This window comes from uncultured Veillonella sp., assembly GCF_963524655.1.
Lineage (GTDB): Bacteria > Bacillota > Negativicutes > Veillonellales > Veillonellaceae > Veillonella.
Map to the genome: position 1 here is coordinate 1 of NZ_CAURHA010000008.1, position 57,671 is coordinate 57,671.

The 57,671-nt window shown below is 39.7% G+C and carries 48 protein-coding genes and 1 pseudogene (1 of these 49 running past the window's edge); 12 read left to right on the plus strand and 37 right to left on the minus strand.

All coding sequences use genetic code 11. The features are described 5' to 3' along the window. The first annotated feature begins 983 nt into the window (after positions 1–983). The gene (locus RYM16_RS02740) at positions 984–2,402 is read left to right on the plus strand and encodes a sodium:solute symporter family protein (RefSeq protein ID WP_314982146.1); all 1,419 of its coding nucleotides are present in this window, start codon (positions 984–986) and stop codon (positions 2,400–2,402) included. Positions 2,403–2,960: 558 nt separating this feature from the next. Here the strand turns inward: RYM16_RS02740 and RYM16_RS02745 are convergent. The 9 genes and pseudogenes from RYM16_RS02745 to RYM16_RS02785 all read right to left on the minus strand — a co-directional run bounded on the left by RYM16_RS02745 (position 2,961) and on the right by RYM16_RS02785 (position 12,641). Next, complete coding sequence (locus tag RYM16_RS02745; protein WP_314982148.1) at positions 2,961–3,518, minus strand: hypothetical protein; 558 nt, start codon at positions 3,516–3,518, stop codon at positions 2,961–2,963. Between the two features lie 5 nt (positions 3,519–3,523). Further along, positions 3,524–4,072: a hypothetical protein gene (locus RYM16_RS02750; RefSeq protein WP_314982149.1), complete on the minus strand. Its 549-nt coding sequence runs from the start codon at positions 4,070–4,072 to the stop codon at positions 3,524–3,526. Positions 4,073–4,668: 596 nt separating this feature from the next. Next, entirely contained in the window at positions 4,669–5,856 is a 1,188-nt protein-coding gene (locus RYM16_RS02755) for a YadA-like family protein (protein ID WP_314982151.1), read from the minus strand. Next, entirely contained in the window at positions 5,856–7,625 is a 1,770-nt protein-coding gene (locus RYM16_RS02760; protein ID WP_314982153.1) for a YadA-like family protein, read from the minus strand. The genes RYM16_RS02755 and RYM16_RS02760 overlap by 1 nt, the downstream gene beginning before the upstream one ends. A gap of 264 nt (positions 7,626–7,889) precedes the next feature. Continuing rightward, a complete protein-coding gene (gene dcuC / locus RYM16_RS02765) occupies positions 7,890–9,251 on the minus strand; it encodes a C4-dicarboxylate transporter DcuC (RefSeq protein ID WP_314982155.1) in 1,362 nt (453 codons plus the stop codon). A 29-nt stretch (positions 9,252–9,280) separates the two neighbouring features. Then, a complete protein-coding gene (locus RYM16_RS02770) occupies positions 9,281–10,441 on the minus strand; it encodes a M20 family metallopeptidase (protein ID WP_314982157.1) in 1,161 nt (386 codons plus the stop codon). Positions 10,442–10,563: 122 nt separating this feature from the next. Continuing rightward, positions 10,564–11,055 carry an IclR family transcriptional regulator C-terminal domain-containing protein gene (locus RYM16_RS02775; protein WP_314982216.1) on the minus strand — a complete coding sequence of 164 codons (492 nt, stop codon included), beginning with the start codon at positions 11,053–11,055 and terminating at the stop codon, positions 10,564–10,566. Between the two features lie 54 nt (positions 11,056–11,109). Then, positions 11,110–11,250: pseudogene (locus RYM16_RS02780) on the minus strand (helix-turn-helix domain-containing protein); the annotation flags it as partial. A 284-nt stretch (positions 11,251–11,534) separates the two neighbouring features. Beyond that, entirely contained in the window at positions 11,535–12,641 is a 1,107-nt protein-coding gene (locus tag RYM16_RS02785; protein WP_314982159.1) for a M20 peptidase aminoacylase family protein, read from the minus strand. A 197-nt stretch (positions 12,642–12,838) separates the two neighbouring features. Here RYM16_RS02785 and RYM16_RS02790 point away from each other — a divergent pair, with 197 nt between their 5' ends. From RYM16_RS02790 to RYM16_RS02810, 5 genes are all read left to right on the plus strand, one after another. Continuing rightward, a complete protein-coding gene (locus tag RYM16_RS02790; protein WP_274204388.1) occupies positions 12,839–13,519 on the plus strand; it encodes a nucleoside recognition domain-containing protein in 681 nt (226 codons plus the stop codon). After that, on the plus strand, positions 13,506–13,970 hold the full coding sequence (locus RYM16_RS02795) for a YjiG family protein (RefSeq protein WP_314982160.1): 465 nt from the start codon (positions 13,506–13,508) through the stop codon (positions 13,968–13,970). The genes RYM16_RS02790 and RYM16_RS02795 overlap by 14 nt, the downstream gene beginning before the upstream one ends. 376 nt (positions 13,971–14,346) lie before the next feature. Further along, positions 14,347–15,651, plus strand: coding sequence for a cytosine permease (locus RYM16_RS02800; RefSeq protein ID WP_314982163.1), 1,305 nt, complete (start codon positions 14,347–14,349; stop codon positions 15,649–15,651). 5 nt (positions 15,652–15,656) lie between these two features. After that, on the plus strand, positions 15,657–15,821 hold the full coding sequence (locus RYM16_RS02805) for a hypothetical protein (RefSeq protein ID WP_288187546.1): 165 nt from the start codon (positions 15,657–15,659) through the stop codon (positions 15,819–15,821). A 166-nt stretch (positions 15,822–15,987) separates the two neighbouring features. Beyond that, positions 15,988–17,709, plus strand: coding sequence for a DUF262 domain-containing HNH endonuclease family protein (locus RYM16_RS02810; protein WP_314982165.1), 1,722 nt, complete (start codon positions 15,988–15,990; stop codon positions 17,707–17,709). A 216-nt stretch (positions 17,710–17,925) separates the two neighbouring features. On the opposite strand, the gene RYM16_RS02815 is transcribed toward RYM16_RS02810, so the two are convergent. The 15 genes from RYM16_RS02815 to RYM16_RS02885 form a co-directional block, all read right to left on the minus strand. Further along, positions 17,926–18,534 carry a hypothetical protein gene (locus RYM16_RS02815; RefSeq protein ID WP_009351599.1) on the minus strand — a complete coding sequence of 203 codons (609 nt, stop codon included), beginning with the start codon at positions 18,532–18,534 and terminating at the stop codon, positions 17,926–17,928. Between the two features lie 404 nt (positions 18,535–18,938). Then, positions 18,939–19,556: a sigma-70 family RNA polymerase sigma factor gene (locus RYM16_RS02820; RefSeq protein WP_314982167.1), complete on the minus strand. Its 618-nt coding sequence runs from the start codon at positions 19,554–19,556 to the stop codon at positions 18,939–18,941. Between the two features lie 658 nt (positions 19,557–20,214). Continuing rightward, complete coding sequence (locus RYM16_RS02825; RefSeq protein ID WP_314982169.1) at positions 20,215–21,279, minus strand: ATP-binding protein; 1,065 nt, start codon at positions 21,277–21,279, stop codon at positions 20,215–20,217. A 381-nt stretch (positions 21,280–21,660) separates the two neighbouring features. Beyond that, a complete protein-coding gene (locus tag RYM16_RS02830; protein WP_314982171.1) occupies positions 21,661–22,809 on the minus strand; it encodes a glycoside hydrolase family 3 N-terminal domain-containing protein in 1,149 nt (382 codons plus the stop codon). A gap of 271 nt (positions 22,810–23,080) precedes the next feature. Next, positions 23,081–24,604: an RNA-binding domain-containing protein gene (locus RYM16_RS02835; RefSeq protein ID WP_314982173.1), complete on the minus strand. Its 1,524-nt coding sequence runs from the start codon at positions 24,602–24,604 to the stop codon at positions 23,081–23,083. A 228-nt stretch (positions 24,605–24,832) separates the two neighbouring features. Beyond that, positions 24,833–26,263, minus strand: coding sequence for a [FeFe] hydrogenase, group A (locus tag RYM16_RS02840; RefSeq protein ID WP_314982175.1), 1,431 nt, complete (start codon positions 26,261–26,263; stop codon positions 24,833–24,835). Positions 26,264–26,738: 475 nt separating this feature from the next. Further along, positions 26,739–27,113 (minus strand): hypothetical protein, encoded by a 375-nt coding sequence (locus RYM16_RS02845; protein ID WP_009351518.1) that lies wholly within the window; start codon positions 27,111–27,113, stop codon positions 26,739–26,741. A 90-nt stretch (positions 27,114–27,203) separates the two neighbouring features. Beyond that, positions 27,204–28,247 (minus strand): Fic family protein, encoded by a 1,044-nt coding sequence (locus RYM16_RS02850; RefSeq protein ID WP_314982177.1) that lies wholly within the window; start codon positions 28,245–28,247, stop codon positions 27,204–27,206. Between the two features lie 295 nt (positions 28,248–28,542). Beyond that, a complete protein-coding gene (locus RYM16_RS02855; RefSeq protein WP_314982178.1) occupies positions 28,543–28,908 on the minus strand; it encodes a hypothetical protein in 366 nt (121 codons plus the stop codon). 355 nt (positions 28,909–29,263) lie between these two features. Continuing rightward, on the minus strand, positions 29,264–29,635 hold the full coding sequence (locus tag RYM16_RS02860) for a hypothetical protein (protein WP_105098604.1): 372 nt from the start codon (positions 29,633–29,635) through the stop codon (positions 29,264–29,266). A gap of 91 nt (positions 29,636–29,726) precedes the next feature. Further along, positions 29,727–32,201 carry a DNA gyrase subunit A gene (gyrA, locus tag RYM16_RS02865; protein WP_314982180.1) on the minus strand — a complete coding sequence of 825 codons (2,475 nt, stop codon included), beginning with the start codon at positions 32,199–32,201 and terminating at the stop codon, positions 29,727–29,729. 106 nt (positions 32,202–32,307) lie between these two features. Further along, a complete protein-coding gene (locus RYM16_RS02870; RefSeq protein ID WP_314982182.1) occupies positions 32,308–33,510 on the minus strand; it encodes an ATP-binding protein in 1,203 nt (400 codons plus the stop codon). 265 nt (positions 33,511–33,775) lie between these two features. Then, positions 33,776–34,573 carry a hypothetical protein gene (locus RYM16_RS02875; protein WP_314982184.1) on the minus strand — a complete coding sequence of 266 codons (798 nt, stop codon included), beginning with the start codon at positions 34,571–34,573 and terminating at the stop codon, positions 33,776–33,778. 173 nt (positions 34,574–34,746) lie between these two features. Then, complete coding sequence (gene sfsA, locus RYM16_RS02880; RefSeq protein ID WP_314982186.1) at positions 34,747–35,907, minus strand: DNA/RNA nuclease SfsA; 1,161 nt, start codon at positions 35,905–35,907, stop codon at positions 34,747–34,749. Positions 35,908–36,068: 161 nt separating this feature from the next. Beyond that, the gene (locus RYM16_RS02885; protein ID WP_314982188.1) at positions 36,069–36,932 is read right to left on the minus strand and encodes a HigA family addiction module antitoxin; all 864 of its coding nucleotides are present in this window, start codon (positions 36,930–36,932) and stop codon (positions 36,069–36,071) included. 484 nt (positions 36,933–37,416) lie between these two features. Here RYM16_RS02885 and RYM16_RS02890 point away from each other — a divergent pair, with 484 nt between their 5' ends. The 3 genes from RYM16_RS02890 to RYM16_RS02900 all read left to right on the plus strand — a co-directional run bounded on the left by RYM16_RS02890 (position 37,417) and on the right by RYM16_RS02900 (position 39,583). Next, a complete protein-coding gene (locus RYM16_RS02890; protein ID WP_314982190.1) occupies positions 37,417–38,373 on the plus strand; it encodes a DUF1858 domain-containing protein in 957 nt (318 codons plus the stop codon). 1 nt (position 38,374) lies between these two features. Beyond that, positions 38,375–39,040 carry a hypothetical protein gene (locus RYM16_RS02895; protein ID WP_054747429.1) on the plus strand — a complete coding sequence of 222 codons (666 nt, stop codon included), beginning with the start codon at positions 38,375–38,377 and terminating at the stop codon, positions 39,038–39,040. A gap of 255 nt (positions 39,041–39,295) precedes the next feature. Then, positions 39,296–39,583 (plus strand): cupin domain-containing protein, encoded by a 288-nt coding sequence (locus RYM16_RS02900; RefSeq protein ID WP_009351598.1) that lies wholly within the window; start codon positions 39,296–39,298, stop codon positions 39,581–39,583. Between the two features lie 90 nt (positions 39,584–39,673). Here the strand turns inward: RYM16_RS02900 and RYM16_RS02905 are convergent, their stop codons facing one another. The 10 genes from RYM16_RS02905 to RYM16_RS02950 all read right to left on the minus strand — a co-directional run bounded on the left by RYM16_RS02905 (position 39,674) and on the right by RYM16_RS02950 (position 48,298). Then, positions 39,674–40,195, minus strand: a complete 522-nt coding sequence (locus RYM16_RS02905; protein WP_314982192.1) for a nitroreductase family protein — start codon at positions 40,193–40,195, stop codon at positions 39,674–39,676. A gap of 195 nt (positions 40,196–40,390) precedes the next feature. Beyond that, positions 40,391–40,849: an OmpH family outer membrane protein gene (locus RYM16_RS02910; RefSeq protein ID WP_314982194.1), complete on the minus strand. Its 459-nt coding sequence runs from the start codon at positions 40,847–40,849 to the stop codon at positions 40,391–40,393. 257 nt (positions 40,850–41,106) lie between these two features. Further along, positions 41,107–41,484: a GerW family sporulation protein gene (locus RYM16_RS02915; RefSeq protein ID WP_265138157.1), complete on the minus strand. Its 378-nt coding sequence runs from the start codon at positions 41,482–41,484 to the stop codon at positions 41,107–41,109. A gap of 73 nt (positions 41,485–41,557) precedes the next feature. Beyond that, a complete protein-coding gene (locus tag RYM16_RS02920; RefSeq protein WP_314982196.1) occupies positions 41,558–42,697 on the minus strand; it encodes a hypothetical protein in 1,140 nt (379 codons plus the stop codon). A gap of 29 nt (positions 42,698–42,726) precedes the next feature. Further along, the gene (locus RYM16_RS02925) at positions 42,727–43,305 is read right to left on the minus strand and encodes a cob(I)yrinic acid a,c-diamide adenosyltransferase (protein WP_314982198.1); all 579 of its coding nucleotides are present in this window, start codon (positions 43,303–43,305) and stop codon (positions 42,727–42,729) included. Between the two features lie 132 nt (positions 43,306–43,437). Further along, on the minus strand, positions 43,438–44,394 hold the full coding sequence (locus RYM16_RS02930) for a peptidoglycan DD-metalloendopeptidase family protein (RefSeq protein WP_314982217.1): 957 nt from the start codon (positions 44,392–44,394) through the stop codon (positions 43,438–43,440). A gap of 9 nt (positions 44,395–44,403) precedes the next feature. After that, complete coding sequence (locus RYM16_RS02935; RefSeq protein WP_298708820.1) at positions 44,404–44,925, minus strand: DUF4446 family protein; 522 nt, start codon at positions 44,923–44,925, stop codon at positions 44,404–44,406. Between the two features lie 119 nt (positions 44,926–45,044). Beyond that, positions 45,045–46,352 (minus strand): [FeFe] hydrogenase H-cluster maturation GTPase HydF, encoded by a 1,308-nt coding sequence (gene hydF / locus RYM16_RS02940; RefSeq protein ID WP_314982200.1) that lies wholly within the window; start codon positions 46,350–46,352, stop codon positions 45,045–45,047. A gap of 213 nt (positions 46,353–46,565) precedes the next feature. After that, the gene (locus RYM16_RS02945; RefSeq protein WP_314982202.1) at positions 46,566–47,495 is read right to left on the minus strand and encodes a ParB/RepB/Spo0J family partition protein; all 930 of its coding nucleotides are present in this window, start codon (positions 47,493–47,495) and stop codon (positions 46,566–46,568) included. Positions 47,496–47,530: 35 nt separating this feature from the next. After that, a complete protein-coding gene (locus RYM16_RS02950; RefSeq protein WP_314982204.1) occupies positions 47,531–48,298 on the minus strand; it encodes an AAA family ATPase in 768 nt (255 codons plus the stop codon). Between the two features lie 1,137 nt (positions 48,299–49,435). Between RYM16_RS02950 and RYM16_RS02955 the strand changes: the two genes are divergently transcribed. From RYM16_RS02955 to RYM16_RS02965, 3 genes are read left to right on the plus strand one after another with little or no spacing between them, the layout of a single operon-like run. After that, positions 49,436–50,203 carry a methionine synthase gene (locus RYM16_RS02955; RefSeq protein WP_314982206.1) on the plus strand — a complete coding sequence of 256 codons (768 nt, stop codon included), beginning with the start codon at positions 49,436–49,438 and terminating at the stop codon, positions 50,201–50,203. A gap of 49 nt (positions 50,204–50,252) precedes the next feature. Continuing rightward, positions 50,253–52,688 carry a homocysteine S-methyltransferase family protein gene (locus tag RYM16_RS02960; protein WP_314982208.1) on the plus strand — a complete coding sequence of 812 codons (2,436 nt, stop codon included), beginning with the start codon at positions 50,253–50,255 and terminating at the stop codon, positions 52,686–52,688. A 21-nt stretch (positions 52,689–52,709) separates the two neighbouring features. Continuing rightward, positions 52,710–53,567 carry a methylenetetrahydrofolate reductase gene (locus tag RYM16_RS02965; protein ID WP_296004543.1) on the plus strand — a complete coding sequence of 286 codons (858 nt, stop codon included), beginning with the start codon at positions 52,710–52,712 and terminating at the stop codon, positions 53,565–53,567. A gap of 60 nt (positions 53,568–53,627) precedes the next feature. Here RYM16_RS02965 and rsmG read toward each other — a convergent pair whose 3' ends face one another. From rsmG to mnmE, 3 genes are all read right to left on the minus strand, one after another. Continuing rightward, on the minus strand, positions 53,628–54,380 hold the full coding sequence (rsmG, locus tag RYM16_RS02970) for a 16S rRNA (guanine(527)-N(7))-methyltransferase RsmG (RefSeq protein WP_314982211.1): 753 nt from the start codon (positions 54,378–54,380) through the stop codon (positions 53,628–53,630). 745 nt (positions 54,381–55,125) lie between these two features. After that, positions 55,126–56,997, minus strand: coding sequence for a tRNA uridine-5-carboxymethylaminomethyl(34) synthesis enzyme MnmG (gene mnmG, locus RYM16_RS02975; protein WP_314982213.1), 1,872 nt, complete (start codon positions 56,995–56,997; stop codon positions 55,126–55,128). Between the two features lie 242 nt (positions 56,998–57,239). Next, the coding region annotated (gene mnmE / locus RYM16_RS02980) for a tRNA uridine-5-carboxymethylaminomethyl(34) synthesis GTPase MnmE (RefSeq protein WP_314982215.1) crosses the window boundary (this coding region is incomplete at its 5' end): on the minus strand, positions 57,240–57,671 show 432 of its 902 nt. The annotated region continues 470 nt past the right edge of the window.

A 57,671-nucleotide genomic window follows, 5' to 3' on the forward strand; every position in this document is an offset into this window, starting at 1 on the left:
CAACCTCGTCTAACTATCCTAAGTCTATTATAGAACGAACTAATATACGATACAATAAGGAACGAATAATAGAAATATATGAATAAACTAATAAAAGCCGAGTCGCTCAAATCAGCGAGTAGCTCGCTTTCAGATGTTTAAAGGACTAGAGAAAAAATAAGAGATAGTATGCCAAATAAAAATGGAATACTTACGGCAATACAGTAGCCAAGTAAAATAGCAAGATAAATTACTAAATATGCTTTTACCAAGAGACCTAAACCCAAGAAAATAACCTTGTAAGCAAATACCTCTTCTTTCTTAGTCCGGATCCAGTCTTTAGCCTTATAATATATTTTCGGTTTATTAAAGGCTGGGGATAATCTTTTACACCACAACACGAGCCACGGAATACAGCATATATTACCAAATAATAGTATTACATATAATTTTAAGTCCCCTAGTGAATAGGGCTCTAATGCAGGATTGTAGGACATCGTAGAAAAAAGACCTAAGGAAATCCCCCATATAATAACAAGCAAAAGCTTGAAATAAAGCACTAGTATAGTTTTTATGACGTATATAAGTTTACCCACTGCATCTAACCACTCTTTAACCAAATTTATAAGGTTTATCTCTATTTGACGATATATATCTTTATCCCTATAATATAAGTAGATAGTCAGACGAGTCGTACCGTCAGGCTCATCTCTGAAAACAAAAAAGCTTGAGAAATGGCCTTTCAGTTATCGAATCATCTAAGATAACGAAGGGCTATTTGTCTTTTCCAAGACAAATAATCGCTATTAAAGCCCCAAAAGCCCGTCAATGACGGGCTTTTTTTAGTTCCTAATATATATACATTCTCCAACGTTCCAAGAAACTCCTCTTTGTAATTTCCCCTATTTTTAGAGATAATATAATTATACTTGCGTACACACCACAAGTAGGTAAGGGTGATTTAGTATGTGTCTCTAACTAGTTTGTAGTTTAGGAGGTGGCATATGGATTCTTTAACTATTATATGGGTTATTGTTTGTGCCTATTTATTACTGAATTTATTGGTCGGCGTGTATTGTCATATTCGTGTAAAAGATAGTACTGACTATCTACTCGCAGGTCGTCGTATTGGGGTTCTTATGACGGCAGGCACGTTAGCAGCTACGGAAATCGGTGGTGGGAGTACCGTTGGTGTAGCCGCGAAAGCGTATGGTTCTTGGGGTTTATCTGCAGGTTGGTACGTAGTCTCTGCAGGGATTGGGGTTATTCTCGTTGCTTTCATCGCACCGCTTTTGCGTCGTGCTATGGCAACAACAGTGCCGGAGATCATCGGTCGTCGCTTCGGTGGCTCTAGCCATTTAATTACATCCATTCTGTCCATGCTGGCAACAATTACGCTAGCAGGCGTACAGATTACAGCGACAGCAACAATTATTAGCGTTCTCACTGGGCTTTCAACAGAGCTCGCCATCCTCATCTGCGGCGCGGTTCTCGTAATTTACACCATGTCCGGCGGCATGTGGAGCGTAACGATGACGGATGTTATCCATTTCTTTGTTCTCGTTGGGGGCTTCTCCCTCGCTGTGCCGTTCGTACTCCATAATGTGGGCGGTTGGGAAGCGGTAGTAGCAAAATTACCACCTGAACAGCTGGGCTTTACAAAGGTTGGTTGGAAAACCATCATCGGCCTTATTATCATGTACTTCATGACCTTCTCCACCGGCCAAGAATCGGTTCAACGGTACTTCGCCGCGAAAGACGAAAAAACGGCCGTTCTCGGTTCTATCATTTGTGGTATTATCATGGCGTTATTCGCCTTCGTTCCTGCCGTATTAGGCCTCGTAGCATTAGCTGAGTTCCCGAATATCGAAGCGAACAATGCGGTGGCAACGGTTGCACTTAACCTCATGCCTCCAGTAATGGCAGGCTTCGTTATGGCCGCTGTCGTATCGGCGACGCTTTCATCAGGCGCAGGCGACCTATTAGGCGCTGCTACTGTATTTACCAAGGATATTGTGGAGCATCATTTTGGTAAAAGCCTCACTGATGCACAGCTCACAAGTTACAGCCGTCTATGCGTGCTATTCCTCGGCATTATCGCCATCGTTATCTCCCTCGTAAGCAAAGCCATCATTCCGATGCTCGTATTTGCTTTCACAATGAGATCCGCTGGCCCATTCGCCGCATTCCTACTAGGCCTCACTTGGAAAAATGCAACAGCTGGCGCTGGCATTTGGTCCATCGTGCTTGGCTCCATCGCAGGCGTGTACTGGGAATTCGTGGGCAACCCATATGGCATTATGTCCATCATCTTTGGTTCCATCGTCAGCCTCATCGTCTTTGTGGCTGTGGTGTTCATTGAAAGATCCATGGGTAAACCACCGGCTCCTCCGGCTATACCTGATGATGTAAAAGAGATGTAATCAATTTATTATAATCTGTAACTTAATAGTAGGCCTAAATCCTAAAAGTACTATCAAATTACAATTATAAAACCAAAACTCCTATCGGTGAAAGCCAATAGGAGTTTTTCTTATTTTACAACTATATCCTTAAATTGTATGTCATACACACATTCATCACAATTTGACGATATATCATAACCTTACTATAATATAGGTAGATAGTCAGACGAGTAGCTGCGTCAGGCGCATCTCTAAAAGCAAAAAATCTTGAGAAATGGCCTTTCAGTTATCTAGTTACACTAGGCAACGGAGGGCTATTTGTCTTTTGTGAGACAAATAAGCGCTATTAAAGCCCCAAAGGCAATAACTACTGTTATCACCTGTAATAAGAGCATGATTATTTTATAATCACTCATAGGCTTATCCCTCCCTTCAAAAACGAAGAGAGGCCCAACCTCGTCTAACTATCCTAAGCCTATTATAGAACGAACTAATATGCGATACAATAAGGAACGAATAATAGAAATATATGGATAAATACAGAACTCCTATCGGTCAAACCAATAGGAGTTCTTCTTATTTTACAACGATATCTTCGAATTGTACGTCATACACACGCTCATACAGGCGGTTCGCCAAGAGGTATCCTGCAAAGCCAAAGTCTACAGGGGCCGTTGCCATTCGTCTATCTCTTGCTTCACTTTGTATGTCATAGCGATTCCCATCTATATGATACTCTTTGAAATCAACAACACTAGATGTTACACCTGAGTGCTTTTGTTTAAACAGCCACAGTTCTTTATAGGATCCCAATTGATGGAATTCGAGCTTCTTTATGAGATTCGCAAAAGAATACTTTGTATCAAAGGTGTATAAGACTTGCTTTTCCTGAATCATGTCACCAGCAGGCATGAGCACATACTGTGTGACGGCAATTTGCTTGGTTCCATTCGGTCCATTAGAGGCCTTGATGGAGTCCTTATCTATAAAGGTGCCATCACCATTGCCGCTTTCACCAAAGCCATGAAGCATTTCAAAGCGGCTCGTATTTTGTAAGTCTTGCATGGACATGCTGTGCGCAGGCACCACACAAGATAGCGCCAACGCCATTGCTATATATAGTACTTTCATCATGGGCCTCATTTCACCACCACATCCTCAAAATGCATACGATACGCTTCATAGAATAATGTATCTGCTATATCGTAACGCGTCGTATTAGGCGCCGTACGCACAATAGCACGAGTCGAAGCTTTCACCTGAACCGGCAGCGACTGTCCATCAAAGGAGAATCTACCCAATGGTTCCTCCGTGTCCGTCATACCTGTTTTCGTCTGTGCCGCATCAATAACCGTCGTCAACGATGTACCCGCCTGTTTCGCGCGATATACCTGACTTGCCAACGATAAACGCGTATCATAGGACACAATCCAAGAATCACTAAAAATAACATGTTTCCGTGGCGACTGATACGCATTGTACACAGTAGCCTTGATCTTATACATCGGCGGCGCGTACTCTAGCACCTCAATAGAGCTCGTGTCTAAATACCACGTAGTATGCTCATCTGCATTGGGAACATCAGGCGTTACCTCAGCAACCACCTTAAACTGCGGTGATGACTTGAGCTCCTGTATCGAAATCGCTTGGCTAGGCATGGTGAAAGCTAGCGTCAGGGCCATCACCATGAAAAATCGTTTTAACATACATCTCTCCTTAAGCCTCATAAACTATGATATAAACTATATTTATTATACATCATATGTAAGCTCAATTATCTACATAAATCTGATACAATGATACTCATTTATCACAATTTGACGATATACCACTTTGTCCCTATAATATAAGAAGATAGTCAGACGAGTGGAAACGTCGGGCGCATCTCGAAAATCAAAATACTTAGGAAATGGCCTTTCTGTTTACTTAGCTACCATGCGGTAACGGAGGGCTATTTGCTTTTTGTAAGGCAAATAAGGGCTACCAGTGCTCCAAAAGCAATGACAACAGCCAGTACTTGTAAAAGGAGCATGATTATTTCATAATCACTCATAGGCTTATCCCTCCCTTCAAAAATGAAGAGAGGCCCAACCTCGTCTAACTATCCTAATGTTATTATATGACGAACTAATATACGATACAATAAGGAACGAATAATAGGAATATACAGATAAATACAACAAAGACCGTACCCCAAAAGTACGGTCTTTTTCTTATTTCTTTACTCTTTTATTACTGCATGTCTTAGTTGCTTGGCATTTTCTAAGTCTAAGTATTCCATTAATTACTGCAATTTTTGTAATATTGCTTTAATTTCATTTACTTCAGCGCGTAGTTCTTCGTTGTCTGCGCGCAGTGATGCGTTATCGGCTTGTAGTTCTTTAATTTGCTTAGCCATTTCAAAGCGACTTGTTTTGAGTGTTGGATCTTGTTCGCCCACTTTGAAAGAGGCCCCGATGTTAAACATGCTTTCACCACCAAGGGTAACGCCAGCGTGAACCATGGAGTTTTCGTTCGGCTGATAGGACGCACCGATAGCGCTAGCGGTGGAGTGTTTATAGTGGCCTAGGCTAGTAGCAAAGGACCATTTATCGTTTGGATTGTAGTCCAAATAGTGCAGGCCCGCCAATGCCGCAGAGCCAGCGCCTACCTTGGACACCTGACGATCCGTATAGGACTTGGCGTTGTTGAGCACCTTATCCCCAATATTCACCGTATTATTTTCGAGCGTAGAAATACGATTCGTGTTATTATCAACCTGCGTTTTCACCTCGTGCAACTGACTGCCGTTAATGACCTCCGTAGAGGTTTTAGAAACCTCGCCCTTAGACACATTTACGATTTTATTATTCCCATTATCTAGGCCTTTATTAGTGAGAGACACCGTTTTCTCATTATCATGGTCCCCATCGGTAGTCGTGATGGTCACCCCATTATATCCATAATTCGTATTGTATTCAGTGCTGTTCTCGTTGTCATAGTGCACAATCTTTGTGCCATCTGTGCTAAGCTCAGACTTATCACCACTTTGTATATTGGTCATCGTAAAAGTTTTAGGCTCCATCTGTGCCATATATTTATTTTCTTTTCGATCGAGGATAGCCAAGCCATAGTCTTCCACCCAGACAAGCTCATGCGTGCCATTATACATATCAAAGTGACCAGCTCCAATATGAGCATGACGATCATCAGGATGACCGGCATCCGCTCCTACAGTGCTACTAATAGATATGCCGTCAGACTCAATACGAATACCGTGGTTAATATCCCCAGCAGTGCCTATAAACGTTCCCTGATATATAGGATAATTCGTCGTAGAAATCTCATAATTCGTAGAACCATCTGCATTAGTACTCGTATTGACCAACAAATTTTCACTATTTGTAGAAACCGTAGAATCCGCATGAACCGTTAAACCATTCATACTCAACACAGACACAACACCGGCTAACAATAACAACATTTTGTTCATTATAAATCCCTTCTCCCTGTGTTTATAGCTGCTTCTTGCAATGTTTTCAACGCTGCTTTAATTTCATCTACTTCAGTCCGTAATGATGCATTGTCAGATTGTAAATCTTTAATTTGTTTAGCCATTTCAAAGCGACTCATTTTAAGTGTTGGATCTTGATAGCCTACTTTCACATTAGCCCCTAAGCTCACCATATTACGATTATCCCCAAGGGTGGTAGCAATGTTAAACATCGTGTGTTCATTAGGTTGGTAAAAGGCGCCTAGCGCGGTTGCCTGCGCATTTTTATAATTACCAAAACCAACGCCAAAACTCCACTTATCGTTTGGATTATAATCTAGTGGATGTAATCCAGCTAACGCCGCTGCACCAGCCCCTACTTTGGCAACTTGTCCATCCGTATACGATCTAGCTTGATTAATAACATTAGAGTCAATATTGGTAATCTTCCGTTCCACATCTTTCAACTGTGCCACATTCACAGCATCTGTATCATCTACCCCTTTAGCCACATTATGGATTTGTTGGTTCCCTGCATTTATGTACTCAGAGGAAAACTCAATCCGCTTGCCATCCTTTGTTTCACTAAAAAAGCCACTCGGACCAAAGGTACTCGTATTACCATTAATACTATTTTTGAAAATTAAAAACGTACTATCTAAAGAAGACGTACTACGCTCAGCATTAAACTGAACACTCTGTGCGGTTAGGGAGGAGCCTAATTTAGCTCGACGATTATCAAATCTTACTTCGTTACTATTAATTTCAGATACATTCGCATCCTCTGCAGGCACACTATAAGGGTACTCATGTTCAGCAAACTGGGCGGAATTTAAGTTCTCCAAGTCTGAATTCAAAGACACATAATAATTATCTTTTAACGTGTTGAACTCTCTATATTTATCCACCGTAATATTAAAACTACTATTAACCGTAGGAATCTTAGAGGTTACATAATTATCGGCCATCTTAAGCTTGTACTTAGTCGAGCCATCTGGGTTCTTACCTTCAGTCACAATAATATCAGATGTATAATCTTCCGCAGCAACCGTCGGATGACGCATCGCTTCTTTGGCTACGCTATACAATTGAGCCCCATTTACAGCATCCATAGAGGTTTCAGTCATAGCACCTGGCTCTACACCTTTCACCTGTCTACCACCAAAAGAAACCAAACTATAAGAATCTCGTTTAGCATCAGAATGTAAGAACTTAAATATATTATCAGGATCTACCTTACCAGGTCTACCAATAGCACGAACATGATTACCAATCGCAATATTACCAGTATCTGCCTCTGAATTAGAACCGATAACGATACCATTACTTTTAGCAGTCGAAGTATTGCCAATAATTGTAATCGGCTGAAGTGCATATTCGGATATAGCGCTATTATAGCGGCCAATAACAATAGATGAATCACCTTCTACTACATTATGATCGCCTGCCACAAAGTTACCTGTACCACTCGATTGTCTATGTCTCGGACCTGTAGCTGTATTATTCGTGCCTATAATAACCTGATTGTCATCCCCCGTATTATCACGACCAACGGCAATAGTGCCAAGTTTAGCAGTATTATTAGAGCCTACGGCAATACCCCAAATATCCGTAGTATTCATGTTACCTACCGCTACATTAGCGGATGTATTAGCCACAACTGTATTATCTGTCCCTAAATTGACATTATTATACATGTCCGCCATCACTGTTGGCATACTAATCGTTCCTAATACACTACCTATCAATAAAGCTTTATACACCTTCATAATACTCTCTCTTCCCCCTTATATACGATTCACACTTGTATTTATAAATCTGTTGAAAATTATCTATATTAATTCATATTCATTATAAATAGTGAAAGCTAGCCAGTCAACGAAAATTTCATTTTAAATTCATTTTATAATTAAAAAGACTCTACCCCAGAAGAAGGTAGAGCCTTTAGTAGTTTACATATTTTGTCATTAATGACTTATTTTTATTTACACTCGCATGTTAGTTGCTATGTACCAATAAAATCTTGTGTAGGATTAGTGAATAATCCAGATCGCAATTGTACTTGTAATGAAAGTAACGATGACAGGTACGCTTGTACGTTTAACGAGGTCGAAGCTAGAGATGTTTGCGATACCAGCTACGGCAATCATAACAGCACTGATTGGGCTGAGTAGACGGCCTACGCTAGCTGCGTTTTGCATGCCGAGAAGGATTGTTGTGGCATTACCGCCAAGGTCAGCAGCAAAGTTTGGAACTAGTGGAGCAAAGGCGAACATAGACGCAACGCCAGAGCCCATTACTACGCTGAGGCCCATGATGATACCAGACACGATAACGCCTACTACGTCAGCGGAGATCGCAAGGCCTTGAATAGCAGCAACGAATTCTTTTACGATGCCTAGGGAAGTCAAACCGAAAGCGAATGTTTCACCAGCAACGATCAATGTTACAGTGTTTGCAAATTGGTCGCCCATGCCTTTGAAGAAGGTTTGGATGCTAGCCGCCATTTTGCGGAAGTCGCGATGACGAATGAGTTCGCAGCCCATAGCGATGAACAAGCTGAGGAACATCGCAAGGTTTACGTTCATTTTAACGCCTTTAATACCATATTCGCTGAAGCCAAGGATGAAGATCAAGGGCAATAAAGGCAAGAAGATATACGCCAATGGACCCACTTCAAGCTCATCCGTTTTATGCTCTTCTACATATTCTGCAGGGGTGTGACCAGATTTTTTATCCATGTATTTTTGCCAGATGAAATGAGCAATAGCTGCCATCAAGCCACAGATAATATATACTTTCAACTGATAACCAACGAAGTACTCGTGGATAGGCATGTTTACAGTTTTGGATACGAGCAATGTCGTTGCAGAGGCAGGACCGATGTCGAGTAAGTGGCCTGTCGCAACAGCCGCCGCCGCACCTACAGGGCTAACACCTAAGCGCACAAGGATTGGGAAAATTGTCACCATCATGAGCATCGCAAGGCCAGACGCACTTGGAATAACTAGGGACATGAACATATTAAGGATAAATGTAAGCGCCATTACTAGGTACGCAGATTTCATTTTACCAAGTGGTTTAATGGCCGTAACAACGAGGCGAGAGCTGGCACCGATGTGGTCCATGTACTTCGCAAAACCAGTACAAGTCATGATCATGAGACCAAGGTTTGCCGCATCTTTTGCAGTCGTAATATTAATGAATTCAAAAGCATCAAAGAAAAGAACCCCTGTGGACTTCTTCGCTTCTACGAAAGATGTTGTGTAGCCTAACAAGTACGCTGCAAACATCATAATAAGACCGCCTAACAACAATACGGTTTGCGCTTTAAACTTCTTAATAACTAGCGTCCCCGTGATGACGATGACCAATAAACAAACTAACAAATTCATACAATGTCCCTCCATTTACAACACAATACTTAGAACGTTTCCTTCGCTTGTTTGAAATCCTCTTTGATTTTTTCTAACAAGCCCGGTGTTTCAAGGATTTCCTCCACAGATAAGGCAATGCCCTTCGCACCATACATGATAGCGTCCTCAGCGAGCTGGCTTTTACCATTGTCTAACCATTCCTGAGAATGACTCGTCACGCCCTTGCCTACGAATTTCACGCGCAAGCAGGCACCTGGCACGCGGAACGTAACGCTAGAGAAATCGGTGGATCCCGTTACCTTGCGAGGCTCAGAAATCTCTGGGGCCCCTACCTTTTCTGCATTTTTTAAAAGTATATCGTTCAAGGTTTGTACATTGACTTTGTTGTCATACGCCTTAACCTCTTCCCATTCCATGGTAGCGCCTACCTGTAACGCCGCCCCTTGCGCCACGTCTTTCACACGAGCCACAACCTCGTCGAGACGAATGCGACTGGAAGAACGAATATACCATTGCGTGCACGCATAATCTGGAACAATATTCGCTGCCTTGCCGCCATCAGTGATGATTCCGTGCATGCGAACCTCAGTCGGCACGTGCTCGCGCAAGTACTCCATGCCGTTAAAGAACAACAATACCGCATCTAAGGCGCTGATGCCCTTTTCTGGAGCAATCGCCGCGTGAGCAGACTTGCCGTGGAATTTGATATTCACAAGATTGAGCGCCAAAGACTTGCCGTCCACCGTCGTCGTATCGCTGCCGTGCATCATGAAAGCTAGATCTAAATCGTCAAACACGCCTTCGCGAGCCATAACGAGCTTGCCGCTCGCCGTTTCCTCTGCAGGCGTACCGTACACAACTAGCGTACAAGGCGCTTTTAACGTACATTTCAAAGCAATCGCCGCCGTACAAATGGATGGACCTTGTAAATTGTGACCACACGCATGGCCCAAGCCTTCAAGGGCATCGTACTCGCAAAGCAACCCGATCTTAGGACCGCCACCGTTTACGTGGTACACCGCTCTGAACGCCGTTTTGAGCCCACTCACCTCACGGTCTACGGTGAACCCTTCCTTCTCCAATAAATTCGTCAACAGCTCATGGGCTTGGAACTCTTCGTTTCCGAGCTCAGGATGATCGAAGATGAAATCGTTCAACTCCTTCATGGGCTGTCTTAATGCTTCTATTTCTTGTAAAAGCTGACTCATTTCTACCTCCAACATACACACTATAAAAACCTAAGTATAACTACAAATACAAGCCTATCTATAACAACATATATAAATGTTCCGTATTATGGAACTCTATTCCAAATATTGGATAAAAAAATTTACAAGGTCGCTCCCATTTGTTTAGAAATGGTTTGACCTAATACCATCATGACAGATAGATACTCGTTGACGCGTTCTTCCGTGTAGTCCCCTATAGGACCAGAGATGGTCATCACCGCCTCTAGCTTATTGCCAAAGGAGAAGATAGGAACCGCTATCGATGCCGCATCAGGCACGCGATTGCCTCGTGTTACCACATACCCATCATGACGAATTTGGGCGCTTTCACTAGCACTCATATCCGTATCCTTGAAGTTCCCTAGATAGGCCCCAAAAATCTTGCCCGCCGCCCCTTTAAAGATAGGGTACACCGTGCCGATCTTGATGTCGTTACGCAAGGGCTTGTCCGCCGCAACGCGCTCAATACAGATGCGATAATCGCCCTGCGCCAAGAACAAATTCACGGACTGCTGCAACTGATCGCGGATAGCCACCATGTATGGCTGCGCAATGGCACGCACATCCAAAGACGTAAGAAAGGACTTTGCCATAGGCAAAACGCCCCAAGATAACTGATACTTCTTGTCCCTATTGAACTCAACCCAATGGTGGGCCTCAAAGGTCTTGAGCAACCGATGGACCGTCGTCTTCGGCAACGCCGTCGCATTCGCCAACTCAGTCACACCAAGCGGGCCCGTCTCTAATAACCTGAGTATCTCAATACCACACTCTATTGATTGAATCATATTCACATCCAAGAAACGCACTAGCACGCTATAGGCTAATACATTTCACTATTCTATTAACACTAATAACAATATACGTAATGTATTTGATTGCACCCTATACCTCGCAACGACATAAAGTGCATTTAACTCATTATTAATATAACAATAACACATTCATGAAGAATTTAAAATAACTATGATGCATAGATAAAGGATTAAGAAATAAAGTTAGTCAAATGAAAATAGAACCATTAGCACAATAGAATCTATCTAATCATGTTAATGGTTCTAATAAAAAAGCCTTATTCACCTAATAAGCGCTTTACTAAGTTAAGCCAAATAGAAACACCATTTTCTAAAGCACTAGTATCAAAGCTCATATCAGGATGATGCAAGCCTGGTCGCAAATTACATCCAAGACCAAAAAATCCAGCTTTGAGACTTGGTTTTTCTACTGTATAGAAGAAGAAATCTTCACCGCCTGGTGTATAAATCGGATCAATACAATTACTTTTACCAAGAATAGCAGAGATAGACTCAGCCAATAAAGTCGTAGCCTCATCATTTAGCTCTGCTGCAGGAATGCGGAATGAATCCAAAACCTCAACGCTTGCACCAATAGAGGCAGCTGCGCCTTCGATAGCAGGTAAAAACTTAGCGCAAAGCTCGTCCATCGTTTTATTATATTGAGCACGCAAGTCCCATGTAACAACGGCTTTAGCAGGAATTGCATTTGTTACACCAGAGTCACAAAGGAACCGAGTCGCTTTAACACTATAATTATCAGTCGGTTTCAAATGGATGGCATTAACTGCATTAACCGCTTGAACCGCCGCATCCAAAGCATTAATCCCTAAATGCGGACGTGCACCATGGGCGGGTTTACCATGAAAGGCAATAACCATACGGCAGGAGGATGCATAATGAATGGCTGGACTAGCCTGACCATTTTCAGCCTCTTCAAACGGACGTACATGTGCACCAAAGATATATTCTACATCATCAATGGCGCCGCCTTTAATCATACTAGTTGCACCAGAACCAAGCTCCTCAGCTGGTTGGAATAAAATCTTTAACTTACCACGTTTTACCAATTGCTGTTCTTTAATAATTTGTGCTGCAGCCAACAACATAGACATATGGCCATCATGGCCACAAGTATGACGAGATACATGCTGTCCATCGATAATATGGCCAAGTGCATCCATGTCGGCACGAAGGGCAACTACAGGACCAGGATTACCACTATCATAAATACCAATAATACCTGTCTCCCCACCTACATTGCGTGTTACATTATATCCATAACTTTCCAACTTTTCTGCTAAAAAAGCAGAAGTTTTAAACTCTTGGAACCCTTCTTCAGGAATTGTATGTAAATAATTATAGAAATTTAATACTTCACTCATCGCTGATACCTCGTTCTATAGAATTATATCTAATACATTAATTATACTACACAAATATCTGCTTTCAACTCGGTTATAATAAAAACTTTTAATAATATATATAACTTTTGTAAATAATACTCTTGCACGACATATTATTTCTACTATATACTTATAGTCATATAACTCTAAGTGTTTTATGTAGGAGGTTGAAAATCATGAGTGACCCTAACAATGAGAAAAACTATACTCAATTCACCAAGAAGGTAACCATCGGTTGCTATATCGCATTAGCTGTAGCAATCCTATTCTTCTCAGGATTACTTAACAATGTGGAAGGCTTCAAATGGCTCTCTGCATTAGACTTTGCGACTATTTCTGGTAAATTTGGTACCATGGCCCATCCTGCAAAAAACACCTTTATCGGTGAAGGTGGTGTCAGTGCTCGTGCAGGTTTCCTCTTTGCCTTGGGCTTAGCTCCAACAGTTATGTTGGCTTTAGGTGTGCTTGAAATTTTAGAACACTATGGTGCAATCCGTGCAGCCCATAAATTAATGACGCCATTATTGAAACCTATCTTAGGTATCCCTGGATTAACTGGCCTTGCAATGATTACTGACTTACAAAGTACAGATGCAGGTGCAGCGATCACCAAAGACCTTTACGACAACAATCTAGTTAACCGCAAAGAATTAACAATCATGACAGCATGGCAATATAGCGGTGCAGGTATGATTAACAACTACGTAGCTATTGGATCTGCTATATTTGCGTACTTAACAGTGCCAATTATTCTACCTCTTATCGTAGTATTTGTTATGAAATTCTTCGGTGGTGTCGTATGTCGAATCGCGCTTAATACAGTATTCAAGGGGGATTTCAAAGATGAGCAACAATAAAGAAACGAACAATCCATTTGATATATTTATTCGTGGTGCACGAAAAGGCTTTACATTAGCCACGCAAAACTTATTACCTAATGTATTGATGGCATACACGCTTGCCGAGCTATTACGTATCTTAGGTATCATGGCATTTTTAGGTAACCTATTTGCCCCTGCAATGGCAATATTTGGTCTTCCTGGTGAAAGCGTAACTATCTTGTTAACAGCTTGGCTATCCTATTCTGCTGGTATCGGCGTTGCAGTTAACTTACTGTCCAATAATACGCTTGATATGACACAAGTGACTATTCTGGCTCCAGCACTTCTCTTGATGGGCTCCCAAATTCAATATATGGGCCGTCTCTTAGGTGTAGTTGAAGTACCTAAAAAATACTGGCCAATGCTTATGACAATCAGTATTGTAAATGCATTGATTTCCATGGTTATTATGAAAGCTTTTGTGTAATACGTTAGCAATTCTAAATAATTTAAATCAAATACAGTATCATACATAAACTAAAAGGCAGTACTACCATAAAATATGATAGTACTGCTTTTTTACGTTTAACTTTATGATTAATTAATACAAAACAAGTTAGCATACCTCAAGTAAAGCTTGTATAGTAGCATTGCTCAAATTGCATAGTATACATGTTGAATATTAATTCCAAGTATGTTTTAATGAAGGCAAATACTATTCGATTATAAAAACAATAAATATCTATCCTTTATTAGAGAAATCTACTATATTTACGCTACCTAATAGGTCTTTACTACCATGCTTATATAAATCTTAAAACACATCATGGTAGCTTTTTTATTACGTAAAGGAGTATAGATGTATGAGTAAGGAGAAATTAGAGTTTGTAGAACCAGTTGATACAAACACAGATAATGAGTACTCGAGAGAGCCTGTGCCGTTAGGGGCAAGGAAGTCCTGTTTTTCTCTCACCATTGTTTGGACTGGATTCGTTTTTCTTGTTACTAGTATGATGGCTGGTGGCGGGTTAGCTGCGGGGCTGACTTTCAACGAATTACTATTGGCCATGATTCTAGGTAATATTTTCTTATGTATCATTGCAGGGCTAGTGAGCGTTATTGCCTATAAAACAGGCCTTACCTTTGCCCTTTTGACTCGATACAGTTTTGGTCAGGAAGGATCTAGAATTGCATCCCTCTTCGTTCCTATCGTTAACCTAGGTTGGTACACCATTCAAGCGGCTTTATATGGACATTTTATTGCTCAAGTATTCAACCTTTCCTACACAGGCGAAGTCATTGCGATGATGCTCAGTGCAGTTATTATGGGTATCTTTGCAGTTCTCGGCATTAAATCTCTCGCTGTATTCGGCTATATTGCGATTCCGTCTATCGTATTCCTTTCACTAGGAACAGCGGCTCGTTCCGTTCAAACAATCGGCGGCTGGCAAGAACTGTTTAACTATGTGCCATTGCAACCAATTGATTTACTGTCAGGTATTACTATCGTTATCGGCACATGGATTCTATCTACTGCAACATGTATCGCCGATATTATGCGCTATGGTAAAAGCAAGAAAGATGTTATTACAGCCAGCACCATTGGTCTATTAGGCGGCAATACGTTGATGATTAGCTGCGATGCAATCGCAGGCGTAGCTATGAATGATGGTGACCTAATTAACGTACTCTTAAGCTTTGGCCTCGTATTCCCAAGCTTACTATTGTTGACTACAAATATCTTTACAACAAATGGTGCAAACCTCTATTCCACATCATTGAACCTAGCAAACTCTTTCAAACTAAACAGAAATATGATGCTAGCCGTGCTCATCGCTATCTCTGCATTAGCAACAATGACACAACCATATAAAATCGATTCCCTCTTTGTATTCTTAAGTACATTAGGTATTATCGTTCCACCACTATGCGGTATTATCTTAGCGGACTTTTACCTAGTTCATCGTGGAAAATACATCGATTACCACAAAGCGACTTTCAAAAAATGGAATCTAGTTCCATGGATCACTTGGGCCATCGCATTAGTGTGCGTGAAATTCATTCCATTCGGCCTTCCATCCTTGAACGGAATCGTAAGCGGTGCCCTGCTGTACGCACTCATTACGTATATTGTGAAACCTAATGTCGTTAGTGAAAGCAAAGGGTGATTATCATGGCAATTCATAAACTATCTGCTATACTAGGCACAATCATTATGGGCATCGGATCCTTTATTACCTGCCTAGCCACAACTGAAAGCACCATTACCCTTGGTAACGGCCTACTTGTGGTAAGCATTATCATGATGGGATTTGGGTACTCTAAATGGCAGCCTTGATTTAATAAATTTATATTACATAAAAGGAGACTGTTTCAAAACAGTCTCCTCTTTTTATGCCTCTAACCTTACTTTATTATCTATTTTTTATAATATTTGATCTCTACCTCAAAGTGTGATCTAATATTTATAAGGAAAGTATTTAATGTATATGGGAGGTAGTAATATGGGGATGCTTAACTCTAACCTAATTAAATTAGGTTCATTTTTAGGCAATGAAAAACTATTTATTCCGGAGTATCAACGTGGATACTCATGGGACGAAACTCAACTAGATGACTTCTGGATAGACTTAGTTGAGATTTATGAAGAAAACACTCGTGATGAACACTTTCTTGGACAGATTGTTATTCATAAGAATAAAGAAGATGGTAAACGCTATATTATCGATGGACAACAACGTATCTCTACAACAATTATTTTGTTAGATATTCTACGAACAAAATTTAAAGAAATTGCCGATTCAACAAACAATAATGATGCTAATGATGACGCAGAAGATATTAATACTAAATATATTGGCCGTGTTTCAGAAAGTAAAAAAGAACAATATTTATCCATGGGTGGTGTCGATAAAGAGTTTTTCATAAATTATATTCAAACACGTGGACCAATTGATTATAGTGACAGAAAATTTGAGAAAAAAAGACTAAGACCTTCTAATTATAATATCTTCTACGCAAGTAAATTCTTTGAAGATAAAGTATCTAAATTCATAACTAAAAAAGCACCAAATGAATATATAGAACTAAACAAATTATACCAATGCTTAATTAATCAGTTCATACTAATGACTGTAGAAACTGATGATATCAACGAAGCATATATCATCTTTGAATCCCTTAATGCTCGTGGTAAAGCTCTTGAAACAGCAGACTTATTAAAGAATCATATTCTACGTGTAGCACAAAGTGACTTATCTAGCGCCACTGAAACTTGGAATACTATTATCGATAATCTAGATAATATAGATCCAACAAAATTTATTCGTTACTATTGGAATAGCACAAACCGTTTTGCTCGCGAAAAAGATCTGTTTAAGGCATTACGCAAAAATATAAAAACACAATCGGATGTTAATACATTATTAGCAAATCTACGATTTTTATCTAAAGTATGTGCAGCGATATTGCATCCAGAAGATAATAAAGATTTTGATTTGACTGAGCTAAATGAGCGCCTCATCGAAATGCAAAAACTAGATGCATCCTCATATATTCCTGTAATCTTTGCTCTAAGATTACAAAACTACTCGGAAGAAGATATAAATGAGGTTTTAAAAGCAATTGAAACACTAGTAGTTCGAAATTTTGTTGTTTCAGGGCTTGTTGCCAATAAGTATGAGCTTGTATTTGCACAAATCGCAAGAAGTATTAGCGATAAAACTTGGCCACCTAATAGTGAAGGCGAGTCTTCTAAAAAACCAACAAAAGATGATATTCTAAAAAAACTATATTCTCTTATGGTATCAGATGAAGAATTCATCAATAACTTCAGAATTTTCAACTCCAAGAAAAATGCAGTTATACGCTATTTACTTCGCAAAATTAATAACTTTGATATTAATGAAACAAAAATTGTGGATGACTCAAACCGTGTTCATGTTGAACATATCCTGCCTAAGAAGATTAATGATGAGTGGATAAACTTCAATGATGAAGACCACGAAACATACCTATGGCGTTTAGGTAACCTAACTCTATTAGGCCAAGAATATAACAACAGAGCTAAGAACAAAGGCTTTGATAAAAAGAAAGAAATCTATAAGAAATCTGAAATTAAAATGACACGTGACCTTGTCTCCATTGATGATTGGACTACCTTTACAATCGTAAAACGACAAGAAGACTTTGCTGAAATAGCACTAAGAATTTGGCCTAGAAATTAATATTACAATATATAATATTTATCAAATAATCATATAAGCAATACCAAAAGGGTTGTAACAGAATGTAGTCTAACCACATTCTGATTACAACCCCTTTTTAAGAGTGAAAGACTTTTAGATGTATTAATAATCACCTAATTGTTTATGTATTTTATTTTCTCCCTATATGTCCTCCTTTTCTCTCCCCTCTTAAACCTACTTTCACCCCCTAACGTGTTATCTCGTTAGGTCTCTCCAAGCGATAAATAGTTCGGCCACGACTTGTGGGTTTTGGCTGAGTTTGATGCGGGCTAGCATTTTGCGCACGTAGTTGCAGTGTTCTAGCATGGCTTCGTTCAGTTTGTGTTTGACGTGACGTGGGGATTGGTACACCAAAATCGGTGCGAAGTTCCCTACGTGAATATAGCTCGTATCGGGTTCTGGACCTTCCGTAACGATATATTCATAAGGTATAGCCACGTTAAAGAGACCGTACACCACGTCTTTGCCGACAGGGCGCCGACATTTGATATGGGCAAAGGTCAGATGCGGACCATAGGTCTTAGGCGATGTATAGCTACTGCGCCGACCGTCGCTGGTCATAATGTAATTGGGCCTCAACCCTTCCTGTACCGCCAGCTCCCGCGTAATGGTGCGCATCGGCAGACAGACCAGTTCTTCACGGCCATCTACGAAATAGCACTTCGTACTGTCACCACCACCAGGCTCATAAGTAGGAATAAAACAAACAATGTGGTTTTTTGGATTCGTATAGATCAAATCCAAATCCTCTCCCTTAGATAGCCGAGCGGCCATCATATCTGTTAATTCATCATGTGTTATCATAGGAATTCTCTCCCCTCTAATTAGGAACATTCCTTTCAACAATACAATGAACACGTGTTCTGTGAAAGCAGATTCGCATGCTTTAATCTGCTGCTGATTTAATTGTATACTACGTTGAATATTTTGTAAATATATACACAAAACTATAGAAATTTATGTATAATTAAAGACTTTATGATCTTGTAAAAGTTATGTATAGCTTGATGTGTCAATATTTTCTCATTTAAATTGAGGAATGCATATTTTATGTATATCTATTAATCGAGATTAACAGAAATATACAGATTTTGGAATATAAATAAGAAATTAAATTATATTAACACATGTACATTACACTAACGCCCCTTAGGGCTAATGGATTCTATACATTCTAGGTAGACCTAGTTCAATAGACTAAATTTGGTCTAATGCACTTGTATCTTATTAAAATCTGTAGTCAAGTATCTCCGCAGCTTTCGAATGGCTCGTTCATGGCGTCGCTGGATGGCTTGGCGGCTACAGTTCAGTTCTTCACTGACCGATACCAAGCTTTGGCATTCTCCATAAACGCGACGCAATAGGTCACGCTGATCTGGAGATAGTCTACCTAACGCCCACACGAGACGGGCTCGCAGCCTTTGTTCTTCATCGGCAGTCATAATCATATCTGCTATATTCTCGCCAGATGCGAAGATATCCATGCCCACCGCTACATCTCCATCATCGGTAGTGCGATCTGGTATGTGAATCTCACGATGATTGCGCAATCGCTCCCGCTTCCAGTACCGCATATAACCGTACCTAACACCAGCTTTCACAAAACCAGCGAAGGGTACGGGGCCATCCAAGTCAAAGCTGTAGATAGATTCCATAAGGATAGCCCATAAATAGCTCTCTACGTCTTCACGGAACTCGCGGTTCCCCGTGCAATTCGTGTAGTGCAAGATGAGAGGCCTGTACCTGCGGCAGAGCTCGATTTGTGCCGCATCATGGCGTAGCTCATCGACGGTCCACGGCTGATATCCCACCGTCTGGATCCGCATATTCGGCTTTTGACAGATGGACACGAGACTCTTGTCCGACAAGGACGTTAAGACCTGATGACCGCAAATGAGGGTCTGTAACTTCAGTTCCTCCGGAGGTAATGATTTTGGTCGTAACCCCTCAGGAGGTAACTCCTGTGTTTCTAGTTTGTCTGATGTGTTTGTATCAGATTGTAAATTTGCAGTTTTTATACATGTTCTTTGTACTAAAGGTTCTTCGTTTTGGTATAACATAAATCCCCTTTCCTGCCATGGCATAGCGCTTAACTACACAATAACGTGGAACGGGGATTTTGACAAATCGGCAATTCCTTGAAATTCCTGTACATTTAATGGTATCTATGACGTAATTTCTATCCATACTATGTCATAACTATACGATCAACACAGTAATTGCTAAAAATAGAAAATTAATAAAAACTAATTACTAAAGGCTAGTAACGAGTATTAGTAGATAATTCTAACAGTAAATAATAGTAGCAGTAGTAAGTAGTGAATAATAGTAGTAGTAAAGAGCAATAAAGAGTAGTAAATACTAGCATTATATACAAAAATAACACCACATCCTATGACGTGGTGTTATTTTATAAGAGGAATATAGTACTATCATTGGGTAATAGTACACAATCAAAGATTGGCAAATATAAACAATCTTGGATTAGATAGCAATACATGCAGCTTGCACAAAGTCTTTAAGCTGTGGTTTTACATGTGTGTGGTACACATCAGCGCCGTTACCGCGCACGATGTCACCCCAGTATTTATACACATAGCGGTACCAGAAATGGAACATGCTATTGGTGAAGTGGTAATCTGCGTATTTTGCAGGTCCACGGCTATTGGCTTGAATGCGACCTACGAGCCCCATGGACATGAGATCGTTCAAGCGGGATGTAAAGGTGCCACTTTTAATTTGGCTTGCTTGTAAAAGCTCCACATAGTATGGTCTTTCAAGGGTAGCAAGGCCAGACAGGATAGCGTTAGCACCTGTTATGTTTTTCATATCTCGATGTAAGATATTCTGTGTTTCTTCAAATAGAGCGCCCGATACGGAGAAGAACAAATTAATGATATTAGTATCGATGCTTTCACCATTATCAAAGTACTGCACGTACGCAGGCAAACCGCCTGTTACGGCAAATACAGTGCGCAAATCGTCCTTGGCATAGTGAAGGCCCAAGGATTTCATATCCACCAAGGAGAATGGTTTCACCTCGAAGTATTCGGACACGAACGGACCGATGAGGCTGCGTTCGCCAATGATGCGGCCATCAAGCTGTTCCAGGCCATTGGCCATCAAAATGATGTTCAAACGACTCGTGTCTTTATACGTATCTAATAAATCACGCAAGTGAATCGGGAATTGCGGCACCGCCTCCACCAAGGAAGGATAGTCATCAATCACCACGGTTTGCGGAATTTTTACACTGCTTTCAAAAAGCCCTACAAAGGCTTGATGCAAGCTATCTACAGGCTCGAACTTGTCCTGATCATCAGTCGGAACAAAACGTGCCTCCAGAGCTCTATTCATATCAGCCACATGGACTGATTCATTGGCCATGCGCCCCGCCAAATATAACGCCTTATGACGGCGTACAAGCTGCGAAGCCACATAGGATTTACCACTGCGATGAGGACCGTACACAACACACAAGCTCATATTGTCCTCAGCGATACGGGACTGGATACTCTCTATAATCTCAGCACGTCCCACAAAATTCATATACTCTCACCTCCAACTGTCTATGGAGATTATTATATCATAAATTTAAATCATTTTTAAACTTATTTTCATATTATTAACATGACTTTTGATTATGTTAAATTTTTTACGCATAAAATATACTTATTTTATGGTTTGTTTTTTACTCATACCATTGTAAAAGTATAGATATTTACTACGTTTATATAGGTATATAGGTATTGAAGGAGCATACGGGGTACGGTATATAATCTGTATTTTACAGTCAACAAATATAAAAAATGACGTGTCTCCTAGAAGGTAAGACACGTCATTTGCATTTTACTCATATTTAATGATTACTCAACTTGTATAACTGATTTATATAGCTGATTTGTATAGCTAATTTTGTATTGCTACATTTTATTGTTGAATTTGTGCTTGCATTTTCATAGATAGAATACGTTTAACCGCTTCGTTAAGGCGTTCATTCGTTATCGTTCCATTTGCCACCGCCTGTGTTAACGCTCGATGGACTTCATCGATATGAACTGTGTCCGCATCAATGAGGATGAGATCGCTACCAGCCACAACGGAGGCTACAGCGTAATCCCCTATCTTTTGGTTCGCCTGCAAAGCGCCCACATCGATACGGTCCGTCATGACGATACCGTCATAGCCAAGGTCCTTGCGAAGCCAGTCTTGGATAACTGGTTTTGACGCACTCGCCAAGTGCTGGTTATCAATAGCTGGAATTTGAATATGGCTCATAACGAGCATATAGGTATTAGCTGTCGTCTGCGCGATGAGTCGTTTAAAAACGGCTACATCATTATTGTTGAGGTAGTTTTTCGCCTCATCAGCGGTGTTAAAGGATGCGTCCCCAAGGGTCACCGCTGGGAAGTAGTTATAACCAAACCACATTTGATTGATTTGGTAACGCTCCGCCATGGCTAGGTCCATATAGCCTGCCCAAGTCGGGTCAGATGTGTAGGACACATTTGGCACACCAAGGTTCGCATTGGGTCCAATCACAAGGTTAAAGCCCATATCGTGCATTTCAATGGCCGATCGGGTGGCCAAGTTAATGATACGCTCCATCGGCAATTGACCTAACCGATTAGGTTCTGGCAAGCGCAAGAAACTATCGTTAGTGCGCAACACTTTGTCGCGATTCACCGCGATGTACGGCGTCACCATGCTGGCAGTCATCGCCGTTTGCATGATATCGTTGTTGAAAGCTTTCACTTGATTTTTATTATGTATATTTTCATTGGTTAGCATAACGCCGCTCACGCGATATTTGCGGATTACATCCTTTTGGGATTGCCCCAATGTGTTGCCATGGAGGCTGATCATCATCAGCTGTCCCACCTTGTCCTCTCGTGACATGGCTCCAAGCCAAGTGTTCACCTTTTCAGGGACGGGCTTGTTTGATTCCATGACGGCGCGGTACGATACGGTTCGTACCTCCTCTTGCTCTGCCTGACTCTCATGTTGGCATCCAGTTGTACCAACGACAGCAACTATCAAGGCTATGCCACACAGGGCACGCCGTAAAAACTGGTTCATCTCTCCTAGAAACTCCTTACTGCTTATGCAATATGATAGCTATGGGCCTCTCTATGTATTTCTCGCCACACACACCCATAGTTCTCCCTTTGATCCAAATAGTATGATTCTATATTATACACTATATAATTCATCTTTTCCTCATGATAAAAGCAAGTTCTTATACTGAATTCTCATAATAAGCTTATACAGTGAGAATAGGTGAATCCTATATAAATAAAAATCCTACGTACCTAAGGTTCATAGGATTTTATTTATGCTTATATTAACTTTATATGTCTTTTAAAAGAAGTTTTTTTATAGCTTCTGATATATGTTCAAATCTTGATATAGCTTCTAACGGCTGAAATGAGCGTGCATATGTTCTATTTCTATTTCCGCCTTGTTTAATTATAAGTTTTTTATCAACTAACTTATCCAAAACTCTAGTTAATTGGGATAAAGAAAACTCTGAATGTAAAGCTTGAATCTCACTCTTTGAAAGACCCTCAATACTACCTTGAGATATAGATTTATAAATAAGCTTCTCTTTATCAGTTAAATTATCACATCGTTCTATATCTTCAACAACCCATAATTTAAAACTGGTTTGTTCACAATTGCTATCTATTTCTGGTAATGAAAATTGATGCTCTTTTACAACTTTTATAATCTTTTGACTGCCACTCCCAGCATGTTCAGCTGCTCCTAAACGAGTAAATAAATTAACTAGCAATGTATTTCTTGGTCGAGAATTAGATCCTAAAAAAAATTCACTTTTAGATATTTTCATAGTCCCAGGATTTTTAAAACTATAGTATAAATCATAGACTTCTGCAATCAAGCTATATCTAGAATTTAAATAATCTGCATGAATAATCATATTAACAAAAGCTTCTCTTAGTGCAGTTTTAATATCCACCTGTGTCTTTCTTATCATATTAGTATCTAATTCAAATGGTCTTTCAATCGAATTAGATAGTTTATCATATACAATTAGAAAATAATTATATAAATTTAAATCAGGAAATTCAAAATTGCCTCCATCAACTCTATCTCGCCAACGTTCGGTTTCTCCTCTTCGATCAAAATAATCCACGTGATAATGTGGAAGACGACTTTTTATAGCCTCATATTTTCCAAAGAAAAGTAGCCCTCCTAACCTCATTTTTATAACTCGATTATCATTTCTATCCTCTACTAATACACCTATTCGTTGTAAAAACAAATCATTATCCATTTTATTAAATCCCATATCGGGATTTCTCTTATGTAATTCAAACTTATATCTTTCAACACTATCAATATCTAAATCTTCAATAGTATAGTTATCTAATAATTCATAATCTAAATGATCTGATCTATCACGAAGTAATGCTGCTAATTCATCAGTACTAATCTTATAGTCTCCACTATGTTTACGAATATAAGACTGAGATAACTCATTATTCAAAAATATAGGCTTTTCTTGTACACTTATCTCTGGAATATGAATAATTATAACAGTTTTTCCATCAATATTATCAATCTCAATATCCTCTGTTGATAAAATATTTTTACTTACTTTATTAGGATTATTACCAATAGAAAATAGCTGATTTAATATATGATCTGAATCCAGAACACCAGTTACCTCAAAACATTGTTCATCATTTTCAGTAATTCCTAATATAATATATCCACCAGTAGTATTAGCAAATGCCGAATATGTTTTCCAAAAATCTCTTGGTAACTCATTTCTCGCTCGTTTATATTCAATATTTCCACTTTCATATATATGATTCTCATTTATCAATCTTTTCAAATCTATAGACACTTTTTTCTCCGTTATCATAGTTAAATAAAATTAAATAAATTTATACAAAAAATCCTAAAATATCAAGCTTCTATCAATATTTCGAAATATCACTGTTAAATAAAGCAAAAAAATCGTTAAATAAAACTTCGTATTCCCAATCATGTATTCTCAATTAAAATAATATCATATCTATAGCCAAAAACTCCTTATGAAGAAAATATCATAAGGAGTTTTAACTTAGATGTTTTAGCCTTTAAATTTAGGGGATGTTGGACAAGTTTCAGGTGTTACGTCTTTGCGAGTACCAAGAACCGCACTGCGGTCTGTGTAATGTGTATGCAAAAGTTCATGTGCTTTGTGGCCCAATGGTTCACCTAAGAAATCTTTGTACAACGCTTGGATTTCTTCGTTTTCGTAAGAAGCAACCCATTTGTAGTTCGCATCAGCTTCGTAAAGACCACCGATACGAGCTTCTTTAGTTTTAACTGCTTGAGGCAATTTAGTGCGCGGTTGACCGCCGCCACCGATACAGCCACCAGGACAAGCCATAACTTCGATGAAGTCATAGTGTTTGCCATTTTCTTTCAAAGCATTCAAGAAGTCACGAGCGTTTTTACCACCGTGAACTACAGCAACGGACAATGTTACATCATCACCCAATTGTACAGTCGCTTCTTTTACACCTTCCATACCACGAACGTCCTCAAGGTGAGTCAATGCGCGTGGAGGTGGCTCATTGCCAGTCACAAGTTTGTAAGCTGTACGCATAGCTGCTTCCATAACACCACCAGTGTTACCGAAGATGATGGATGCACCAGTTTCCATACCGATCAAGTCATCGAATTGGGAATCTTCAATAGCATTGAAGTCGAGGTTTTCCTCTTGGATCCAACGGATAAACTCACGAGTTGTGATGGAAATATCTGTATCCATGCCAATGGAATCGTCGTTGTGGAAACGAGCTGCCGCATTTTCTTCTTCCCGTTTTGTTTCTGCCTTTTTAGCAGTACAAGGATTTACAGATACAGACACAATCTTACGAGGATCGATGCCTTTTTTCTCTGCAAAGTATGTTTTAATCATAGCCGCTTCCATAGCGATACAAGAACGTGTGGAAGACAAGTTAGGAAGCAATTCTGGGAAGTAGATTTCCGCAAAGCGTACCCACGCTGGGCAACAGCTTGTGAACTGAGGAATTTGACCACCTTTGTTAAGACGATCTACAAGCTCAGATGCTTCTTCCATAATTGTTAAGTCCGCACCAAAGTTAGTGTCTACTACATAGTCTGCACCAAGTGCACGCAATGCACCAACCATTTTACCTTCAAGGAACGTACCTGGTTCATAGCCGAAGCCTTCACCGATAGCTACACGAACAGCTGGAGCTGTTTGGATAACAACGATTTTTTCAGGATCTGCAAGAGCTGCTTTCACCTTATCAAGCTCGGAACGAGCATGCATGGAGTCGAATGGACATGCAGCCGCACATTGACCACAGTGAATACATACAGGAACATCACCATTTGCATCAAGATCGTAGTAATCAAGTACGCTCATTACGTCCGCACAAGCGCGACGGCATAACGTACAATTTTTACATTTATCAATATCATGAGTAATTGACGGATTGTTGAGTGCAATCGGTACACGTTTATCGATTAATTGATATTGAGACATGAGGACCTCCTCTAACAAACTATAACTACTAAACCTTTTCGGACGAAATATGCTAAACTACGGAGCACTTCGCCCTAACCATACTTCTTCATCGTATCTATAGTATACGCTATAGTGAAAGTTTATACTATGTATAATTGTTACACTTTTATACAAAATCTCTAAAAAAATGTAATATAAATCACATTTTATCACGAATAGACAAATAATTCACCTATTTTAAAGGAATTAAAAGAGTAATACACAATAGACTTATACAAATAATTAATAAATAAAATGCTAATAATTAATAGATAGCATGCTAATAATTAAAATATAAACAAGCAAGACTATTGTCCACTTTAGACAAAAAACGCACGCCCTCCATAGGAGAACGTGCGTGTGTGAAGCTTTCACAATAATCATTAATCTAAACGAGACATTACTATTTAACAATGTATTACGGCTAAGCCCTGTGCTCGTCTATAGGATTTGATTATTTACCGCCCCAGATAAGTTGGAATACTGCTTGTGCAGGAGTACCTGGCTCAACCTTACGGCTGTTTTTGCTAGGTTGTTCCTCTTTCACAACATAACCTTGTGGATCGTAAAGAGTAACCTTAAGGTCTTTTACCTCTTGTTTTTTATGGTTGAACTCTTCAGTCACGATGTAGTGGTAACCTTCGTAGTCCATAGCTTTAATGTCCATTACAGCTTTTTTATCATCTTTCTTAACGGAATCATTGTCGATAGACCAAGTGATACCGTTGCTGTCAGTACCTACAGTGTACCAGTTAGCAGCATCAACACTACCGATGCCACCAATCAATAAAGCGCCTGCTGCCAAAACAGCTGCTAATGTTTTTTTCATATTTTACCTCTCAAACTTAAATACAAGAATATGAAATCTAGTATATTCGATAAAACTAAATATTTTATGAAAGACAAACGTGTTCAACCTTTATACCTTCACATAATAGGTAGAACGTCCGCCCCCCTTACGACTAATTATACCATTCTTCACAAGCGTACGAACTGCGCCCTCGATAGAACTATCGCTGAGATTTGGACACCATTCCCGAATGTTTTGCTTTGTGAAAGCTCCTAAATGATTGTCGATGGCAGCTTGCACCTGCTCCATGGCAGGACCGCTATGTACCAGTAAAGAACTACGGTCCTCAAAGTCATGATACGCAGCTAATAACATTTGTAACCAATACCGAATGAAAGCTGTAGGACAAGAGCTTTCATCATACCAGGCATCACTAGACTCGCGCAAAGCAGCATAATACATATCCTTGTTCGCGGCGATTTTAGCCTCTAAGGACACATATTTACCAACCATAAAACCACTACGATACAACAACAATGTCGTCAACAATCGACTCATGCGACCATTACCATCGTTAAAGGGATGAATGCACAAGAAATCATGAATAAATATAGGAATCGCCAATAGCGGCTCCACCTCACCATTGCCGACAACGCGATTATATTCCGTGCAAATCTGATCTAAAGCCTCCGCCGTTTCATATGGGGCCAATGGAGTAAATAAGATTTCAGTATGGCCATCTGGATAGGTGGCACTAATATAATTCTGCACACTCTTTAACTGCCCTCCACGAGCATTAAACTGGTACTGATAGAGAATTTTATGTAACTGCAAAATATGATTTCGAGATAGAGATATGGAGTCATAACTATCATGGATGATATTCAACGCATCGCGATACCCCATAATCTCCTGCTCATCCCGATTTCGCGGCGTCGTCTTATCCGCCACCAACTGCCGAAGGCGTGTACTCGTCGTCACAATCCCTTCAATCGCGTTTGAAGCCTCTGTACTCTGCACCTTTGCCAACTCTACAAGAGACTCCAACACCGCAGGACTCTGAGAAAGCAAAACCTCCTCCTTGCCATTAGCCCTATAAATCCCTGCGATAAGACTCAAAATATCCATATCCCACGACAAAGACCAAATCCGACCATACTCAAAACGACGCATACACACACCTCCATTCCGTTCTAATCCCTTACAAATAAAATTATTCCCTTAAATTATACCATAAAATAAGGGAATAATTTATTCCCCTACGCAGTTTTGAGTAAATTTAATCATACGTGCAGAAAGGATTCTATCTCTTTGAGACCGACTTAGGTCACTTTCTTCCAAAACGCCGTTTTGGATAAATTCCCTCATCAGGGAGATGAGAAAACGGGTGAATATATCTCGTAGGACGACTTAGCTCGCTTTGGAGGACGTAGAGATATATTCACCCGTTCATAACCGAAGAGGAAATTTACCAAATCAAGTGATACACGTAATCTAGATTACTTCCTTCTTGTATTTGTATGTCTGTATTGTCGTATGTTTGGCCACCGATCATATAGCCTGCTGGATTATATACTTTCATCTCCAGCAATTTCGCTGTTTTTGCAGCACGATTGAATTGCAACGTATAGATAGAGTGATCACCGCTAGGGTCAACAATCTTCAAATTCAACTTAGCCTGTGCATCGTCTTTCTCTACTGTATCGTTATCGATATAACCAGTACGACCATCCGCATCCGTATTAAGAGGATACCAACTTTCAGCATGAGACACGCCCACACCAGCACTGAATAACAAACCTGCCACCGCTAAACATGCAAACCATTTTTTCATAACCGTTCTCTCCTGATTAGAAAATCTAAACAACTATGCATTTCGCATAATACAAATTCACTATGACTTCATTATAACACCATAATTGCATAATTCTAATAAAAACTCTATAAAATGCATAAATGATATAGAACTCCCTAGGAACGTCTAGCGAGGCGCCTATGGGCTTTAAATAATCCAACGTTTTTAACGGCTGATATTCGCCCTGTAAGATTACTAAGAAAATAGAAAGCCCCGAACTGTTCTGAAAACGACTTAGTTCACTATGGAGGCTTTCAGGATAGTTCGGGGCAACTTATACGTTCTGAATATCTAAATAGACAGAGCGAATAGCAGCTTCTATTAAATTGTTGGATTATTTACCCCATAGGGCCTGCATAACTTCCGCGCCCATGGTATCTTCTTCAATTTTCGTAGGTTTTTGTGCTTCTTTGCTGGATAATAACGCTACGCCAGATGCACTGTATACTGTTGTATCTAGTTCAGTCCATGTTTTTTCTTTACGATCGATACGTACTGTGTAGATGTACGTGAAGCCTTCTACATTGTTAATTTTAACAAGTACTGTAGCCGCATCATCTGTTTTATATACAGAAGAGTTGTCGATAAACCATGCTGCATCGTCAGCGTCAGCATCGATATAGTACCAATCAGCGGCACTGGCTTGGCCAAAGCCACCTACAAAGAAAACCCCTGCTGCAAACATTGCAGCTAACCATTTTTTCATTTCAAAACTCCTTAACGCTAGAGACGACCATCTAAGATGGCCGCCCATAGTTTCTTACATATTTGTATCTTACTTAATGATATTACATATATTATTCTTCAGTTGCGTCTTCTTCGATTTCAGAACCTGGAATAACAGCAATGCTAGCTACTTTATCACCTTCGTCAAGGTTTTGTGTTTTCACACCAGAAATAGCTTTGCCTTTTTTAACAGCAATATCGTTCATGTTGAAGCGAATAATCTTACCTTGTTCAGAGATAAGCATAACTTCGTCATCGTTATGAACAACCTCTACGGATACTACGTCGCCAGTTTTGTTCGTAATCTTGAAGTTCTTAGAGCCTTTACCACCGCGTTTTTGCAATGTGTAAGCTTCCGCATCATTGCGTTTACCGAAACCTTCTTCGGAGATAGTAAACACTTGTGCTTCACTTTCATCAGCATTAAGAACACCCGCACCTACAACCACGTCGCCCGCATTGAGTTTAATGCCGCGCACGCCGTGAGCCGCACGTTTCATGAGACGAACATCGTTTTCGTTGAAGCGAATAGCAATACCCAATTTAGTACCCAGCAAGATGTCTTGGTTGCCAGTCGTTACGTTGACAGAAATCAAGTGATCCCCTTCGTCGAGGTTGATGGCATTGAGACCAGAACGACGGATGTTGCGGTATTCTTCGATAGCTGTACGTTTTACAACGCCGAACTCAGTAACCATGAATAAGTTTACATCTTCATGGATACGTTCAAGGTCGATCATAGTTGTAACGGATTCGCCGACAGCGAGTGGCAACACGTTAACCATAGCGGTACCGCGAGAATTACGGGAACCTGCTTCTGGCACTTCGTATGCTTTGAGGCGATATGCACGGCCAGCGGACGTGAAGAATAACAATGTATTATGGGTGCGAACATGCATAATTTGCGTTACATAATCGTCTTCCTTCGTCTTCATGCCGATAACGCCAGCGCCACCTTTATGTTGGTTGCGATATACGTTCGCGTTCATCCGTTTGATGTAACCTTGTTTAGTCAAGGTAATAACCATCTCTTCGTCAGCGATGAGGTCTTCTACATCAAGGTCGGACGTATCGATAGTGATTTCAGAACGACGAGGGTCGCCGTATTTCTTCTTCATATCTTCTAGTTCTTCTTTGATGATTTGACGTTGACGCGCTTCGCTAGCCAAGATAGCTTTCAAATCTTCGATCAATGCCAACAATTCCTTGTATTCGTCTTCGATTTTCTCGCGTTCCAAACCTGTTAAACGGCGTAAACGCATGTCGAGGATGGCTACCGCTTGTTTTTCTGAAAGCCCGAATTTTTGCATCAATGCGTTACGTGCGATTTCGTCAGTTTGAGAGCTGCGGATCGTAGCGATAACTTCATCGATGTGGTCGAGGGCGATCAACAAGCCTTCCAAGATGTGAGCACGCGCTTCAGCTTTGTTAAGCTCGAATTGAGTGCGGCGTATGATTACTTCGAGACGGTGATCTAAGTAGTAACCCAATACTTCTTTCAAATTCAATACGCGAGGATGACCATCTACGAGGGCCAACATGATCACGCCGAAAGATTCTTGAAGTTGAGTGTGTTTATATAATTTGTTAAGAACGATATCTGGTTGCACATCAGCGCGCAATTCGATAACGATGCGCATACCTTGACGGTCAGATTCATCGCGAAGTGCTGTGATGCCATCAATAACCTTGTCGCGGCTCAAGTTCGCAATCGTTTCGATAACGCGAGCCTTGTTAACTTGGTATGGGATCTCAGTCACTACGATTTTATGCTTGCCCTTCGCCATTTCTTCAATGGTTGCACGAGCGCGCATTTTTACGCTACCACGACCTGTGGAGTACGCTTTTTTGATGCCTTCCCTGCCCAAAATGAGCGCCCCAGTTGGGAAGTCTGGACCTTTGATTTGTGTCATCAATTCGTCCACAGTTACCTCTGGGTTATCGATGAGCATGGTAAGTCCATTACATACTTCGTTAAGGTTGTGCGGTGGAATATTTGTCGCCATCCCTACGGCGATACCGCTGGAACCATTGATGAGAAGATTTGGAATCTTCGCTGGCAATACTGTTGGTTCTTGCAAGCTTTCATCATAGTTCGGCATGAAATCAACAGTTTCCTTGTCGATATCAGCGAGCATTTCTTGCGTAATTTTCGCCATACGTACTTCGGTATAACGCATCGCAGCGGCACTATCGCCATCGATGGAACCAAAGTTACCGTGGCCGTCTACCAAGAGGTAGCGCGTATTGAAATCTTGCGCCAAACGTACAGTCGCATCGTAAACGGAGCTATCACCATGTGGATGATACTTACCGAGTACGTCACCGACGATACGAGCGGATTTCTTGTACGGTTTATTTGGCGTCATGCCTGTTTCGTGCATCGCGTACAAAATACGACGATGTACTGGTTTCAAGCCGTCACGCACATCTGGAAGAGCACGCATTACGATTACGGACATCGCATAATCGATATAAGCGTTCTTCATTTCTTTATCAATCTGAACGGGATGAATATTCCCGTGGGACCATTGTTGGTCTGCCACAATCTCACCTCATTTTACTAACACTATAATAGAATTATCATATAATTATAGCATTTTTAAGGGCTAAACGCTAATATTATAGGCATTTTTGTGAAAGCTACTTTACCTACTCTAGTAGCCAATCTAAAACATTCTTTTGCTCTATACCATTATGATTATCTGTTTTATGTAACACATCCATTGTAAGTAAATATTTAGGATAGTTATCATCAAGTTGCTCTAATGGTGATAATTCACGTCGTAACGCAGTATCCTGCATTACGGTATAGCTTACTTGATAATATTCTAAACGATGTGGCTTTTTAGCTACAAAATCTATTTCACCATTTTGTAGATGCCCTACATAAACACGGTAACCACGTCTAATTAATTCCAAATATACAATATTCTCGAGTATATGACCGCGATCCGAATCTGTACGGCTTAATAAAAACTTACGGAATGCACTATCTACAACATAATATTTAGCATTTCGCTGCAATAACGCTTTTCCCTTTACATCAAATCGGTCAACTTCATAGATTAAAAGACCATCTTTGAGACCTTGTAAATATTTCTCAACCGTCTTATTATCCGTTTTGCGACCATAACTAGTGAGCGTATTCGCAATTTTCGTTGGATTAATCAAACTCCCTATATTAGCTAATAAATATTTAATAATATCCAATAATAAAGGCACATCTGTAATTTTTAATCTCGTCACAATATCTTTCAGAACAACTGTATTAAGAATACTTTCTAAATATTCATCAATACTTTCATCATCTTCAACATGTACAAGCCTAGGGAAGGAACTATGCTCGATATACAAATTGTATATATCCATATCTAACAAGTTTTGCTGACTATATACACTATGAAATTCTTTAAAAGAAAGAGGTAACATCTCTATTTGTACATATCTTCCAGTTAACAATGTAGCAATGTCAGAAGACATAAAATATGCATTTGAACCTGTAATATAAATATCCACATTAGGTTTGATAAATAAACTCCCTACGACCTTCTCAAATTGTGGTACATGCTGCACTTCATCTAAAAACACATACATGGGAGTCTCTGAAATCAATCGTTCTACTATATACTCATGGAGGGCATGATACTCCTGTAGCGGTTCAAACTCTAAATCTTCAAAATTAATAGAAATGATTTGATTGGCTTTCACACCACTAGCTAATAATTCTTGTTTAAACAACTCAAATAATGTAGATTTGCCGCATCGACGCACACCTGAAACGACTTTGATTACATCTTGATCTTTATGACGCCTTAAAAACTCTAAAGATTGCTCGCGTTGAATTAAAGGCATTATAACCTCCTTATCTCAACAATATTCACTATTATTGCAACAAGTAGAAACATAAATTAGGATAGTAATCCTAACCCATCATACTTTTAAATGAAACAGGGATTGCAATCCTTATTTCTTTAAATTATATCATATTTTAGGATTATAATCCCTATTTACTTCAACTATATAAAATTTTAGGATTGTATTCCCTATACTGTTTAACCACGTCATATTTTAGGAATATAATCCTAAAATAATAATTTTATCATTTTATTAATTAATATCAAATAGACTGATGTATCATATGGTCTAAAATATTAACAAAGTCTCGTTCCACAGCCGAAGTGTCTGCACCGGTGCTACCAATTCCAGTTAGCATAGTTTCTTTCCAATCATTCTTTGCCTTAAATCTAAATGAGATCAAATACTTCGCTTTTGTTTTATCCTCTTCTCCTTTTGGCAAATAGTAAAAGCCTATGCTTCTTTCAGTAGGCAACAGTACTGGATTATCTTGCGGTTTATATTGGCTATATATGGACTTCATAAAGGTTAGAACATCCTCACCCTTTACAGCCTTATCGACAAAAACAATCTCATCGTATGTAAATAAAGGTATCTTATTAGTGCCAGCAACGCGTGTCGCTTTAGATTTAGCTAACTCCAACGCCTCCTCGTGAGTCGCCATTCGCATGCCATACCGCTTAGCACTCTCCACCAAAGAAGAATTCAAATGAACTAGATACGCCTGAGAATAAGCAAAATCAGCATTATTATCTCTCTCACCACCAGGTGCAGGCAAAGTTGGACTATGCACCACAGAATTTATGGAAAAAGAAAAACCATTGCTTTCATCATAAAAAACATACACATTGCGCTGGAAAGGCTTCTCCTTCTCCACCACCGCAGATTGAAGAACTAGGCTCGGATGAACAACGCTGAACTCCTTTTCCACACTAGCCTTGATATCCTCTGGCGTGGCCGGATCACCATTCGCTGTCGTCCATATAAAAGAACAACCACTCAACACAACACTACAAATACCAACGACAACCAACAACACACATCTAACAAACAAAGACATACACAATCACACCTCTCTCCAAATATTCCATGTGTATCAAATAATTCTATCAGATATGTAGCCAGAATTATTGATAAAATCAGCTGATTGTTGATACTCTACTTCACTGCCTTTTCCCAATTAGGGGCCCTGCCCCATCCATACTACTTTCGGTTATTTACCATTAACAACAATCACTTAACTAGCGCATCCAACATATTCATGCGATAATCCTCCACCACATTCATAAAGGATTGATTGTGTATCGGATTTTCCGTCATCCCAAATAGGTGGCTGTTACAGTCACAGTCGGAGGATCCAAATTTAGGCACATCCCATTCGGCAACGCCACGGACCGCATCAGCGAGAGCACATTCCGCATCAGCCCAGCTAGTACGAATTGGCAGGCCTCCAATCATTTCACAGTGACCGCGGAAGTAGTCTAGATGCCAGTGCATTTTCTTCCGTTTTCGCTTATGGCGCTCAATGCGTTTCGTTAAATTCGCCTTCGCAGAGCCTACGTACATATAGTAGCCCGCCTTGAAATGCATCATCCCTTTAGAGCCGATCTCAAGATCAAGATCATGGTCGAGATTCATGACCATCACGTACACGCCACTATCGTGAGCCTCTGTGTCGAGAATGCTACTCGGATAGGAGCATTCATGAGTTACAGTGGGCATGGTAAAAGTCTCATCCCAGGTCACAGCAACGGCTTTCCAATCTAGAGATGGAGCTACCTCTTTAAAAGTACAAGCAAATTCTAAATCCGTATGGTAGTCCGGCAAGAACCACTGCGCTCTATCCCATTGTACGAGAAATAGAACCCCTGTGTGGTAGCCTTCGTTTTGTAGTTCTTTCAAATGTAATAAATGCTTGCGCCCTCGTTCTGTAATAGCATCAGGGAACATAGCACCGGTCTTAGAGAATAGCGTACAAGACTTAACCTCTAACAGAAACTCATCACCTTTATCATTGGTGAGGAGCAAGTCAAAACGTGATGATGTGCCATGTAGTTTAACCGTATATTCTCGTCGTACAACGCGCCACTCTTCCCAACCTGGTATGAGTTTATTTTCGATCAAATGCTGCGCTACATCATTGCTGTAGTTAGTGTCAAGCATAATCACAATGCCATCGCGCTCGATACCTACAACACGGTATTTTGTCTTCGCATCAGGCTTATCATGAGGCACGATATACATCGTTACACCCGTAAACAAAAGCTCCCACATGCGACCAGGATTTGGCAAATGAGCGAGCACACTTTCACCATTTAAATCTAAAGTCACCACAAAACGGTTCGGGCGACCAGTATATGTTGCTTTTAAAATTGTATCGTAAAGGACCTTCATTATATCTCCTATATCAATAATATTCTATATGTCTATTATACGCTATTTTGTTATAGGATGAGAGTCCTACGGATTGCACTTTGAAAGTCCTTACAAATTGCATGATGAATACCCTAAGAAAAGCCTAAGAAGTAACACCTTACATATTTACAAAATCTGAATTAATAATTCACCACAGTTACAGGATCATTGTTGCGATATTTCCGATTACTGTGTGGAAAGTCTCGTTCTACCAAATTATGTAAAGCCTGGTCTAATAAATTCCAAAAATCATCAGAATCTTCCGTTGGTATACCAAGAACAATGGAGTTTCCTTTGGAATAGGTAATACATGTTGAGGTTATGTTATCAATAATTGGCAAATACACAATAATCACACCACATGCTGCTAACATGTCCTTCAAAGGCTCTTTCACACCAATTAAAGGTTCACTAGAAAGGTCCTTAATTTTTGGTATAAATGTTCTTAGTAACTCCGCATCGTAAGGATTGACCTCTACAAAACGAGCCCTTCCTTTCGTGATTTGTACCAATGTATAAATTGCACTCTTTTTATCAGGCTCCATATCCTTAATATTTTCATATACTAAGGGCATAACCATGTCATTAGCTACATTTTTTAAAGAAGCTACCTCAAAAAACTTTTGTAGATTATTAACCTGCTCAGCTACCTTTTTTGTTTCTGGCACGATGCCTAAACGTGCGAGTTTGGCATAACCAAAAGGTTTAGCAAAGTTGATTTCTTCATCAATAGAATTCTCATACTCTACTTTTAATATCTTTTCTCTGTAATTAGCTTCTAATCCATTCCAAAAACTTGCCTCTACACCAAATACCCGTTCAAGACGCATTGCCACATCTTGAGTTAGTGGCACCTCTCCATTAATAAGCTTACTAATGTGTTTTTCACTCATATCCATTCGTGTAGCTAATTCTTTTTGCGTCATATGCCTATCTTCTAAAACCTCTTTTATAGTCATACCTGGTGGTATCGCTATAAAGGTGTTACTCTCATATATCTTCATATGTATAGCTCCTATACTAATGCTAATCTACAATCTCTCAAATCATAGTGAATGGTTGATACAATATAAATGGCCATTTATAATAATTTACCTAGTAGGTTAATTCTATTATACTCTCTTAACTATAAATGTAAATATATAATTTACCAATCAGGTAAATTACTTTATAGTATCTAGTATCATAAATCATATATACTATTAATAATTAATATTAAAAACTTTCATTTTTGTAGCTTAGGTTACATTATTACGTGTTAAAATAGTTTATACTAGGAGCATCGGGTCAGTATTTAATACCCATACTGATCGTTACGCCGGGTTTTGATGAGGCATCGCCTAGTTGATCTCATCACGCTGTTCGTATATGTGCGAAGCTTTCACAAAACCCAATGGCGTGTATAAATTATATATAAAGAATTATATAGATTAACTAAGTAGTTTTAGCCACAATTCTCCGCAGAGAGGGCTCGAGAAAGGATTTAATATGGCACAAATTGCAGCAAATTTACAACGCATTAAAAACGGTCAACGCCGTTATGCAATTACACCTCGCGTTCCTGCAGGTTTCATTCAACCTGAACAATTACAAAAATATATCGACGTAGCTAATGAGTTCGGCGCCGTTCTTAAATTGACTGGCAGCCAACGCATTATGATTACGAATTTGAAAGCAGAAGACGTAGATAAAGCTTGGGAAATGCTCGGCATGGAGCCAGCGTACACTGTATCTAATCGCGTGCGCAGCGTAAAAATCTGCCCAGGTACTACATTCTGTAAACGTGCTAAACAAGATAGCGTACATCTTGGCATGCAAATTGAGCGCAAATATTTGTCTCAAGAAATGCCAAGCAAAATGAAAATCGGCGTGTCCGGTTGTCTTAACTCTTGTACTGAAAGCCGCATGAAAGATGTTGGTATTATCGGTACTGTAGAGGGCTGGAATGTTTACGCTGGCGGTAGCGGCGGTGCTCATCCACGCATTGGCGACCTCATCGCTGAAGTAACAACTGAAAAAGAAGCTCTTGCATTAGTAGATCGTATCATTGCATACTATAAAGAAAATGCACAAATCGAGCGCATGGGCGAATTCATTGACCGCATTGGTTTAGAGGCTTTCAAAGCAGCTGTATTAGGCGACCTTGAAGGTGCTCCAGCTGAAAGCAAATCTGACGAACCAGCTGTGTTCTTGCCTGGTCAAGGTAACGATCCTGAAGTCGAAGCACCTCGCCTCGAAGTAGGTTCTCCTATTACTCCAGATACAATCATTCGCGATATCGTAGATACATATCCAAATGTTGTACCTGTATTACAAAGCATCGGCATGGGTTGCCTTGGTTGTCCATCTTCTACAGCTGAACCATTATGGCAAGCTGCAGAAATTCACGGTGTTAATGTATACGATTTAGTTCAAAAATTAGAAACAGCACGAAAAGGAGCTTAATATGTCCGCATTCTTAGGTCACATCCATTACTGGTTATATCGTAAAATTCAATTGCTCGTTGAGCGTGAAAACTTGATTTTAGAAAAAACAACTAAGGTTGTTGATGATTTAGCAGAGGAATTACACTCTATCTCCGTAGATACATACGGCGAACCAATCAATCCGAGCATTCCTCTGGAAAACATCATCGACCACGGCAATATCCATGGCTGGTTGGCTAACCAAATCAACATCGCATCCGTTCGCGAAGCAGCTTTCATCAGAGATTTACTTGACACTAACTCCGGCGACGAAGCGGTGAACGTAGTAACAGCTATTCTCGATGCGTTCGCTGTACAAGGCCAAGCATGTGGCGTTGTGGCGCAAGACAACCTTGAAGAACACACTGCTCCAGCAATTTACAATGCGTTGCAAAACTTCTACGTAAATGGCATGCCTTGCGATGGTGGTGACCAAGTTGTTTCTGAAAGCCCTGACGAATTCACATGGGTTGGCGATCACAGATTACAAGCCGGCTACTGGCGTACAGCAGGCGTTGACCCTAAGTTCATGGCTGTAGCTTACCAAACATGGTTCGAAGCTTTTGTGAAAGCTATTGATCCAGCCTTTGAACTTGTAACGACTGAAGAAAACGGCACACGTTTATATACAATTAAGAAAAAATAAATAATAAATACATAACATTTTGTTTGTTTAGACACTATAAACGAACGAAAACGAGAAAAAAAACGAACGTAAAATTTTACGTTCGTTTTTTCATGTCTGAAATTTTCTATATATTTTACAAAACTGTAGCTATAGGCACAGCATTGATAAGCAATATCATTTATAATGTAAGCATAAGGTAATTACATAAGTTCATTTAATTAAGTAATAGCGTCAGCTTTCAAAACATAAAAAGCTAGAATTAGGAGGTCTATTATGGCAGGCACAGTTAATCAAGAATTAGGTTTATTATTCCAAGGTCCTAACTATGTAATCGTAAAAAAAGGCGGCAAAGCTGGTGAACAAGTTGAAAAACACAACCACCCAGAAGCAAACGTAATTTTTACAGTAGTTAAAGGTAAAGTACAAGTATTCCTTAACGAAACTGAAGAGCACGTACTTGTACCAGGCCAAGTATTAGAATTCAACGGCGACAACTACATCCAAGCAACACTTGTTGAAGACAGCGAATTCGTAGTAAATCTTATTCACAAACCTGAATAAAAACTAGTTTAAAACATAAACCCTATAAGAAAAGGCGGTTAATCAGTTGAGATTAACCGCCTTTTTCATGGAGCTTACATTTTGTAGAGCTTAAAAGGAATTATATATTGTTAGATCACTTACATCAGACCGTTTTGTATGGCCTGGCGCAGGTACGCAATCAGGATGAGGATAACCGATCGGGAATATCGCTACAGGTATGATGTTATCAGGCAAAGCATAGGCTGCTCGTACTTTACCGGGATCAAAATGAGCAATCCACGTTGTTCCTAGACCTATATCCGCCACGGTAAACATGAGGTGAGAACCTACAATACTAGCGTCTACAACGCCCATATCCGCATCATCGTATTCCCGTTTCCAACTCACTGTATTATCATAACAAACAATTATCGCCAACGGCGCATTGAAGTGACCATTAGTGCAGTCTTTTAGTTTGTTAAGACTATCTGTCGTATTCAGAACAAGTAAGCGTTGCGGCTGATAATTATGAGCCGTAGGTGCTAATTTCGCTACCTCTAACAAGATATCTAATTTCTCTTGCTCAACGGGCTTCGTATCAAATTTTCGTACTGAATACCGCTCTGTGGCTAATACTTTAAAATCTTTCATTAGATCTCACTCCTTAGTTGAAATAAGCTAATCTATTTTAAAGAAAACACCTATATAATGCTTACAATATGTTATCTCTATACAGACTACTTCTGTTAATATATTTCTCTATCTTACTATCAAAGTCCTTTAATTCAAAAAGGCCCTTATCTGAAATCAGACAAGGGCCTTTTCATATTGTTTTTTTAGCCGTTATTATTTTTTAAGACGGCTAATTACTTCGTTAGTAATGTTTTCGATTTTGCTGTTAGCGTCAGCCGCACGGATTGTGTATGGATCATCCAATACTACATCCATTTTTTTCTCAACGCGAATAGTTTCAACTGCATTGTGAATTGCTTGCATCATAGGTTGAGCAATTTTGTTGATTTCTTCGTTTTCTTTTTGAAGCAATGGAGCTACAGATTTATTGAATTCAGCTTCTGCTTGAGTTTGATCTTGAATTTTTTCAATTTCTTGTACTTTTTTCTCAATTTGTGGACGGTATTGAGCGTCTACTTGTTGCATTTTCATATCTAATGCACCATAGCCAGGGTAGCTATTTACTACTTGGCTCATATTTACTAAGCCAATGTTAGCAGCACTTGCTACTGCAGCAGTAGCAGAGATAGCACCAACGATAGCTAAGGTAGTCAATTTTTTAGATAATTTCATCTGAAATCCTCCTCGATTAAAAAGTCACTATACAATCCAATAGTGTACTATTTTTACTATATCAAATCTCGCTAACTTTCACAAGACTCTGTTAAATAGCATAATAAAGCCCTATGAAATGCTTATGAATGTCTATAGAAATTAAAACAATACCCACAGGTATGCTCTGAAGCCCTAAGGGCAGTCATGACGGACATATTCAGAACACACATGTGGGTATTAAGGCTTTCACCAATTATTTATAATTCGGTAACAAATTATTGTTCATCGTTAATATAGATGTATTTATCGGATTTCAATTTGGACACGAGGTCAGGCACCAAACCGATGAGACGATCGAAGCTGCTGCTGTAAGGATTGCCTTTAATGTTGAACAACTCAATGCGGTCCCCTTTAATAACGAGGATAGCACTTGGTTCCATTTTGGCACCGCCGCCACCGCCGCCACATTCGTGGTTTTTGTTTGAAGTGTTGTGGTTTGTACCAGTACCGAAACCAAATGTTACATCAACGAATGGAACGAGCGTAGTATCGCCGATTTGCACAGCTTCGCCTACTACAGTTTCCACTTTGATCATATTTCTGAATTTCTCGAATAGGACTTCCAAATTCTCTTTTACATTACTGTTTTCCATCACAGTACCTCCGCTTTTTGTGAAAGTATCATAGCTATATTAGCTCATGTACTTAGTTTGACTTAATATATCCTTACGCTGTTTGGCCTTGTGCGGCTTTCAGCTTTTCTAACTGTTTTGCTTCCTTCCGTTTAACCCAGAAGACGCGAGCGCTTTCACCCAATAGGGAACGCATTGGTTTAGATACCAAGAATCTAGTACCATGCCAAGCCAATACAGCGAGAATCATGCGACCTTTGATGTGACCGCTACCTTCGCCGGCCCAGTTCACATAGTCTAGTTCAATATTCTCGGCTTGTTCAGGCCAAATGCTGTACAGCATAGATGCGATAATCCCCATACGATATGGGTCACCGATACCAAATCGACCTTCTATAGCCACATCCCGTGGTTTAGAGTGGTCATAACATCGTTTTGACACAAGGAATAGCTGACGCCACAATTCTGTATTTTGCACATGTTTCATGAACCAGAATGTAGGAATTTCAGACTTGAATGATGCCACCGGATCGTTTGGATCTGGCTTTGCAAAACGACTTTTCACAGTTGTTTTGATATCATTCACCTTCGTAAATACCTTTTCCTTAATGGAACCGTCACTGTTGAAAGTAACGCGACTTACCACTTCATCATCGTCTTGAATATGGGCTGTTGGATCTTGCTGAATGGAGTCATACCGATCAGCACGAGCCTGTGCATCCATATCTTTAGAACCTGGTTCAGGACGTTCAACGCGCTCATTTTGATTTTGAGAGCTACCTGCCCCTGGTGATTCTTCATCACCAAAGGTTGTATTAGAACCTTGAGAGCTCTTCAAATCGTCAAAGCTAGTGCCACTAGAGCTTGCAGAAGGACCTTGTCCGCCCCCTTGCATCGCCTTTGCGAAGGCTTCCGCTTGCGACATATCGCCATCGTCGTCCATTACCTTTTGGTATTCTTCGTCTACGCGATTTTCAAGCCATTCTTCATAGTCTTTCACAGGACCTATCTTGAGCATGCCCAAAATATATAATTCCTTAAAAAATGGTTTGTCCTGCAAATACGCTAGATGCAGTGAAAATACACGCCACAGCCATTTGACACGCACCTCACCACGATAAGGCGAGCGGCCGTCAACTTCGATGCTATATGTGATTGGTGTCAGTAGGATAATCAAGATGAGTGCTGCAATGATGGCCACGATAACGAGGGCCACAATAGCCACTGTACTCAACCACATCACCTCCTTAGGTGTTCCTATGATTAGTTTTCAATACCTTTTCGAGCCATTACGCCTTGAAGGTAGTAATGTTTGACCTCTTTCATTTCCGTTACAAGGTCTGCCTCATCGATCAATTCTTGAGGAGCCCCACGGCCCGTAAATACGAGTTCCGTTTCTGGATGACGAGCATCGAGCAATGCCTTTGTTTTATCCCAAGAGATGAGTTCAAAGAAGAGTGCCATGTTGTACTCATCAAGAACGACGAGATCGTAATCACCACTGCTGATAGCAGCCAATGCACGTTCGTAGCCTTTTTCGATGAGCGCTACATAATCCTTTGGCGGATTGCCAGATTCAAAGACAACGACTTCATCGCCCCATTTAGCGAGTTCATCCTTGCTTTTCATCCCTTCTTTGATGATAAAGAATGGCTTGCCCACGGTTTCTAAGGTTAAATTCTTTAAGGTAGGTAAAATAGTATGTTCACTATATACTTTAGATTTCATAAATTGCAAAAAGAGGACTTTCTTGCCAGCGCCGATGGCACGGATGGCTAGACCGATAGCTGCGGTCGTTTTGCCCTTGCCTTCGCCGGTATAAACTTGTACATAGGCCTTCATAGATATACCTCCGTTCATATACTTTTATTTTACAATATATATATATAAAAGAAAAGAAAAAGAACTTGCTATTAGTGCATTTGCACGCATAACAAGTTCTTTTTGTATGATGTTTATTGAGTTTTTATGTGTCTAATTGCTAATTGGCAAGAAGATCATAGGGTCTACAGGGGCACTATTTAAGCGTACCTCGTAGTGAACGTGAGCACCCGTACTTTTACCAGTACTACCCATCAAGGCGATGGTTTGGCCTTGTTTTACACTCATCCCTACCGTTACGAGTACAGCACTGTTATGGCCATAACGAGTAACGAAGCCATTGCCGTGGTCGATTTCAACAAGGTTACCATAACCGCCGTCAGTATAACCAGCGAATGTAACGACACCAGCTGCGGTTGCCACAATTTGGGAGCCATAGTCGTCCGCAATATCGATACCTTCATGGAACGCACCAATAGCACCTGTCACAGGGTCCACGCGGCTACCAAATGGAGATGTAATAACGCCCTTGCTCGGCCAGATGCTTGGTGTCGTACTGTTCACAGCACCGCCAGAGCCAGCGGAGAAGTTGATGGATTGCAATGCCATCAAGTCTTGCGCACCACCATCGCGAAGGATGTTGCGCATCGTATAGAAGCTAACGAGCAACTTTTGTGCGTCCTTGTCCATTTTAGACAGGCGAGCTGATAATTGTGCCGCTGTTAGCGTCTTTACTTCGCTTTCATCAGCGGCTTGTTGCTTTGGGTCGCTACCATCCCCACCACCTTGAGCCGGTGTGCCAGATTCAGCGCCCTTGAGCATTTGCTTGTTTTCTTCACTAATTTGATTTAAGTTTTGGATTTTCTTATCGAGAACCTCTGTTTTTTGTTGTAACAATTTCAGCTGTTCCGATTGCAATTGCGTTTGTTGACGTAATTGCACCACCTCAGCTTGGCGCACGATGCCCCAAATGCCGAGGACCACTGCTGCGATGATCAGGATAGAGCCAACAATGGCTGCAATCTTCGCCTGCTTAGTAGTTAACGTCAATATGCAGTTGTCACCATTTCTTTCAACTTTGTTTGAAATGAATGCCGGTAAATTCAATATAACCCTTCCTTATTTTGAAACGATGGCGCTCGTCAACGCTTCCTCATTGGTACGTTCGCCCAACGCTTCGTTCAAACTTTCTAATTCTTCTTGTGAAAGACTAACAAGACTTTTACCTTTCACAATTGGTTTACTAAAAATACGGGATTCGTTACGACCGTAAATACTAGAGATGCAGATGCCGTTATTGTTTCCATCGAGCAACGTAAGTGCAAAGGACAGATCATTACCGATATTTTCAAAGGCGTTATATTTAATAAAGCCAATTTTTTGTATCGTATTGCTCTGCGTATTGCGGATAGCCGCTTGCTCGGTCAACAAGGACTCAAGGCCCTTCGCCGCATCGCGAATTTCGCTAACCTCTACAGATAATTTACGCTCTAGGCTCGCACCATTGTCCCCTTGCATAAAGAAATCATATTTCTTTTTCAAGCTGCCTAGACGAATGTGTAAGATTACACAATACACCAATACAGCGATAACAAGAACGATAGTTACCATGCCAATCCACGGTTGAATCGATTCGAACATGTATATTCCTTCCTATACAATCATCAAAACTCCAACACTTAATTATACCATTCTAATCGTGAAAGTTAAATGACTGCATACAATTTAATTTAATATGTGTAATTATAGATTGATTATATCTACCCTTTTATTTCATTAATAAACGGGCTTATTGCTCGTTCTAGTATACCATGTAGAGCCGCTATGAGTACACCGTAGTTTACGATTGGCGTACCCTGTACAACAGCACATTCAATGCGTCGTAGCACTTCGCGGCGTGTAAGCATACAAGCGCCACAGTGGATGATTAAATCATATTGAGACACATCTTTTGGGAAGGCTCCCCCACTAGTGAATTCTAGCTGTAAATCTGTATGACCTTGCTTTTTAAGAAGATTAGGGATTTTCACAGTTCCAATATCATCACATTGACGGCGATGCGTACAACCTTCACTAATGAGAACCTTAGAGCCTGGTTTCAAATTTTTTATGGCATTAACACCAGCTACTAAGTCTTGTAATTTTCCTTTAAAGCGAGCCATCAGAATAGAAAATGACGTCAACGGAATCGTATCAGGTGTCAATTCATCGACGCGATCAAAGGCTTGAGAGTCACAGATAACCATTTTAGGTGCTTGTTTAAGAGAGTTAATCATAGATGGTAACTCTTCTGTTTGACACACCAAGGCTAAGCCTTTGTAATCTAATATTTCACGGATTGTTTGTACTTGTGGCAATATTAAACGACCCTTTGGCGCTGCACTATCGATAGGACACACAAGGATGATGGCATCCCCCTCTTCTACGAGGCCTTGTAACAGCGTTTGCTCCCCTTCTACATCAAGAGGTGTTAAACCGCCAAGCAAATCTAGTAGTTCTAGCCGTTTTGCATTAGAAGTAAAATCAGATGAACCAATTACGGTAGCCAAGTCAGATAACCCCTTATGGTTTTCTACATAAATAAATCCATCCGACTTATTATTCGCATTAGCATTTGTATTAGCATTCGCATTAGTATTCACTTCCGGATTAGTATCCATATCCGTATTAGTATCCGTATCCGCATTAATTTCATTTATGAATAATGCAATAGGCACATTATTTTGTTTTAACAGCCCTAACCAATGCATGTCATCAGAGGTTGGCTCTTCATCGGTACGAAGCACATAGACAGCAAGATTAATCTTTTTCACAACCTCTTCCGTCTTTTCCATGCGCAATGCACCGAGTTCAGTTGTATCGTCAATACCAGCTGTATCGGTAATCACCACAGGACCTAGAGGCAAGATTTCCATAGACTTGCTCACCGGATCTGTCGTCGTACCTGCTACCTCAGACACGAGAGACACAGGCTGATCAGTTAACATATTAATCAATGTAGACTTACCAGCGTTACAACGGCCAAAAAAGCCTATATGAACGCGGTTTGCTTTAGGTGTTTGTTCCATAGTCTATCCTTGTAACTTAACGTATATATCTTACGAAAATCTTATAATTCTACTAAAATTATTTTACTAAACCCTTAAATACAGTAAAAGCGCAGCCCGTAGACTACGCTTTTACCGTGGATTGTAAATTGTATTTACATTATACAGAAATATTATCAACTTGTCATTACTAATTTCACATAGGCTCATGCTAATTTTAGTATGTAATGTAAATTATACGCGGAACTCCATTACTTCTCCATCATCAGTTTGGTCTTGGCTATCCATATATGCAATAAGTCTTTCCAACTCTGCTTCAGAGGAGAATGTAATTTCAATTTTACCTTGTACCTTTTTACCAGCACGGAACTTGATATTTACAGGAGAACCTAAGCTTAATTTTAAACGATCCATCAAAGCACGTACTTCTGCCGTACTTTGTGGCTTATCTGTTTTAGTCTTAGGAGCTTTATTTTGCATAGACTTCACGAGAGCCTCTGCTTGACGAGCGCTTAATTCACCCTCTTTAATGCGTTCAGCTGCTTCGATTTGTTGAGCTGCGCTACGAAGTGCCAACAATGGACGAGCTTGACCTACTGTTAAGTCCCCTTCAATCAGATCTTTCTGTACAGAGTCACAAAGTTTTAAAAGTCGAACCATATTGGCAATGTAAGAACGACTGCGACCCAGACGAGCAGAAATCATTTCTTGAGTTTGTTTATATGTATCCATTAAACCTTGGTAAGCCAATGCTTCTTCAATTGGATCCAAACCTTCACGTTGCAAGTTTTCAACGAGGGCTACCTCAGTCATCTCTTCTGTATTATATTTTTTTACAATAACTGGCACTGTTTCCAAGCCAGCAATAATAGCAGCGCGGTAACGACGTTCACCAGCTACGATTTGGTATTTATTCTTTTGTTTACGTACTACAATTGGTTGGAAAATACCAAGATTTTTAATAGATTCAGCTAATGTAGCTAAACTATCTTCATCAAAACTTTTACGAGGTTGATCTGCATTCGGAACTAACTCAGAAATTGGTAATTCATGTATTTCCTTTTCAGGCAACACAGACTCTACAGAGTCAACTTTCATTAAATTACCAAGGCCCTTACCCAATCCGGACACTTTGCTTTTTTTACTTTTAACTTCTCTAGGCATTTAACTAACCTCTCCCACCTTACATATAGCATTTATTAAGACTTAGATGCTTTAATAACCTCTTTGGCTAATTTAGTATATACGTCTGCACCTTTGGATTTTGGATCATATACAATAATCGGTTCCCCATAACTTGGTGCCTCACTAAGTCGTACATTACGAGGAATAATTGTTTTATATACTTTACTACCAAAGAACTTTTTAACTTCATCAGCTACTTGAATAGATAAATTTGTACGACCATCAAACATAGTCAACAACACACCTTCAATTTCAAGGTCTTTATTAGAAGTTTGTTGTACGATAGTTACTGTTTTAACTAACTGACTTACCCCTTCTAATGCGTAAAATTCACTTTGAATTGGAATCAATACACTATCTGCCGCCGTGAAAGCATTTAATGTTAACAAACCAAGAGATGGCGGGCAATCGATGATGATAAAATCATATTCATCACGCACTGGTGCCAACACTTTTTTCAACATTGTTTCACGTGAAACAACGGAAACTAATTCTACTTCTGCACCAGCTAATTGAATTGTTGCAGGCGCCACAAATAGCTTTTTAAGCATTGTTGGCTGAACAATATCAGCAATAGGTTCACCATCAATTAGAACATCGTGTACACAGAGTTCTAAATCATCTTTTTCAATGCCTAAACCAGAGCTCGCATTACCTTGCGGATCCAAATCAACAAGTAACACTTTTTTGCCTGCATCAGCTAAACAAGCACTCAAATTTACTGATGTTGTAGTCTTACCAACACCGCCTTTTTGATTAGTAATAGCTATAACTTTGCCCACGTAATTCACCTCGCATATTCGTTCAAAATATTTCTTTTTCATTATAACATAAAACAACTGTAATTATGGTAATTACAAATCAAATTCTTAGTGAATTTATCTATTTATATATGTAATTTTCTTATAAAAGTCATTTGTTGATTAGAACTAATAAGATTATTATATAAAAATAAGCTTAACAAATTATTTTAATTTACAACTGACGATTGTTTCACGTGAAACAATTATTTTTTATCTTAAATAGAAAATATTATTCTTACAAAAAATGTTTCACGTGAAACATTTTAAAACACAAACAAAAAAAAAGGAAAATAAGAACAGAAACAAAGATCGAAATCAAAGTAACAGTAAAATAAAAAACTCAGAAAAATAATCAAAAAAATATTAGATATAAAAATATAATTATAGTATTAATGTATACGAAATATTAAAACTTACCCAAAATTTTTATTGATACTTAGATCACATTAACAACTCATAACACGCTAATATTTTAAACAAAGATTTTTATAAGAGTATAAGTGTGTAAGACTATAAAAATATAAGAGTATAAGAGTATTAGAATAAAAAGGTATAAAAATATAAATGTATAAGAGTATTAAATATATAAGACATAACAAATAAATAATTCATTTAATGTTTCACGTGAAACATTTATATAAATCAAATTTATTTACATTAAACTTTAGGTATTACAACTATAATAACTAATAAAGATATTACAACTATAGTTATATTTATATTACATTTATAGCTATATTTATATTACAACTGTAACTATGTTTATATTAATCTGTAATAGTTTTAATAATGTAATTATTTTAGATCTGTAATTGTGTATTAAAACATTTATTACTATATGTAGTGTAAGCAAGCTAATAACTTTTGTTATAAAACTACATATAGATATAGCTTTAAGCTATATCTATATAGTACTAAATTATATGAGAATACAGGTCCCATATGCTTTGACAGGCTTTCATCATATCTATATACTATTAACTAGGTAGTAATTAGATTGATAATTCTTAATATAATTAAATTCATTATATTATATGATCTAAAAATACAAATAATAGTAAGCACACACGCTCTACGGATACGCAGAGCTTTTTATTTTGAAGAGGAGGCGTTTCCATGCCCATCTATAACGGAATGCTTCCTGCCATCGATAAAGCAGAAGTAAAACGATACGCAGGACTTCGTCACGCTGAGGATTTCCCACAAAATTATGTTGACGAAGCATGTAAGGAAATCCAGTTATTAGCTACACCTAAAGGTGTATACCAAGAATATGATTATGATGCAGAAAACAAGGTAATTCTGAGTAATCCACCACTTAAAATTGAAGGTTCTATCATTGAAAAACACTTAGAAAAATCTACAAAAGTATATGTACTAGGTGTAACAGTAGGTGAAGATGTAGAAATTCGCAGTGAGCAATTGTTTAAACAAGGCAATTATACAGTAGGCTTATTACTTGATGCAGCAGCAACTACAGCAGTGGAGCAGGTAGCGGATCAAGTAAACGAAGTTATCAATACAATTGCTAAGAAACAAGGTTATAAACCTACATGGCGTTTTAGCCCTGGTTATGGTAACTGGCCATTAGAAATCCAACCGCATTTAGCTAAAATTATCAAAACAGAGTTAATCGGCTTACAAGTTACGGAGAACTTTTTATTGTTCCCACGTAAGTCTGTAACGGCAATTATTGGTTTAATGCCAGCAAACGAAGACCTTAAAACAAAACGTGGCTGTACATCTTGTTCACAACAAGACTGCGCGTCTCGTAAATTACCTGAAAAAGCAACTACTAACGACCAAAACAAGACTGAAGAAGATGGTAGTAAGACTACTGCTGATGTATCAGGTATCACTATGAAAGGCCAACCAACAGAATAATGTTTCACGTGAAACATTTCGATTTTTAGGATGTTAAAGGAAGAAGTTTATGTATATTTTTGACGGTGCTATGGGCACAATGCTGCAAGCAGCAGGCTTAGAAGAGGGCTATTGTCCAGAGCTATTTAATGTAGAGAGACCAGAAGTTGTAAAAGACATTCATGCACAATATTTACAACATGGTAGTGATGTAATTACTACCAACACATTCGGTGCATGTGGTCTTAAATTAGAAGATTACGATTTACAAGATCGAGTAAGAGAGATTAATATTACAGCCGTAAAGGTAGCAAAAGAAGCTATTGCAGAGGTTAAACCATCCGCCCGTGTAGCTGGTTCTATGGGTCCTACAGGCCGTTTCTTGCAGCCATTAGGTAACATGAGCTTTGACTCTATTTACGACACATATCGTGAACAAGCAGATGCATTGATCGAAGGTGGCGTAGATTTCATTATTATTGAAACTATTATCGACGTTCAAGAAATGCGTGCCGCTTTATTGGCATCCCTAGATGCTCGTGAAGCTGCAGGAAAAACAAAAGAAGATGTACAAATCATCTGTCAGTTTTCTTTCAGTGAAGACGGACGTACTATTACAGGTACACCGCCAGCAGTAGCAACTACTATCGTAGAGGCTATGGGTGCCGACATCATCGGTATTAACTGTTCCCTTGGACCTGAGCAAATTACACCTCTTATTGAAGAGATTGCTAGCGTGACTAATTTGCCAATCAGCTGTCAACCAAATGCAGGTATGCCTCAATTAATTAACAAGCAAACTGTATTCCCACTTACAGCAGAAGAGATGGGTCCATTGATGCTCGACATCGTTGATGCAGGTGCTACCTATGTAGGCGGTTGCTGCGGTACAACACCAGCTCATATCCAATCTATTTCTAACGCTGTAAAAGCACATACTCCTAAGGAGCGTGCTCATATTGCACCTAAAACAATCATTACAAGTCGTACTAGATTGTTAGAATTAGGCCACAATACAAAACCACTTATCATTGGTGAACGTATTAACCCAACAGGTCGTAAAGTTTTGGCTCAAGAATTACGCGATGGTTCTTTCATCCGTGTAAAACGCGATGCTTTAGACCAAGTAGAAGCAGGTGCAGACATTCTCGACGTAAACATGGGCGTAGCTGGCATGGACCAAACTCCATTAATGGAACGTGCTATCTTTGAGTTATCCATGCTCGTTGAAACTCCGTTATCCATCGATACATTGGATCCAGCAGCTATGGAAGTAGCTCTTAAAAACTACCCAGGCCGCGCGCTAATCAACTCCGTAAATGGGGAGGAGGAGTCCATCACTCACGTTATGCCTTTAGCTAAACGTTACGGTGCCGCATTACTTTGCTTGCCATTATCTAGTGGCGACCTTCCTGAAAAAGCAGAGGATCGCGTTGCTTTAGCTGAAAGCATCGTAAATCGCGCTTACGGTTATGGTCTTCAACCACATGACTTATTGCTTGATCCATTGGTATTAACACTTGCTAGTGGTGAAGATAGTGCACGCCAAACATTGCGTACATTACAGTTATATAAAGAGAAATTTGGCTTCCCAACAGTAATGGGCTTATCCAATATCTCCTTCGGTATGCCTCAACGTCCTTACTTGAACGGCCAATTCTTAACAATGGCCCTTGCTTGTGGCTTAACTACACCAATTATGAACCCATTAAACTATCCAGCTAAAAAAGCGTTCGTATCTAGTACAACATTATTAGGCTGGGACCCAGGTTCTGCTCAATTTATCAAAGAATACGGCTACGAAGACGAAACAAGTGCTCCTGGCAACTCTGCTCCTAAAGGACCTGAAAAGAAATCCTTTGATAGTAATGATCCGTTAGCAAATATCCGCGCTTGCGTAGAGCAAGGGGAGAAAGAAGCTATTATTGATCTTGTAAAAAAAGCATTAGCTGATGGTATTGATCCATTAGACCTTACGAAAAAAGGTTTATCTGAAGCGATGAACGTAGTAGGGGACAAATTCGGTTCTGGTAAATTATTCTTGCCACAAGTAATGCTCGCTGCTGAAACAATGCAAGCTGCTTTCAACACTATTAAAGAAATTATTCCTGCTAGTGAAAGCTTAGATAAAGGCACAGTCGTTGTGGCTACCGTTAAAGGCGATATCCACGATTTAGGTAAAAACATCGTAGCAGCCTTGCTTGAAAACAATGGTTACAAAATCGTTGACCTCGGCAAGGACGTTGACCCAGAAGTTATCGTTCAAGCTATTAAGGACAACAAGGCGGCCCTCGTTGGTATCTGTTCCTTAATGACTACAACAATGCCTCAAATCGATAACACTATCGCTGCTATTCGTGCAGCAGGCCTTAACACTAAGGTCATGGTTGGTGGCGCCGTAGTATCGCAAGACTACGCAGACCAAGCGGGCGCAGACATCTACGCTAAAGACGGTATCGCTGCCGTTAACCACGCTAACAATTTCTTTGAAACATTAGAGAAATAATTTGTAATAAAGAGGTACATGATGACATTAAGAGAGAAACATCAACAAGGGAAGTTCACTATCACAGTTGAATTAGACCCACCAAAAAGTAGTTCTGCGGAAAAGATTTTTGAACAAGCGGCTCGTTTGAAAGGGAAGGTTGATGCCATCAACATCGCTGATAGCCCTATGTCCAAAATGCGCATGAGCCCAATTTCTCTTTCTTATTTGTTGCAACACAACAAAGAGATCGAAACAATTTTCCACCTTACATGCCGTGACCGTAACGTCATCGGTTTACAATCTGAATTGCTTGGCGCTGCAGCATTGGGCGTGCACAACATTTTAACCCTTACTGGTGACAAACCAGATAATGGGGACCATCCATTTGCACAATCCGTATTCGAAGTAGATTGCATGGGCTTGCTCAATATCGCTAAGACATTGAATGCAGGAAAAGACCTTGCAGGCAACGACTTAGACGCACCTACAAGCTTCTACATCGGTGCTACTGGTAACCCTGGTGCTCCAGATTTAGAAATTGAACGCCAAAAATTGGCTGCTAAAATCCAAAACGGTGCACACTTTGTGCAAACACAACCGATTTACGATTTAGAACAAGCAAAACGCTACATTGATAAAATGTCTGAATTCGATGTGCCTATCATGCTCGGCTTGATTCCACTTAAAAGCTTCAAAATGGCCACATACCTTCACGAAAAAGTGCCTGGGATCAACCTTACTCAAGAAATCTTAGACCGCGTAGAAAAGGGTGGCAAAGAAGCGGGTACAGAAATCGCTATCGAAACACTTGAACAAATCAAGAAAATCGCTGCAGGCGTACATATTATGCCTTTAAATGATATCGATACAACATTACATATCATTGACCACGTATAATTACGTAGAAAAGAGAAAGAGGATGCAAATCTGTGATTTGCATCCTCTTTTGTTTATGTATTATACCAATGGTTTGTCTTTAATGTCTTTTGGTTTACGTGGGTATTGTTTAGGTGTTTTACCTGTTTTCTTAATGTACAAGATAGCTCGTTTATCATCTAAGGTTGGAAGTGTAACGGTTCGCACTTCTTCAATCTTTGCTTTTAATGTGCTAAGGGCTTTATTGGATTCACCCACTTCTTCTTCGTAGATAGCCCCTTTTAAAGCCACTACGTAGCCGCCTTCTTTTACATAGGGCACAGTCCATTCTAACAGAATAGGTAAACGTGCCACCGCACGGCTCGTAGCAATATCGAAACTTTCACGGTAATCTTGATGACTAAGATCCTCTGCACGGCCATGTAAAGTAGTACAGTTTGTCAATTGTAGCTCATCCATAACGGATTCAAGGAAGGTAAGACGTTTTCTTAAAGAATCAAACAACGTAACCTTGAGGCTACGGTCATAAATAGCCAATGGAATGCCTGGAAAACCAGCGCCAGTACCAACATCGATAATAGACATGCCAGATTTGATGATATGCGGATCATAGCAGGAGAGAGAGTCAATCATGTGTTTAACCACAACCTCTTTCATGTCTGTAATACCCGTGAGGTTGAGATATTTATTTGTTTCAATCATGCGCGCATAGTACACGTAAAAGTCTTTTGCTTGCTCTTCCGTACAAGGCAAACCAAATTGGCTCATTTGCTCCATCATATATGAAACAAATTCAGACTCAGGTGCGATAGGCACATCGTATTTCTCTTTCATAAGTACTCCTAATGAATTATCCGATATTTATATGCTAGTGAAAGTAATCGACACATGGTTAGAAAATCTCATGTTATATAATACATCATATAAACAAATCCAGGTAATTAACAATATATATGTTATAAGAATAGTATTTCTTATTTCAAATGCTATAAAACTCAAAAATTTGAGCTATACGGCTTATTTGATCCATTTTATATAAGTTTATATATAAAAACTAATAAAATAACCGTATAGGCGAAATATTTAAGTGTTATTTCTTTATATTATAGCATATTCTCAATACATTCTCATTTACAAACAAAATATATGACTTTCGGAACACAAAATAGGGTAGGGGAGAGACGTTATACCTATATTATCATTTAAAATAACTAATTGAGAAATCGGTCCATCTTTTTGACTTATCTTTTATGTATTTTCTCCTATTTCATTGTGCATCCAAATTTCACACTTTATTTCTAATTTATCACCATGAATTTTTCTTCACTTACAAAATATATTGTCTATTCTGAATGTATACCCAATGTACTTCTCTAGTGTACATATTTTAACTGTAAAATAATATGTGTTTTATAAATATTCATATAAATATACAAACATTTACTGATATTAATCTCTATTACATATATAAAATAAAACTTTCTACTTGCTAATAGACTTATTTATAGAAAGGGAAGCCTTATAACACAAAAAGCTAGCTAATCAGATTAGCTAGCTTTTTTATATGCAATCACATATTTTATTTACTTCGATTGTATTGTTCTAGTTGGATCAATAGAACAGATACGTCCGCAGGGGATACGCCAGAGATACGGCTTGCTTGGCCGATGGAGTGAGGGCGGATTTTGTTGAGCTTTTGTTGAGCTTCAAGGGAAATGCCCTTAATTTGTGTGTAATCCCATTCTTTTGGAAGAATTTTCTCTTCTAGTTTGCGAACCTTATCAACTTGATCCATTTGTTTTTTGATATAACCTTCGTACGTAATGGAGATATCAACAGCTTCTTCAACGTCAGGTGTATAGCGTTTCAAACCAAATGCATCGGCTACGATGGCATAAGATAGTTCGTTACGTTTTACTAGATCGTAGGCGTGAATGCCCGTTCTAATAGGGGCTGTACCTAAACTTTCAAGTAAGGCTTGTGTTTCCTTGGATGGATTTACCGGTGTGTTTCGTAAAAGCTCCATCGCTTCTTCGATATTAGCTTTTTTAGCAGTAAATTTAGCCCAACGATCGTCTTTTACAAGACCAATTTCACGGCCTTTTTCAGTAAGACGCATATCCGCATTGTCTTGACGAAGTAATAGACGGTATTCGCTGCGGCTTGTCATCATACGGTACGGTTCGCTTATACCTTTTGTTACGAGATCATCGATGAGAACACCGATATACGCTTCGGAACGAGCAAGGATGAAAGGTTCTTTGCCTTCAATCCACAACGCTGCATTAATACCAGCCATTAAACCTTGAGCAGCTGCTTCTTCATAACCAGATGTACCATTCGCTTGACCTGCAGAGTAGAGGCCTTCAATATGTTTCACTTGAAGGGCTGGTGTCAATTGAGTTGGGTTCAAGCAATCGTATTCGATAGCATACGCAGGGCGCATGATTTCTACGTTTTCAAGACCAGGGATAGTACGCAAGAACGCATATTGTACGTCCATAGGAAGGGAAGTACTCATACCTTGTACGTACATTTCGTTTGTACCAGTACCTTCTGGTTCTACGAATAATTGATGGCGTTCTTTATCGGCAAAGCGCACTACTTTATCTTCGATAGAAGGACAGTAACGAGGGCCTACACCTTCAATTTTACCGCTGTACATTGGAGCGCGGTGAATATTGTTATGAATGATTTCATGAGTTTTTTCGTTCGTATAAGTCAACCAACATACATCTTCATTGCGGTTAATCCACTCGTCCATGAAGGAGAAGGAGTGATGATGCGTATCGCCTTCTTGAACTACCATGTTTTCAAGGTTAAGAGTACGTTTATCCACGCGAGCTGGCGTACCAGTTTTAAAGCGCATCAACTCAATGCCATTGTCCAGCAAGGATTGAGAGAAATGTTCTGCTACGCGTTGACCATTTGGACCGCCCACGTAATCGATATCGCCAATGAGGATTTTACCTTTCAAATAGGTACCAGTACAAAGAATAACAGCCTTAGCGCCATAGAATTCGCCAAGCTCTGTAACGATACCTGTTACTTTGCCGTCCTCAACTTTGAGCTCAGTAACCATAATTTGCTTAACATTGAGGTTCTCAGTATTCTCTACCGTTTGTTTCATCAAATGTTGGTATTTAACTTTATCAGATTGGCAACGCAAAGAATGTACGGCAGGGCCTTTACCCATGTTAAGCATGCGCATTTGAATAGCCGTAGCATCCGCATTGATACCCATTTGGCCGCCTAAAGCGTCAACCTCTAAAACAAGATGGCTTTTACCAGGACCGCCAACGGCAGGGTTACATGGCATAAGCGCAATATTATCTAAACTGATGGTCGCCATTAACGTACGATGACCCATGCGGGCACAGGCGAGAGCCGCCTCACAACCAGCATGACCACCACCGATGACGATGACATCATAATTATCTACTGTGTACATATCAATTGAATTCCTTATATTTGTTACTTATCTTATTGTGAAAGTATATTTTACTCAAACTACGAGGCCGAATAGCCCAGAGTCCAGTTCCTCACTGTGAAAAATTTTAAAGTGATGCTTGGATTTGACCCAGAGTACAGGTCGCTCGCTGAGCATTTTCCTTCGGAAAATTGCACGCTCCGACCAAAGTGAAGCTTGGGTTTCATCGTCGCTAACGCTCCTCTGCTCCCTCAAGCCCTACTTTATTTACCTAAACAAAATCTACTAAATAGTTCGTCGATCATGGATTCTCGAATGGTGTCGCCTGTGATGTCGCCTAGTAGTTCCCAGGCGCTACGCAGATCAGTAGCGATAAAGTCTACTGGCATGCCCATGTCGATGGAGGAGAGGGCTTGTTCGACTTGTGCCTTCGCTTGTTCCATGAGGCTAATGTGGCGCACGTTACTGATCATGGCGCTGTTATCTTGTTTTACGCGACCGCCATAAACGAGTTCTTGCACCCATTTGGAAAGAACTGCAGAACCTTCGCCTTCTTTAGCACTGATGCGTTCAATAGCCGTAAAGGTTCCGTGTTCTTTAATATGTTCGTCTGTAACGACTTGTGCCACGTCGGACTTATTGAGGAGTACGATGGTATTCAAACCGCTCACAGAGGTCAAAATTTCGATTTCTTC

Coding starts and splice junctions, on each gene's coding strand:
- RYM16_RS02925 (WP_314982198.1), bottom strand. CDS start 43,305: ATGAAGGCCTATGTACAAGTTTATACCGGCGAAGGCAAGGGCAAAACG.
- RYM16_RS02855 (WP_314982178.1), bottom strand. CDS start 28,908: ATGAAAAAATGGTTTGCATGTTTAGCGGTGGCAGGTTTGTTATTCAGT.
- RYM16_RS02945 (WP_314982202.1), bottom strand. CDS start 47,495: ATGCCTAGAGAAGTTAAAAGTAAAAAAAGCAAAGTGTCCGGATTGGGT.
- RYM16_RS02870 (WP_314982182.1), bottom strand. CDS start 33,510: ATGCCTTTAATTCAACGCGAGCAATCTTTAGAGTTTTTAAGGCGTCAT.
- RYM16_RS02955 (WP_314982206.1), top strand. CDS start 49,436: ATGCCCATCTATAACGGAATGCTTCCTGCCATCGATAAAGCAGAAGTA.
- RYM16_RS02750 (WP_314982149.1), bottom strand. CDS start 4,072: ATGGTGATGGCCCTGACGCTAGCTTTCACCATGCCTAGCCAAGCGATT.
- RYM16_RS02790 (WP_274204388.1), top strand. CDS start 12,839: ATGAGTGACCCTAACAATGAGAAAAACTATACTCAATTCACCAAGAAG.
- RYM16_RS02740 (WP_314982146.1), top strand. CDS start 984: ATGGATTCTTTAACTATTATATGGGTTATTGTTTGTGCCTATTTATTA.
- RYM16_RS02760 (WP_314982153.1), bottom strand. CDS start 7,625: ATGAAGGTGTATAAAGCTTTATTGATAGGTAGTGTATTAGGAACGATT.
- RYM16_RS02875 (WP_314982184.1), bottom strand. CDS start 34,573: ATGTCTTTGTTTGTTAGATGTGTGTTGTTGGTTGTCGTTGGTATTTGT.
- RYM16_RS02915 (WP_265138157.1), bottom strand. CDS start 41,484: ATGGAAAACAGTAATGTAAAAGAGAATTTGGAAGTCCTATTCGAGAAA.
- RYM16_RS02895 (WP_054747429.1), top strand. CDS start 38,375: ATGTCCGCATTCTTAGGTCACATCCATTACTGGTTATATCGTAAAATT.
- RYM16_RS02845 (WP_009351518.1), bottom strand. CDS start 27,113: ATGAAAAAAACATTAGCAGCTGTTTTGGCAGCAGGCGCTTTATTGATT.
- RYM16_RS02825 (WP_314982169.1), bottom strand. CDS start 21,279: ATGAATTTTGTGGGACGTGCTGAGATTATAGAGAGTATCCAGTCCCGT.
- RYM16_RS02860 (WP_105098604.1), bottom strand. CDS start 29,635: ATGAAAAAATGGTTAGCTGCAATGTTTGCAGCAGGGGTTTTCTTTGTA.
- RYM16_RS02785 (WP_314982159.1), bottom strand. CDS start 12,641: ATGAGTGAAGTATTAAATTTCTATAATTATTTACATACAATTCCTGAA.
- RYM16_RS02805 (WP_288187546.1), top strand. CDS start 15,657: ATGGCAATTCATAAACTATCTGCTATACTAGGCACAATCATTATGGGC.
- RYM16_RS02935 (WP_298708820.1), bottom strand. CDS start 44,925: ATGTTCGAATCGATTCAACCGTGGATTGGCATGGTAACTATCGTTCTT.
- RYM16_RS02745 (WP_314982148.1), bottom strand. CDS start 3,518: ATGATGAAAGTACTATATATAGCAATGGCGTTGGCGCTATCTTGTGTG.
- RYM16_RS02755 (WP_314982151.1), bottom strand. CDS start 5,856: ATGAACAAAATGTTGTTATTGTTAGCCGGTGTTGTGTCTGTGTTGAGT.
- RYM16_RS02820 (WP_314982167.1), bottom strand. CDS start 19,556: ATGCGGATCCAGACGGTGGGATATCAGCCGTGGACCGTCGATGAGCTA.
- RYM16_RS02910 (WP_314982194.1), bottom strand. CDS start 40,849: ATGAAATTATCTAAAAAATTGACTACCTTAGCTATCGTTGGTGCTATC.
- RYM16_RS02830 (WP_314982171.1), bottom strand. CDS start 22,809: ATGAACCAGTTTTTACGGCGTGCCCTGTGTGGCATAGCCTTGATAGTT.
- RYM16_RS02795 (WP_314982160.1), top strand. CDS start 13,506: ATGAGCAACAATAAAGAAACGAACAATCCATTTGATATATTTATTCGT.
- RYM16_RS02770 (WP_314982157.1), bottom strand. CDS start 10,441: ATGAGTCAGCTTTTACAAGAAATAGAAGCATTAAGACAGCCCATGAAG.
- RYM16_RS02890 (WP_314982190.1), top strand. CDS start 37,417: ATGGCACAAATTGCAGCAAATTTACAACGCATTAAAAACGGTCAACGC.
- hydF (WP_314982200.1), bottom strand. CDS start 46,352: ATGGAACAAACACCTAAAGCAAACCGCGTTCATATAGGCTTTTTTGGC.
- RYM16_RS02885 (WP_314982188.1), bottom strand. CDS start 36,932: ATGAAGATATATGAGAGTAACACCTTTATAGCGATACCACCAGGTATG.
- RYM16_RS02965 (WP_296004543.1), top strand. CDS start 52,710: ATGACATTAAGAGAGAAACATCAACAAGGGAAGTTCACTATCACAGTT.
- RYM16_RS02850 (WP_314982177.1), bottom strand. CDS start 28,247: ATGCGTCGTTTTGAGTATGGTCGGATTTGGTCTTTGTCGTGGGATATG.
- RYM16_RS02905 (WP_314982192.1), bottom strand. CDS start 40,195: ATGAAAGATTTTAAAGTATTAGCCACAGAGCGGTATTCAGTACGAAAA.
- RYM16_RS02900 (WP_009351598.1), top strand. CDS start 39,296: ATGGCAGGCACAGTTAATCAAGAATTAGGTTTATTATTCCAAGGTCCT.
- mnmG (WP_314982213.1), bottom strand. CDS start 56,997: ATGTACACAGTAGATAATTATGATGTCATCGTCATCGGTGGTGGTCAT.
- sfsA (WP_314982186.1), bottom strand. CDS start 35,907: ATGAAGGTCCTTTACGATACAATTTTAAAAGCAACATATACTGGTCGC.
- rsmG (WP_314982211.1), bottom strand. CDS start 54,380: ATGAAAGAGAAATACGATGTGCCTATCGCACCTGAGTCTGAATTTGTT.
- RYM16_RS02775 (WP_314982216.1), bottom strand. CDS start 11,055: ATGGCAAAGTCCTTTCTTACGTCTTTGGATGTGCGTGCCATTGCGCAG.
- RYM16_RS02840 (WP_314982175.1), bottom strand. CDS start 26,263: ATGTCTCAATATCAATTAATCGATAAACGTGTACCGATTGCACTCAAC.
- RYM16_RS02815 (WP_009351599.1), bottom strand. CDS start 18,534: ATGATAACACATGATGAATTAACAGATATGATGGCCGCTCGGCTATCT.
- RYM16_RS02800 (WP_314982163.1), top strand. CDS start 14,347: ATGAGTAAGGAGAAATTAGAGTTTGTAGAACCAGTTGATACAAACACA.
- RYM16_RS02960 (WP_314982208.1), top strand. CDS start 50,253: ATGTATATTTTTGACGGTGCTATGGGCACAATGCTGCAAGCAGCAGGC.
- dcuC (WP_314982155.1), bottom strand. CDS start 9,251: ATGAATTTGTTAGTTTGTTTATTGGTCATCGTCATCACGGGGACGCTA.
- RYM16_RS02810 (WP_314982165.1), top strand. CDS start 15,988: ATGGGGATGCTTAACTCTAACCTAATTAAATTAGGTTCATTTTTAGGC.